Raw genomic sequence first — 55,697 nt, forward strand, 5'->3', positions numbered from 1 at the left:
GAACCATCATACATCATCGCCTGGTCGCTCTGGCGAAGAGCACATCAAGCCAAAGCGCGACGAGCACACCTCAAATCAAAAGCGCAACTGTAATGCTAGATGCCCACAGGCAACCGGCCAGACCTTGTCCTGCAAGTACGGTGAACCGGCTACAGCGTCGCGATGGTCTTCAGCGCACCGAGCATGGTGCCCTTCTCGTCTTTCAGCGCTGCCTCGCGCAACCGGCGAAGCCCCGAGTTTGATGCACCGGTCGAGCCAACCGGCATCGTGCCGTGGAGTTCCTCGATGCGCGGGTGGAGCCTATGTCGTCAAGCAGCCGGAGACAGGCCGGAAACGATGGCAAGGTTGCGGCCGGCCTGCTTGGCTTCGTAGAGACGCCGGTCGGCTGCGCGCATCAATTCGGAAACCGTGGCGCCAAACGAGCAAACGGTACCTCCGATGCTGACGGTGAGCGGAACCTGCTGCGTGCCCGCCGGCTTGAACCGGATCTGCTCAACCTCACGGCGGATGCGCTCGGCCACGGTGGCGGCTTCCGCCTCGCTGGCACCGATCAGGAAGGCGCCGAACTCCTCGCCGCCAATGCGCCCCAGCACATCGCCGGCCCGCACGCCGCGGGAAATGGCGGCGGCGATCTCAAGCAACGCGTCATCGCCGGTGAGATGGCCGAAATTGTCGTTTATCTTCTTGAAGTGATCGGCATCGATGATGAGCAGCGCGCCGCGATCGCTGCGACGGCGCGAACCGTCGAGCGCGGCAAAGAAGCTCTCGCGATTCAGCATGCCGGTCATGTAGTCGCGCGAAGCCTTTTCGGCGAGCCGGCGATGGGTGGCAGCAAGCTGCGCGTGCGCCCGTGCCAGATCGCGATGCGCCTGCTTCAGCCGGGCGCTTTGCCAGAAGGTGTAGGCGCTCACCGGAAAGGCGGTGACCAGCGGGCAGACAATGCACATCAGGAAGGCGTTTCCGTCCACGCTTCCGCCCAGCATCGGCACCACGGTCAGGGCGGTCCCAAGAGAACCCGCGACCGCGACGAGGGTCGCAATCGCAGCCTTCAGCAATATGCTCGTCATCACCACTCCTCTTTGCCGCGTCTCCATGACAGCAGGCGGCTGAAGGACCAGTTTCGCTGTTGCTTAAAATTTGAATCATTTCCACTGCACGCCGGAGCGTTGCGGCTTTATGCACCGGAATTTTCCCCGGCGTGCCGGTACAAAACTCGCCGATCCATGGCATAAGGACCCCATGACCGAGTTTCCTGATCCTTCCCGCTTCGCCCGCGTCACCGACTGGGTGTTCGACCTCGACAACACGCTTTATCCGCACCACACCAATCTGTTCTCGCAGATAGACGTGCGCATGACCGCCTATGTGTCGGAATTGCTGCAACTGTCACGCGAGGATGCCCGCAAGCTGCAGAAGGAACTCTACAAGGAATACGGCACGACGCTGGCCGGTCTGATCGCGCGCCACAACATCGATTCGGACGACTTCCTCAACAAGGTCCACGACATCGACTATTCCTGGTTGTCGCCCGACCCCGCGCTCGGCGACGCGATCAGGACGCTGCCGGGGCGAAAATTCATCTTCACCAATGGCGACCGCGGCCATGCCGAACGCGCCGCGCGCCAGCTCGGCATTCTCGATCAGTTCGATGACATCTTCGACATCGTTGCCGCCAATCTGGTGCCGAAGCCGGCGCAGGAGACCTATGACAAGTTCCTGGCGCTGCACCGCGTGGCAGGCCCGAACGCCGTGATGTTCGAGGACCTCGCCCGCAACCTGATCGTGCCCAAGGCGCTTGGCATGCAGACGGTGCTGGTGGTGCCGCGCAATTTCGAGCCGACCTTCTCCGAGATATGGGAGCGCGATCCGGCCTATGACGATGCGGTTGACTATGTCACCGACGATCTTGCGGATTTCCTCAAAAGGATCGCGCCGGGACATTCATAGCCTGGGCCAGCACCTGACGCGGCGGCAGGCAATTTATCGGCTGGTGCACCAAACCGCGTTACATTGCACGGAAAAGTTGATAAGGCGCATGTGCGCCTTCGCATGGCGCATCGTCACAACCCGTTAGAAGCCGGGCCACCAACCCTCGATTGTCCGGTGCAAGACAGTTTGGTTTTCGATCGTGAAATTCGTGCCCCCGGCATTGCTGCTGCTGTTTTCGCTGAGCTTTGCCGGCGCGTGGGCGCTGGAACGTGTCCGCCGCTATCTCCTGTTCTTCGCCGGCGCCTATCTCTGCATCGGCCTGGCGGCGCTGGGACAGATCGCCTTCTGGCCGCGCGATATCGGCCACAACACGATGATATCAGCGACCCTCTATTGCCTTGGCGTGCTGCTGCTCGGCGAAGGCGTGTTGCGGCGCTCCGGACACCGCATCGCCCTGCCGGTGCCGGCGGTTATCATCGGGTTCATCGTCGCCGGCATCTTCTACTTCTTCTACATAGACCGCAGCCTGGTCATACGTGTCTATATCCTCAATTTCGGCCTTGCCGCGCTGCTGCTCGCCATCGCCTGGCAGGCACGGTTCCTGCGCCACGGACAGGTCACGGACCGCGCCCTGTTCTGGCTTATCATGGTTGTGGGTCTTCATTTCTTCCCGCGCACGATCCTGACCATGAGCGTGTTCACCGACGGGGACCCGACCGCCTTCGGCGCCACGACCTTCTGGACCTGGGTGCAGATCACGCTGTCGCTGATCGGCGCCGCAACCGCGCTCGGGCTGATGTCCATCACCGCCGTGGACGTCGTCACCGCCTTGCGCGGCGAGCGCGACAGCGATCCGCTGACAGGCCTGCTCAACCGACGCGGCCTTGAGCTTCGCAACCGCGACCAGCGCAAGGCGCAGGACAGGTCGGTTTCAAGCATCGTCGCCTGCGACATCGACAACTTCAAGATCATCAACGACACCTATGGTCATGCCGTGGGCGACGAAGTGCTGGAAGGCTTTTCGCGTATCATCCGCAACCTGTCGCGGGCCGACGACATCGTCGCGCGCATCGGTGGCGAGGAATTCGTGGTGGTGCTGAAAGGTACGCCACCCATGCGCGCCTATCAGTTCGCCGAGCGGTTGCGGCAGGACATCCAGCGCGCAGTCTTTCCCGGCCTGCCGCAACAGCACACGGTGACGTGTTCCTTCGGGGTGGTCGAATTTCGCGCCGGCGCCGATCTGTGGGCGACGGTCGAACGTGCCGACGAATATCTCTATGCCGCCAAGAAAGCCGGGCGCAACCGCACCTTCATGGAAGAGGTGCAGACGGTGGACGCGGTCTGACGAAAAAACCGGCCGCCGATGGGCAGCCGGTTCCATGAGATCACATCGGTTTGCGATCAGTGGTCCGAGTGTTCGTGCCCCGAATGATCGTCGCCGCCATTGGCCGCCTTGACCGGCACCTGCATGTCGACCTTGCCGGCATGCTCGAACTCCAGCGTGACCGGCACGGTGGCGCCCTCCTTGAAGGCTTCCTTGACGCCCATGAACATGACATGGAAGCCACCCGGCTTCAGCTCGACCGTTTCGCCGGCCGGAATTTCCAGCCCGCCTTCGACGGAGCGCATCACCATGACATCGTCCTTCACCTCCATGGTGTGGACTTCCACCTTGCCTGCATTGGGCGAGGTTGCGCCGACCAGCTTGTCGGCGGCCTTGCCCTTGTTGGCGATGGTCAGGTACGCACCGCCGGTCGGCTGGCCGGGTAGCATCGCACGCGCCCAGGCGCCCGAGATTTCGAGATCGCCCGCCTTGACCGGCGCGGCCTCATGCCCGCCGTGACCGGCATGGTCGTGGCCGCCTGCGCTGGCGGCGAGGATGGTGACGGCCGGTGCGGGATGTTCCAGCGAATGCGGGTTCTGGCCCGCAGCCGGCTCCTCGTTCCAGGCAACTTCACCCTTGTCGCAGACCTGCGTGGCCTTGAAGAACAACTGCTGGCCCTCTTCGACATCGGCCAGCGTGCCGCTGACGGCGAACTCGTCATAGAAATCGTCGGGCAGGTTGCCGCCGCTCCAGGTCACGACCATGACGCCCGATTTCACCTCCTCGCCATGCAGCTTGTAGGTCTTGGCGTAGTCGCCCTTTTCGACCGCGAGTTCCCAGCCGGCCTTCGGCATCGGTTTTGCTCCGATATAGCCTTCGGGTATTTCGAGGCGCACCGTGTGGGTGGCCTGGCCGCCATCACAGCCATGCGGGATTTTCAGCACCGCCTTGTAGGAGCCCGGCGCGGCCTCGCTTTTTTCGAGCGTGGCATGGGCATGGGCGGCAACGATCGAAGCAGCCGACAGCGCGCAGGCTGCGGCAAACGGAAACAGAATACGGCGCATTGTTTTTCCTCTTTGCGTCCAGAACAGATTTTCCTCCGCTCGGACGAGCGGAGCAGTCATGTTTCAGGAGAAGAAGGACGGGGGCGCACGGATCGCCGGCGGCGGCTCGCTCAGCCGATCGGGTGGTATCCGGATTTCAGCGGGGAAAACTCCCGCATCGCAAAGGGTAACGGGAGCGGCGAAGGCCTTCTCGAAAACGTCCGCCACCTTGAGCGGCGCGACCATGCCGGCACAGGGACCGCCGATGCAGGTCGGGCATTTGTCGGTGGTGCCGGCCGGCGGCAGCTTGCCGTCGGGCAAGACAGTGCGCATGCCCAGCATGGTGCAGATGACCAGCCCGTCCGCGCGGCTTGCGGCCCTGGCTTCGGCCAGCGGCTGGAACAGGTGGGCAAGCAGCACCAGCGAGGCGGCAATCGCAAACAGCAGGCGGTCGCGCCGAAGCGCGGCAAACCACCCCGATCGTTTGCGCAACCTTGCCATGCGGGAAGGTCTAGCCGAATGCCGCCCGGCTTTCCAGCGGGATCGGATGCGGCATCCTCGCGCGGGATACCCGGCAGCCTCTCCGAGAAGGCGATCAGAGGCTATAGAAGCGCTTGACGATGTCCCAGGCCTCATCGGCGGTCTCGACGAAATCAATGATGTCCTGATCGCCGGGGCTGATCGTGCCCTGCTCCGCCAGATAGTCGAGATCGATGGCACGTTCCCAGAACTCCTTGCCGAACAGGATGATCGGCACGCGCTCCATGCGTCCGGTCTGGATCAGCGTCAGCGTCTCGAACAACTCGTCCATCGTGCCGAATCCGCCGGGAAAGACCGCCACGGCCTTGGCACGCATGACGAAATGCATCTTGCGCACGGCGAAATAGTGGAAGTTGAAGCACAGTTCCGGCGTGACATAGACGTTCGGCGCCTGCTCGTGCGGCAGCACGATGTTGAGGCCGATGGAGGGTGCACCGACATCGGCAGCGCCACGGTTGCCTGCTTCCATGACACCGGGACCGCCGCCCGTCACCACCACATATTCGCGGTGATAGGACAGCGCCGACTGCTGCGAGCACAGCCGCGCGAACTTGCGCGCCTCGTCGTAATATTTGCTGTTCTTCTCGAGATTGCGCTTCTGCGTTTCGTCCTTGGCGGCCCATGCCTGGCCGCCTGGCTCGGGAATACGCGCGCCGCCGAACAGGATGACGGTGGAGCGAATGCCGCGTTCGGCCAGGGTCATTTCCGGCTTCAGCAATTCGAGCTGCAGGCGCACGGCGCGCAGTTCGCGCCGGGTCATGAAGTCCTCGTCGTCCCATGCCAACCGATAGGTCGGGGCGCGCGTCTGCGGCGTATCCGGCACCGCCTTGGCCCTGACCAGATCCTCACTCGAATGAGGCAGCGGCGTCCAGCCGCCCTTTTCCATGGGATTCATGTTTTTCCTATCCGATTCTGCCCTTTGCGCGCCGTTTGCCGGCGCAGTCGTGATTGACCCCTTCTTAGCCCTGACATAGGGTCCGCGCGATCTTTAAAACAGTATATGGCGCGCGCCTTAACAGCACATGCAACGGAGCTTTTTCATGTCCAAGTCCGATCTGGCCACCCTCGAAGCCACCATTGAAAAGGCGTTCGAGGAGCGCGAGGCGATCAGCGTCTCCACGCGCGGCGAGGTACGCGAGGCGATCGAAGCCTCGCTCGACCTGCTCGACCGCGGCACGGTCCGCGTCGCCGAGCGCCAGGGCGACGGTAACTGGAAGGTGAACCAGTGGCTGAAAAAGGCCGTGCTTCTGTCCTTCCGCATCAACCCTATGGAAATCGTCAAGGGCGGCCCCGGCGATTCGGTGTGGTGGGACAAGGTTCCCTCGAAGTTCTCGGGCTGGAGCGCGCTGGATTTCGAGAATGCCGGCTTCCGCGCCGTGCCCAATTGCGTGGTGCGCCGCTCGGCCTATGTCGCGCCTGGAGCGGTGCTGATGCCGTCCTTCGTCAATCTGGGCGCCTATGTCGGCGAAGGCACCATGGTCGACACCTGGGCGACGGTCGGCTCCTGCGCACAGATCGGCAAGAACGTGCACCTGTCGGGCGGCGTCGGCATCGGCGGCGTGCTGGAGCCGCTGCAGGCCGGCCCGACCATCATCGAGGACAATTGCTTCATCGGCGCGCGCTCGGAAGTGGTCGAGGGCTGCATCGTGCGTGAAGGCGCGGTGCTGGGCATGGGTGTGTTCATCGGCAAGTCCACCAAGATCGTGGACCGCTCGACGGGCGAAATCTTCTATGGCGAAGTGCCCTCCAACTCCGTCGTGGTGGCCGGCTCTCTGCCCGGCAAGCCGCTGCCCAACGGCGAGCCCGGCCCGCATCTCTATTGCGCCGTCATCGTCAAGCGCGTGGACGCCCAGACCCGCTCCAAGACCTCGATCAACGAGCTGCTGCGGGATTGATGTTTCGGGGGATCGCTCCCACCTTAGGGCGCGCTGACTTTTCCTCGAATCGTCAACGCGCTCTGACTCATTGCCCGAGCATGACCTTTTTCCGAAAATCGGAGACCGCTTTTCGGGAAGCACGCTCCAGGCAGCAACGGGGACATACGGCATTTGGCTGACAAGAATACACTGATCTGGCTGTTCTTCCGCTTTTCCGGCCGCATTGGCCGCGCGGTCTATGTGCTGGCCTTCCTGCTCATGCTGGTGGTGGTGTCGTTTCCGCTCTACCAGCACATGCGGTTTGCGCCCGGCACCACGGCTTCGGATGTGTGGTCGACCGTGTTCGGCCTGACCTTCATCGTCTTTCTGTGGGTGCATGTGGCCACCAGCGTGAAGCGGCTGCATGACATGGGCAAATCGGGGCTGATGGCGATTGCCCTGTTCATCCCCGTTGTCTCGCTGGTCGCCTTCGTCGTGTTTTGCCTGTTTCCGGGCAACGAAGGCCGAAACCAGTATGGCGAGAAGGCCGACTCGCTGCCGTAGCGCGGAATTCCGCTCAGCGTGGAAGCTCTCGCAAAAGCCTCTCCAGTTCCCCCAGATGGTCCAGCCGGCGGAAGCGCGGCGCACCGGCCGGCTCCTCGACATGCTCCAGCACCCAGGTCAGCTCGTGCGGGATATAGACGCCCCAGCTCCCCGCCTGAATGGCCGGCACAACGTCCGATTTCAGTGAATTGCCGACCATCATGCTGTGCTCCGGCCCGTCGCCGTGGCGGCTGAAGATGCGTTGATAGGTATCGGCCGTCTTGTCGCTGACGATCTCGACGGCATCGAACAATTCTCCCAGCCCCGATTGCGCCAGCTTGCGTTCCTGATCGAACAGGTCACCCTTGGTGATGAGCACGAGGCGATAGTCGCCGGCCAGTCGTTCCAGCGTCTCACGCACATGCGGCAGCGTCTCCACCGGGTGGCTGAGCATTTCGCGGCCGGCATCGAGGATTTCGCGAATCACTTCGGGCGGTATCCTGCCGCCGCCGAGTTCCAGCGCCGTCTCGATCATCGAAAGGGTAAAGCCCTTGATGCCGAAGCCGTAGACGGCAAGGTTGCGCTTTTCCGCCTCCAGCAGCCTGGCCTCGATATCATGGCCCTCGACATGCGCGGCCAGAAGCGCGGCAAAGCGCTTTTCCGTCTGGCGGAAGAACTGCTCGTTCTGCCAGAGCGTGTCGTCGGCATCGAAGCCGATGGTGGTGAGGTTTGCCATGGTGCACCTTGGATCGGCAGTGACAATGCATCCAACCGCTCCAAAAAGAAAAGCCGCCGCGACAAGAATTTGGTCGAGGCCAGTTCGCCCGCAGCGGGTGCCGTGGCGAGAACGCAATCTCCCGTGACAGGCGCATTTCTTTCGACTATCGGTCATTGTCATGATGCTGCCAAAAGACCCCGCCGAAAATCTCGCCGCCCTGATCCGCTGCCCTTCCGTGACGCCCGCCGAAGGCGGCGCGCTGGCGGCGCTCGACGCCATGCTGAAGCCGCTCGGCTTCGCCGTGGAGCGGCCGGTGTTTTCCGAGGACGGCACGCCGGATATTGAAAACCTCTATGCCCGCCTGTCCGGCAACGGGCCGCACCTGATGTTTGCCGGGCACACCGACGTGGTGCCGGTGGGCGACGAGGCGGCTTGGAAGCACCCGCCCTTTTCCGCCGCGATCGACAATGGCGAAATGTATGGCCGGGGGGCGGTGGACATGAAAGGCGGCATCGCCTGCTTCGTGGCCGCCCTTGCCCGCCATATCGAGGCCCACGGCAATCCGAAGGGCTCGGTTTCGCTGCTGATCACGGGCGACGAGGAAGGCCCGGCCATCAACGGCACCACCAAGCTGCTCGACTGGGCCGCCGGCAAAGGCGAAAAGTGGGACGCCTCGATCGTGGGCGAGCCGACCAATCCCGAAAAGCTCGGCGACATGATCAAGATCGGCCGTCGCGGCTCGATCTCGGGCACGGTCATCGTGAACGGCCGCCAGGGTCACGCCGCCTATCCGCATCTGGCCGACAATCCGGTGCGCGGGCTGATGACGCTGGTGGACGCGCTGCTGGTTCCGGATTTCGACAAGGGCACGAAGGATTTCCAGCCGACCAATCTCGAAATCACCTCCATCGATGTCGGCAATCCCGCCACCAATGTCATTCCGGCGAAGGCGACCGCCAGTTTCAACATCCGTTTCAACGACACGTGGACCGACGAGACATTGCAGGCGGAAGTCCACAACCGGCTGGATGTTGCCGCCCGCCGCAAGAAATACCGCAAGGGCCGCAGGGAGCCGATCGAGTTCGAGCTTGTCTGGCGCGACCGGCCGAGCCATGTCTTCCTCACCCGCGACGAAAAGCTGATCGAAACGCTGAGTTCCTCGGTCGAGGCCGTGATCGGGCGCAGGCCCGCTTTGTCCACCTCGGGGGGCACATCGGATGCGCGCTTCATCAAGGACCACTGCCCGGTGGTCGAGTTCGGGCTCGTCGGCCAGACCATGCATATGGTGGACGAGCGCGTGGCAGTTGCCGATCTGGAAACACTGACCGATATCTACGGCCGGTTCATCCGGGACTGGTTCGAACGAGGCTGAGAAGAATGCCACCCGTCGACGACATACAACGCTATCTTGTCGGCGCCTGGCGATTGATGACGGGCAAGCGCGACGGGCTTGCGCTGCTCGACATCTCGGCGGATGGATTCTGGAACTCGTTCTTCGCCATCGTGGTGGCCCTGCCGCCGCTCATCGTGGGCTGGGTGGGCTCCGCCAACGAACTTGGCGACGACCCGGCCGCGACCGCCAGCCGGTTTTCCTATCTGCTGCGGCTGGCCATCGTCGATCTCGGCGCCTGGGTGCTGCCGCTGGCCGCCCTTGCGGTCGCAGCGCCGATTGCCGGGATCCGCGACCGCTTCGTGCACTATGTCGTGGCCATCAACTGGGCCTCGGTCATACTCGCCTGGCTGCTGCTGCCAGTTGCACTGCTGAGACTGGTGGTCGCCTCGACCTCCAGCATATTCGTGCTCGCCTCGATTGCCCTGTTCGCCCTCTCGATGGTGCTGACATGGCGGCTCACCAACACCGTGATCGCGCGTGGTCCGGCAATGGGCAGCGCCGTCTTTGCCGGCATGTTCATGGCGTCGATCATCGTCCTGCTGGTGCTGGAATCGATTTTCGGCATCTACGGATCGGGATAATCCACGTTCACCAGATAGAGCCCTTGCGGCGGCGCAACCACGCCGCAGGCAGCGCGGTCTTTCGCCTCCAGAGCGGCCTTCACGTCGTCCGCCGTCCAGCCGCCCTCGCCCACCTGCTTTATGGTGCCGACCATCGAACGCACCTGATTGTGCAGGAAGGAGCGCGCGGCGGCGTGGATTTCGATGAACTCGCCGTTGCGGACCACATCGAAGCGGTCGAGCGTGCGCACGGGGCTTGCCGCCTGGCATTGCTGCGAGCGGAAGGTGGTGAAGTCGTGCCGACCGACCAGAACCTGCGCCGCCTCCTGCATGGCATCGGCATCGAGCGATTTCTGCACCAGCCAGACGCGGTTTGCCCCCAGTGCGGCCGGCGCGCGGCGATTGAGGATGCGATAGAGATATCGCCTTCCTGTGGCCGAGAAGCGGGCGTCGAAATCATCCGGCACCATCCGCGCGCCAAGGATCGACACTGCTTCCCTGGCCATTTGCAGATGCGCGTTCAGCGCATCGCGCACCGTGTCGTCGCGCCAGCTCTTTTCCAGGTCGACATGGGCGACCTGCCCCGTGGCATGAACGCCGGCATCGGTGCGGCCGGCACCGCGCAGCGTCACCTGCTGGCCGCAAAACCCCTTGATGGCCTGCTCGATGGCGCCCTGCACGGTCGCCGGGCCATCCTGGCGCTGCCAGCCGGCATAGGCGGTTCCGTCATATTCGATGTCGAGGCGGTAGCGCGGCACTGGGGTCAGGACCTGTCAATCTGGTCGGAATGGTGTGAGGCCATCTGGCCGGATACGAGGAGCGAAGGCGCAGGAAGCCTGAAGGCTTTCAAGCCCTTCGCAACGAAGTTGCCGGCCAAATGGGCCACATCCCAAGGACGCCGAAACGGCTTCGATCCCCGGCGTCGAACCGCCCGGCCGATGGCACCCCATCGACCTTCGCGCTTTTCCTGGCATCTCATCGCCGTTTCCGGCGCCAGTTCGATCATACTCACCAGCCTGCGAAGGCGCGGGGATGGGCAAGCTGCCCACTGGTCGGGGCCTCGCCCCAGTAAAGTGCCTGCATGGCGTCGCCCTGATAGTCGCTCGTGAATTTCTCGGCGCCGGCGCGGGCATAGCCGAAGCGACCGTAATAGGCCGGGTCGCCCACCACGATGGACAGCTTCTCGCCGCGCGCCTGCAAAACCTCATGGCCGTGCCGCACCAGCGCGCTGCCTACGCCCTGCCCCTGATAATCGGGGTCGACCGCAAGCGGCGCCAGCGACACCGCGTCGAAAGGAGTGCCATCCGGATCGACCAGCAACCGTGAGAACAGCACATGCCCGACGACGCGGCCGTCCCTTTCGGCGACCAGTTCCAGGAGGTGCTCGCCATCCGCCACCACGCGCTCGACCAGGTCGGCCTCGTGCTTTCGCCCGAAGGCGCGTTCCTCGACCAGAAAAATCGCCTTGCGATCCTCTTGCGTCGCCTGTCTTACGGCTACCGTGCTCATGACAGCGTTCCTCCCTTGTCGAGCTTGGCCCCGCGTAAAAACTCCTCCGCTGAAATGATTTTACCGCCGGCGCGCTGCACTTCCAGAAGGCGCACGGCACCTTCTCCACAGGCGACCATGAGATTTCCGTCGAGCACCGCCCCCGGCGAGCCAGCTCCTTCGCCCAACGTCGAGCGCAGCACCTTCAGCCGCTCGACCTTGCCGCCGATCGTCACCTCGCACCAGGCGCCGGGAAACGGCGACAGGCCGCGAATGTGGTTGTGCACGTCGGCCGCCGGCTTTGCCCAGTCAATGCGGGTTTCGGCCTTGTCGATTTTTTTCGCATAGACCACGCCGTCTTCGGGCTGCGCCGTCAATGACAGGTTGCCCTGCTCCAGCTTCGCCAGCGCCTCGACCATGAGGCCCGCGCCTTCCCGCATCAGCAGGTCGTGCAGTTCGTCCGCCGTCATGTCAGGGCCGATCTCAACCTTCGCCGTGAGCGCCACCGGGCCGGTGTCGAGCCCGACATCCATCTTCATGACCATCATGCCGGTCTTGCTGTCGCCGGCCATGATGGCGCGCTGAATGGGGGCAGCGCCGCGCCAGCGCGGCAGCAGCGAGGCGTGGCCGTTGTAGCATCCGAGCCGTGTGCCTTCGAGGATTGCCCTGGGCAAAAGCAGCCCATAGGCCACCACAACGGCGACATCGGCACCGAGTGCGCGGAATGCTTCCTGCTCGGCCTCGCCCTTCAGCGACAAAGGCGTGCGCACCTCGATGCCAAGCCTTTCGGCCTCGCGCTGCACCGGTGAGGGTGTCAGCTCCAGCCCTCGGCGCCCAGCCGGGCGCGGCGGCTGGGTATAGACGCACACAACTTCATGTCCCGCCGCTGCGATTGCGGCGAGCGTCGGCACGGAAAAATCCGGCGTACCCATGAAGATGACGCGAAGCGGCATTTTTGTCCCAATCCGGCTGTTTGCCGGCGCGCATCGCCACGCGCCGATTATCCACCCGCTTCAAACGGGTTTGCGAGCCTCAGGTCAAGCCCGCTGGATTATCGAGACCGTCGGAGAAGGTCAGCCCACCATGCGGCTCGGCGGACGATCCTTGGCAAGCTTCTTGAACTTGCGCATGACCATGTCGCGCTTGAGCTTCGAAATATAATCGATGAAGAGCACGCCGTTGAGATGGTCGATTTCGTGCTGCAGGCAGGTGGCCAGAAGCCCTTCGGCGGTGATCTCCTGTTCCTTGCCGTCACGGTCGAGGAATTTTGCCCGCACGCTCGCAGGACGCTCGACCTCGGCATAGTAATCCGGGATCGACAGGCAGCCTTCCTCATAGACCGAGCGGTCGTCGGAACGGTCGAGGATCTCCGGATTGATCACCACCATCGGCGCCTTGTCCTCATCGTCCTTGGCAAGGTCGATCACCAGCAGGCGCAGCGGAATGCCGATCTGGATCGCGGCGAGCCCGATGCCCGGCGCGTCATACATCGTCTCCAGCATGTCGTCGGCCAGCTTGCGCAAATCGCCGTCCACCCGCTCCACGGGCTTTGAGATCTGGCGCAGGACAGGATCGGGAAGGATGATCAGCGGCTTTATCGTCATGCGCTTCACCTAAGACCTCGCGCGAAAAGCGTCAACCGGTTGCGCCGCAGATGTTCTCGTTTTGATCTTTTCTTCAACGGCGAATCGCGTATCCTCCCGGCATGAGCGATCTGCCGACCCTCCTGTCCCAGCCTGCGCTGCGCCTTGGCGCCAGCACGATCACGTTTGGCCAGATGGTGGTGTTCGCCGGCCTTGCCCTGCTTGTGCTGTTGGGTCTGCTTGCGTTCGCGCTTGCCCGGTCCACCCGCGCAAGGGCGAATGCTGCGGAAGAGGCGGAGATGCGCATGAGCGCGATCCTGCAGGCGCAGGCCGAAATGCAGGGGCGCATGGGCGCGATGGCCGAACTGTTCGGCGCGCGGCAGGCCGAGCTTACCCAGTCGCTCAGCCAGCGCCTCGACGCCATGACGGGCCGCCTCGGCCAGACCATGAGCGAACAGACCAAATCCACCCATGAGAGCCTGACGAAGCTGCAGGAGCGGCTGGCCGTCATTGACACGGCCCAGAACAACATCCAGTCGCTGGCCGGACAGGTGGTGCAGTTGCAGGCGATCCTCTCCAACAAGCAGACCCGCGGCGCCTTCGGCCAGTCGCGCATGGAGGCGATCGTCGCAGATGGGCTTCCGCATGGCGGCTACCAATTCCAGGCGACGCTCTCCAACGGCAGCCGGCCGGACTGCATCGTGAGAATGCCCAACGGGTCGCCGTCGCTGGTCATCGACGCCAAGTTTCCGCTGGAAGCATGGAACGCGATCCGCGCCGCCGAGGGCTCGGACGCGCGGAAACTGGCCGCACAGAGCTTCCGCCGCGATATCGAAATCCATATCCGGGACATTTCGGAAAAATACCTGATCGCTGGCGAGACGCAGGATACGGCCTTCATGTTCGTGCCTTCCGAATCGGTGTTCAGCGAGATCCACGAGAATTTCGAAGCGCTGGTGCATCGGGCGCACAAGGCGCGCGTGGTCATCGTCTCGCCCTCGCTGCTGATGCTCTCCATCCAGGTGATCCAGGCGATCCTCAAGGATGCGCGCATGCGCGAGCAGGCGCATCTGATCCAGGGCGAGGTGATGCGGCTGATGGAGGACGTTTCGCGCCTGGACGAGCGCGTGCGCAAGCTGCAGGGCCATTTCGGCCAGACCGCCAGGGACATCGACGACATCCTCATTTCCACCGGCAAGATCACCCGGCGCAGCGCGAAGATCGAGACGCTGGAACTTGGCGAAGAGGCCGCAGCCGATGCGGCAAGCGAGCGTCCCGCTCACGAAAGAGCAACTCGACGCATGGCGGATTCCAAGACAGGGCAATTGCGGCTGATGGTGGTCGAGGACGAGGGCTGAACAGCGCTTCGACGGTGCGCTACGCGAGCCGTGTACGACGCCAGACGATCCCGGCGGGCTGCAAACTGCTCTATTCCTTTTTCGGCTGGCCTTCCTGGATGATCTCGCCCCGCCGCTCCAGCCAGGCGCGTTTCGTCTGCGGCTTCACGAACAGGGCAACGATCTCCGGCTTTTCCTTGCGCAAGCGTTCCTCGATGCGCTCGACGCAGGTTTCGATCTCCGGTGCCGTCACCCTGTCCTCGAACTCCACACTGAGCGCGGTGACGATCTCTTCCGGCCCGAGATGCACAGTCAGCACACCGTTGACGCGTTGCACATCCGGATCTTGCTCGGCCAAACGGCGAACCGCGGCCTGCACATCCGGCAGCGCCGGCTCGCCCATCAGCAGGCCCTTGGCTTCCCGCGCCAGGAAGATGGCGGTGGCCCCGAGGATGGCGGCGATGCCGAGAGACGCCGCGCCGTCCAGTTCGGGAATGTCGAGCATCTGCGCCGAAAAGACGCCGACAAAGGCAATCGCCAGACCAAGCAGCGCGGCGCTGTCTTCGAACAGAACGGTGTAGACGCTCGGGTCCTTGCTCTGGCGCACAGCCTGGATGTAACCGAGGCGCCCCTTGTTGCGACGAAACTCCTTCAGCGCCACAACCCATGAGCCGCCTTCGAACAGGAAGGACAGCGCCAGGACGACATAGTTGACCATCGGATTGGTGACTGGCTCGGGCGACAATATGTGCAGAACGCCTTCGTAGAAGGAGACGCCGGCGCCCAGCGCGAAGACCAGCAGCGCCACGATGAAGCTCCAGAAATAGAGCTCGCGGCCGTGGCCGAAGGGATGGGTGAGATCGGCGGGCCGGGCGGCGCGGTGCATGCCATAAAGCAGCAGCAACCCGTTGCCGGTATCAACCAGCGAATGCACGCCCTCCGAAAGCATCGCCGAACTGCCGGTGACAAAGGCGGCGGCAAACTTGGTGAGTGCGATGAGGAGATTGCCGGCAAGCGCGGCGTAGATGACTTTTTTCGATCCCGAATGCGCGGCCATGGCTGCCCCTCTCCGCAAGGAACAGTAGCGCGCAGGTGGCCGGGCTCAAGTGCGCACGCCAAAGCGCCGGAAAATCGCCTGATGCGTTTCCGGGCGGAAATGGAACGAACCTCGCCGGCGGTCGTGCCGGCGGGAGGTTCGCTGCGTAGTGCTTTCCGGTCGGGCTTACGGACGCGGCGGCAGCGGCATGCGGCCATTGCGCGCCTTGCGGGCGGCATAGCGCGCGTCGCGCTTGGCCTTGCGGGCAGCCTCTTCGGCCAGCTGCAAGGCTATGCGTTCGTTATCCTCGGCTTCGCGCAGCGCGCGTTCGGCGGCCGCCTTTTCCTGGGCGATCCTGCGCGCCTCGGCCTCACGGGCTTCCTTTTCCCGTTTCAACCGGGCCTTCTCGGCGTCGCGCTTGGCGCGTGCTTCCAGAATGGCCTGCCGCTCCGCCTTGCGGGCCAGAACCTCCGGATCGTCGTCCGCCGGCCTTGCCTTGAACTTTGCGAGGAGAGCCTTCTTTGCTTCGTTTGCGGCGTTGCGCCGCTCGTTGAAGTCCTTTTCTCTATAGATTGCCAATTTTCGCCTTTACTCTCTTGTCAGTACGCGCCGTTTACATACGCGGCACGGCCCAGAGTTCAAGCGCGAATTCGGCATTCCTGCCATGTCAGCGTCATTTGTTGCCGTTTGGGAACGGTTCGCGGCCGGAACCTAAGTCCCTTGTGGGCATTAATTGCCGGAACAAGGGACTTTGCGCCCCGGCATGCCGGCGGTGCCTGCCGGGGGACATGACATATGAGGAAAGAGTCCGATGCAGTGCAGCCGGATCGCGAAGCGATTGCCTCGGACCTGCGGCTGATGCGCTCCCTGCTCGTCGGCATGTTCCTGCTCATGGGCGTCTATGCGCTCTATTTCGGCCGCGACTTCTTCATGCCCGTGGTGCTGGCCTGCCTGCTTGCGCTGATGCTGACCCCGATCGTGCGCTTCCTGCGCAGGCGCGGTGTTCCCGAACCGGTTTCTGCGACCATCCTCGTGGTGGTTTCGGGCATAATATTCGTCAGCGCAGGCTACCTGCTGAGCGGCCCGGTCACGAAAATGATCGAGGACGCACCGTCCATCGGCCAGCAATTGTCGGAAAGGCTGGAGCCGCTCAAACGGCCTTTCGAACGCATGATGGCCATTTCGCATCAGGTGGAAAAAGCCACCGAGACCGCCCAGGAGCCGGGCGTGCAGAAAGTGGCGGTGGCGCAGCCAGGCATCATTTCGCTCGCCGCCGGCAATGTGCTCTCAGGCGCGACCACGACCGGCATCACCTTCGTGCTGTCGCTGTTCCTGCTCGCATCCGGCACGCTGTTTTACGAGAAAATCGTGCAATCCTTTACCCGAATGAGCGAAAAGAAGCGGGCTTTGCGCGTGGTTTATGATGTCGAGCGCGAGATTTCGCGTTATCTGCTGACCGTAACGATGATCAATGTCGGTCTTGGCATCGTCATCGGGATTGGTCTGTGGCTGCTCGGCATGCCGACACCCTTCGTCTGGGGCGTGGCGGCGGCGCTGCTCAATTTCCTGCCCTATATCGGCGCGCTGGCCACGATCACGCTTGTGACGATCATCTCGGTCATCTCCTTCAGCAGCCTCTCCTATGCGTTGCTCGCCCCGCTCTTCATTCTCTGCTGCAACATCATCGAAGGGCAACTGGTCACGCCGCTGACGGTGGGCCGGCGGCTGGAGATCAACGCGGTGGCGATCTTCGTGGCGGTGGCCTTCTGGTCCTGGTTGTGGGGCTTCATCGGCGCGCTGATCGCGGTGCCTCTGCTGGTGGTCATCAAGGTCTTCTGCGACCATTTCGACAGCCTGCGCCATGTCGGCAATTTCCTCTCCGCTCAGCAGACGGCCGATGATGAAGACGATGAAGAAGAGGACGGGGCCGCGGAAGAAAGCGCTCCGGCCTGATCCTCCTCTTTGCCAATCAATATCGCGGCACCTATATGCGAGGTCCTGCCACCTGGGGATCCGCCATGATACCGCTTTCCGTTCTCGACCTGTCACCGATCACCGAAGGCAGCACGGCCTCGCAGTCGCTAGCCAACACGCTCGACCTCGCCCGCCATGCCGAACGCCTCGGCTACAGGCGCTACTGGCTGGCCGAGCACCACAACATGGCCGGCATCGCCAGCGCGGCCACCTCGGTCGTCATCGCCCATGTGGCGGCAGGCACGAGCACCATCCGCGTCGGCGCCGGCGGTATCATGCTGCCCAACCACGCGCCGCTGGTGATCGCCGAACAGTTCGGCACGCTGGCAGCTCTGCATCCCGGCCGCATCGACCTCGGCCTCGGCCGCGCGCCCGGCACGGACATGCTGACGGCGCGCGCCCTGCGCCGCAACCTGGAAGCCGGCGTCGACAGCTTCCCGCAGGACGTGGTCGAACTCATGAATTATTTCGCCCCGGCCGAGCCGGGCCAGCGGCTGCGCGCGGTGCCCGGCGAAGGGCAGAATGTGCCCGTATGGGTCCTCGGCTCCAGCCTCTATGGCGCGCAGCTTGCCGCCATTCTCGGGCTGCCCTACGCCTTCGCCTCACATTTCGCGCCCGCCGAGATGGAGCACGCAATCGCACTCTATCGCGAACGTTTCCAGCCTTCAGAACGGCTCGACAAACCCTATGTGATGCTGGGTCTCAACGTCTTCGCCGCCGAATCGGATGCCGAGGCGAAGCTGCTCTTCAGTTCGTTGCAGCAGGCATTCGTCAACCTGCGCAGCGGCCGGCCGGGGCAACTGCCCGCACCGGTCGAAAACTATGAGGACGGACTGGAGCCCTCCGCCCGCGCCATGCTCGGGCAGGCGCTGTCCTGCGCCGTCGTCGGCTCGCCGCAAACGGTAAGGCAAGGGCTGGAAGCATTCGTCGAGCGCACCGGCGCCGACGAGCTGATGGTGACGGCACAGATTTTCGACCACGCCGCACGGGTGCGTTCATTCGAGATTCTGGCTGACATGCATCGCGAGCTTTCGCAGGCCGCGTAAGGCCCCATAGGGATGATCCCGCCCCCCTCCGAGGGGAGTAAAGCGGTTACTTCACGGCAACCGCGCCGTTCTGTCCGGCGTCGCCTCGCGAGATGACGCCGTTGCGGCACGAAGCGAAGGCGTCCAGCTTCGGATTGTAGACCGACGTCTGCACGTCCATCATGCCCAGTATCGTATCGAACATATTGTCATGCGAGAAACCGTCACCGGTCTTGCCGCGCAGGCACGACACGTCGAGCCCGGTGGTCGAGGCGAAGTCGTCCGAAAACCAGGTGATGAAGGGGACGCGCTTCTGCGTTTCCGGTGCCAGGAAATAGGGCGCTCCATGCAGATAGAGCCCGTTTTCTCCCAGCGATTCGCCGTGATCCGACATGTAGTACATGGCCGAGGCGAACTCGCCCTCGCGCTCTTTCAGCACATCGATGATCGCGGCGAGGATATGGTCCGTATAGAGGATGGTGTTGTCGTAGACGTTCACCAGCTCCTGCGGCGTGCAGTCGTTCAGCTCGGCCTCGCGACAGGAGGGCTTGAAATGCTCGAACGCTTCCGGATAGCGCTCGTAATAGGCCGGCCCATGGCTGCCCATGGTATGTAGCACCAGAACCGCATTGCCCTGCAAGCTGTCCAGCCGCGCGCGCAGCTTGTCGACCAGCACCTGATCGAGACATTCGCCGCCATCGCAGAGGGCCGGGTCGTACTGCGCGTCCTTGCTGTTGAGCAGGGTCGTGGGGATGCGGTCGGCGACGCTCTTGGGGCCGGTGTTGTTTTCCCACCATTCCACCGTCAGTCCGGCGTGCTGGAGGACATCGACGAGGTTTTCCGAGCTGAGGGCGGCGCGCTTGGAATAGCCGTCGCGACCAAGATGGGAAAACATGCAGGGCAGCGAAATCGCCGTGGCGGTGCCGCAGCTCGTCACATTGGTAAAGGCCACGACATTGCGCGCGGAAAGCTCGGGATTGGTGTCGCGTTCATAGCCATTCAGGCTGAAATTCTGGGCGCGCGCCGTTTCGCCTACAACCAGTACGGTCAGCATCTTCTTTTTCGCGGCGGCCAGCCGGGGCCCGATGCGGGCATCCTCGCCATAAGGCCTGGCGACGAGATTGGCGTCGCGCATTTCATGGATGCCGTAGTCGACCGTGGCGACCAGGGCCATGGCCGGGTTGAGGTAGGCCATGGTGATTTCGCGCTGCCGCTGCCAGAACGGCACATAGGTGCGCAGATTGACCAGCAGTATCGCGCCTGCCAGCGCCACCATTCCAAAGCCGAACAGCGTGTTTCGCCTCACCTGCTGCCAGAACGGGGGATGCACCACCTGCACCCAGGCGATCAGCAGGCCCGGCACGATGCCGAACGCCAGCATATGCAACAGAAACTCGGCGGTGATCAGATTGCTCGATTCCGCGCCGGTGGTCTGGGCCGCATTCTGGATCATGTCGCGATCCATGATCGTGCCGAATGTGTCTGTGAAATAAGCGACGCTGGCCGCGATCATCACCACGGCGATGAACACCAGCTTGATCACGTAGCGGGCCGAAAAGATCATCAGGAACACGGCGTAGAGCAGGAAAAGTATCACGCCGAACAGCACCAGCTTCACCGGATGGCCGGCAAACTGTTCCGCCAGCTTTCCCCAGAAGGTGAAATTGCACAAAAGCAGGACATAGGCCGCGACGAGCGCGGTCAGCACATTGCTGCCGATGGCGGGACGACGAAAGGTCATGGGCGCTCCGGCTCCGGTTCGGACCATTTTTGCTGTCAGGCCATTCCAATTGTGTTCCTGTCAAGGCGAGCGGAGGTCGAGCCGGCAAAGAATCCGGGAGCACGGCGCTTCATTGTCGGTCGGCCCGCGTCATGCCCGGTGTCGCCAGACTGCCCCGCCCAGTTTCAGCGCATGGCCTCGACCAGCCCCCTGTCGGGGAAGCAGGTCGCGGCGCGGCCGTTCTTGGCCTGCCAATCGCCAATCGAGCGGCGCGTCTTGAAGCCGGGCAGGCCGTCGGCGCCACCGACATCGTAACCGACCTTCTCCAACCCTCGCTGCATGGCGGCAATGTCCGAGCGGTAAAGCTCGTCCACCTTGCCCCACTGCCCGGCGAACGACCTGTCGCCATAGGCGATGCGATCCGCTCCGTGAGCGATGAACAGCGCGTAGAGGTCGCTCTGGTTGTACTCCTTGAGCACATAAAAATTCGGCGTGACGATGAAGGCCGGGCCGTTGCGCCCAGCAGGCATGAGCAGGAAGCCCTCGGCGCGCATTTCGGCTGCCGGAAACGGCTTGCCGCCGACGCGCCTGATACCCATCGCCGCCCAATCGGCGATTTTCCGTCCCCTGTCCGGCCCTTCGAGCGCGCAGGAAACGCCGGCAGGGACCGTCACCTCGAAGCCCCAGTCGCGGCCCTTCACCCAGCCGTAATGGGCGAGATAGTTGGCGATGGAAGCCAGCGTATCCGGCGTCGAATTCCAGATATCGGGATGGCCGTCGCCGTCGAAATCCACCGCATGCCGCAGATATTTCGACGGCATGAACTGCGGCTGGCCCAGCGCGCCCGCCCAGGACGATTTCATCGACTTCGCATCCGCCAGACCACGCTCGACAATCTCAAGTGCCGCCAGCACCTCGTTGCGAAACATCTCCTTGCGGGTCGCCATGAAAGCCTTGGTGCCCAGCACCTCAAAGGCATTGTAGGGGATTTTCGCGGTGCCGAAGCCGGATTCCCGCCCCCAGATCGCCAGCACCACCTCGCCCGGCACGCCAAAGCGCTTTTCGATCGCCGCCAGCGTTCTTGCGTTCCGCGCAGTGCGCGCCCGCGCGCCGGCGGTGACGCTGCCGAGCGGCCCGAAATAATTTCCCGGCGAGCCGAACTCGGCCTGATGCTGCTTCTTCGGCGTCTTGGGCCTGGTGCCGGGCATCACGAGGTCCGGCAGCTTGAGATTGGGCTTTATGCCGGCAAAGGCGGCATCGAAGGTCTTTTGGGAGATGCCACGTTTTCGAGCCTCGGGCCACAGGTCGCTTTTCAGCCAGACACGGAACTGGTCGTCGATCTGCGCTGCGGCGGCCGGAGTGAACGACGCCAAAGCGGACAGGATGAAGGCGATGATCGCAAGGGTAAAGGCTCCACGTTGCCCCCCTCTGCCCTGCCGGGCATCTCCCCCACAAGGAGGGTGATTGGCGGTTGCCGCGTCGGGGTCCTCTCTGCCACGCCAGCGCCTTGCGAAAGACGCAATGAAGACCGGTCTCTTCCCTCGCGGGAGAGACAGTTGGCAGGGCAGTGGGAGGCCTCGCAGCACGCTAAGCTGGAAATTCATCTTCCCCCCTTGCCCGCAAAATGCGTCAGAAAGCCGTCCGCGATTTCAATGCCGCCGCCAGCGTCCCCTCATCGAGATAGTCGAGTTCGCCGCCGACCGGCACGCCGTGCGCCAGCCGCGTCACCTTCACCTCGAAGCCGGCGAGCTGGTCGGTCAGGTAATGCGCCGTGGTTTGGCCCTCGACAGTCGCGTTGACGGCAATGATGACTTCCGTGATCGCGCCTTCGGAGACACGCTGCACCAGCTGCCTGATGTTGAGCTGGTCGGGGCCGATGCCGTCAAGCGGCGACAGCGTGCCGCCGAGCACATGGTAGAGCGCGTTCATGGCGCCGGCGCGCTCCAGCGCCCAGAGGTCGGCCACTTCCTCCACCACGATGACGGTCGTCGGATCGCGGCGCGGATCGGTGCAGACCGTGCAGGGATCGACCGTATCGACATTGCCGCAGGTGGAGCAGACGCGCACTTTTTCCACCGCCTCGCCCATGGCAGCGGCCAGCGGCGCCATCAGTTGCTCCTTCTTCTTGATGAGATGGAGCGCGGCACGCCGCGCCGAGCGCGGCCCCAGCCCCGGCACCTTGGCAAGGAGCTGGATCAGGCGTTCGATTTCAGGGCCGGCGATTCGCTTGGACATTGGCGGTTTTATAGAGCGAATAGCGAGTGGCGAATAGCGAAAGGGAACGTGACATCGCCCCCTGTTCGCTACTCCCTATTCGCCACTCGCTCCTTCTCAGAACGGCAGCTTCATGCCGGGCGGGATGGGCAGGCCGGCGGTAAGCGCCTTGGTCTTTTCCTGCATGGTCGCCTCGACCTTGGTCTTGGCGTCGTTGTGCGCGGCGATGATCAGGTCCTCGAGGATCTCGACATCGTCTTCCTTGAAGAGCGACGGGTCGATCTTCAGCGCCTTCATCTCGAACTTGCCGGAGATCGTCACCTCAACCAGCCCGCCACCGGCCTGGCCGGTGGCTTCGAGCGAAGCGATTTCTTCCTGCATGGCCTGGAACTTGGCCTGCATCTCCTTTGCCTTGCCCATCAGGCCCAGCAAATCCTTCATGGTGATAGTCCTTCGTGTTGGTCAGTTCTCGTCGTCGTCTTCGGCCGGCGCCTCGACCGGCATATCGATCTCCATGCCCTCGGCTTCCGGGGCATCGGGAATGCGCACGTCGATGATCCTGGCGCCCGGAAATCTGGCGAGGATCGCAGCCACCGTGGGGTCGGAGCGGGCGTCGAGGAATGCGTTCTCGCGCTTTTCCGTTTCCGTCTCCGCCAGCGTCTGACCACCGGCCTCGCGCGACAGCGCCACCATCCAGCGGCGGCCGGTCCAGGCTTCCAGCTTGCTCTTGAGGTCGCCCAGAAGCGTCTTGGGCGCGTCGTCGGTGAGGTTCACGTCGAGCCGCCCCGGCTCCACCTTCACCAGCCGGACACAGCGCTTGACGAGCACCTTCAGCGCCATATCGCGATTGGCGTCGGCCAGCCCGGCGATATCGGCCAGCGACCGGACCGGCACGGCGGGCGTTTCCTCGACCGCCGGCGGCGCGAAGGCCATCGGCGCGGGCTCGCTCGCCACCAGCCGCATAGTCTGGCCGCCGCCATTGGTCGTCTGCAACACCGTCTGGGAGACGGCATGGGCGCTGCCGCCCCCGCCGCCCGAAGGCTGCGGCGAGCCGGAGGGCCGCGGGGCCGCGCCATTGGGCAGCGGCGCGCCATCGCCAAGCGATTTCAACGCCTCGTCCAGAGTCGGCAGGTCGGCGGCGTGCGCCAGGCGGATCAGCACCATTTCGGCGGCGCTGATCGGCCGGTTGGACGATTGCACCTCGGGAATGCCCTTGAGCAGCATCTGCCAGCTGCGCGACAGGACCCTGACCGAGAGCGTCTGCGAAAATTCCAGCCCGCGCACGCGCTCGTCCTCGCTGAGCGCGGCATCCTCGGCGGCCGAGGGCACGAAACGCATGCGGGTGACGAGATGGTTGAATTCGGCAAGGTCGGTCAGCACCGCCACCGGGTCGGCGCCGACGTCATATTGCGCGCGCAGGTCCTGAAGTGCCGCGGCGACGTCGCCCGACATCACATGTGCGAACAGATCGACGATGCGGGCGCGGTCGGCCAGCCCCAGCATGGTCCGCACAGCCTCGGCCGTGACATTGCCCGCGCTATGGGCGATCGCCTGATCGAAAATCGATTGCGCGTCACGCATGGAGCCTTCGGCCGCGCGCGCGATCATCGAAAGTGCCGCATCTTCCGCCTCGATGCCTTCGAGGCCGGCGATGCGGCTCAGGTCGGCCTTGATCATCGCCGCATCGATGCGGCGCAGGTCGAAGCGCTGGCAGCGCGACAGAACCGTGATCGGCACCTTGCGGATTTCGGTGGTGGCGAAGATGAACTTCACATGCGGTGGCGGCTCTTCCAGCGTCTTCAGCAAGCCGTTGAAGGCCTGCGTGGAGAGCATGTGCACTTCGTCGATGATGTAGACCTTGTAGCGCGCCGAAACGGGCGCATAACGCACCTGCTCGATGATGTCGCGGATGTCGTCGATGCCGGTGTGCGAGGCCGCGTCCATCTCGATCACATCGGGATGGCGGCCTTCCATGATGGCCTGGCAATGCTCGCCCGGCACCGACAGATCGACGGAGGGCTGGTCGGTTTCGGCCGTCTTGTAGTTCAGCGCGCGCGCAAGGATGCGGGCGGTGGTGGTCTTGCCCACCCCGCGCACGCCGGTCAGCATCCAGGCCTGCGCGATGCGGCCGGACGAGAAGGCGTTGGTCAGGGTACGGACCATCGGCTCCTGGCCGATCAACCCGGTGAAATCGGTGGGACGGTATTTGCGCGCGAGCACGCGATAGGCGCCGGCGGCCTTCGTCTGGGGGTCGTTTCCGGCTTCGCTCATCCGCTCTTCAGGTGCTCCATGGGCCGCTTCGGGAACCGGCCGATTCCTGCAACAGAGTGTTCCCGCAGGCTTACGTGCCGTCAACCGGCGGCGAACCAAGGCGGGCAATCGGCGAAGAGGTGGGAGGCTGGAACAATGACCCGTTCCGGGCTCGTTAGGGCTGCTTCCTTCCGGACCTGACCCGGTTGGCGAGTGGACCGTCCACCACCAACCTCCCGCTCCCCATATCGGCAATTGTGCAATTAATTGCAAGAGCGATGGATAAATCGCCCCATGAAACATTCTGTCTCATGAAACGCTTGCAGGCCGCAGGCTGCCACTCTAGCTTTCCGTCAAACACGAGGAAACACACATGGCACCGTCGGGGCTCAAGGCTGGATTCGAACTGGATGCCAGGCTGGAGGCGGACAGCGAACCCCTGATGTGGCTGGGTTTGTGCGAGTTGCGCATCATGAACGATCGCCGGTGGCCCTGGCTGGTGCTGGTGCCGCAGCGCCAGGACATCGAGGAGATCCATGATCTTACCCCGCTCGACCAGGCGATGCTCACTTTCGAAGCCAACACGGTGGCGCAGGCGCTGAAGCGTGTGACGGGCTGCAGCAAGATCAACACCGGCGCGCTCGGCAACATCGTGCGCCAGCTCCACGTCCATGTCGTGGCGCGCAGTGAAGGCGATCCCGCCTGGCCGGGCCCGGTATGGGGCCACGGCATACGCGAACCCTATCCCCGCGCCGATCTGCACGGCTTTTGCCAGAAAATCCGCTCGGCATTGCGATAAATTCCATGCTCGATTCGACACCAGGGACGCAGTTTCGCCTGTTCGATGCGCCCGAGCGCGAGCCGAGCCAGCTCGTTGGCTTCGCCGGCAATCGCATCGACCGGCAGGCCGAAAGCCGCGATGAGCAATCCATCCGGCGGGCGCTGGCCGATCCGGCCGCCCGCGTGATGCTGATGCGCGAAGGGCGCCTGCACATCAAGCTCATTGGCACGGCGTTCGACCCCTATCTGACGCTCGACGAGGCGCGGGCGCTGGATGCGCGGATGGAGGATGCCGTGCTGCTCGGCCAAGCCGGTTCCGGACCAGTTCTGGCCGCTCCGGCCGGGCGTGCGACGGACGCGTTGCCGGACACCATGAAGGCGATCGAATATCGCTCCATCTATGTGCAGGGGCTGATCGACCCCGAGGGGCTGGGCGCCATGGCGCAGGGCGCATCGCTGCTTGCCTGGCATGCCACACACCGCTTCTGCAGCCGCTGCGGCCACAACACCGAAAGCCGTATCGGCGGCTACAAGCGCGTCTGTCTGAACTGCAATGCCCAGCATTTCCCACGCACCGACCCGGTGGCTATCATGCTGACGGTAACGCGGGACAAATGCCTGCTCGGCCGCAGCCCGCATTTCGCGCCGGGCATGTATTCGGCTCTGGCCGGCTTCATCGAGCCCGGCGAGACTATCGAGGCAGCGGTGCGTCGCGAGACTTTCGAAGAAGCCGGCATCCGGCTCGGCCGCGTCGTCTACCATGCCAGCCAGCCCTGGCCCTTCCCCCACACACTGATGATCGGCTGTTTCGGCGAGGCGCTGAACGAGGACATCCATGCCGATTTCAACGAGCTGGAAGATTGCCGCTGGTTTGCGCGCGGCGAGGTGCGCGACATGCTGGCTCGGACGCATCCGCAGGATCTTGCCGTTCCTCCGCCCGGCGCCATCGCCACCCATCTGATCCGCTACTGGACAGAGAACAGTTAAGCTCAGGATCATTTTACCTGACTTCTGTCAGATAACTATTGCCGCCCGCCGGATACCTGACTAAAATCAGGCAATGGACAGATCGAAAATCGCGCAAATCCGCAGCTTCAACCGCGTGGTCACGCGCCGCGTCGGCGCGCTGGAGGAGAGCTACCTCAGTCGCGGCCGGCCGCTCAGCGAGGCGCGGCTTCTCTTCGAGATCGGGCCGGACGGAGCCGCGCTGGGCGTATTGCGCGCGCGGCTTGGGCTCGATTCCGGCTATCTCAGCCGCATGCTGCGCTCACTTGAAGCGCAGGGCCTCGTCACGGTCGAGCAGCAGGAAGGCGACGGCCGCAGCCGCCACGCGACGCTGACCGCCAAGGGCCGCGAGGAACTTGGGGCTTATGACGCCCTCTCCGACGGTCTTGCCAGCTCAATGCTCGAGGCGCTGTCAGAAAACGCGCGGGACCGGCTTGTCGCCGCGATGGCGCAGGTCGAGCATCTTTTGACCGCCGCATCCATCACCATCAGCGAAGAAGACGCAAACTGCGCCGATGCCCAGCAATGCCTGGCGCTCTATGTCGGCGAGCTGGCAACACGTTTCGAGACAGGTTTTGACACCAGCAAGGGAAGCACCGCGACCGGCGACGAGTTCACCCGCCCTCGCGGCTGCTTCCTGATCGCACGGCTCGACGGAAATCCGATCGGCTGCGGTGCAGTGCGCATGCTTGACCCCGCGACGGCAGAGATCAAGCGCATGTGGGTTTCACCGTCCACGCGCGGGCTGGGGCTGGCCAGTCGCATGCTGCGCCGGCTCGAAGCCGTCGCTTGCGACCTGGGCGCGCAAACGGTGTGCCTCGACACCAACGGGTCGCTAACGGAGGCGCGAGCCCTCTACAGCCGCGAAGGATATGAAGAGGTCGCGCGCTTCAACGACAACCCCTACGCCGATCACTGGTTTTCAAAGCCGTTGTAGGCACCTGAAGGCTCGGCGCTCCGCTAGAGTGCATATGGCAAGCCTACCCCCACTCCGTCGCCTTGCCCCGCGATAGCATGAGGGAATAGCCGCATCCGATAGCCCTGGTCTCAGGCGTCGGCGTCCTGCGTGGCGCGGAACTCATTGGCCGGGTAGACGCCGAGAATACGCACCTCGCGCGAGAAGAAGCGCAGCTCCTCCAGAGCATTCTTGACGCTCTGGTCGTCGGGGTGGCCTTCCACATCGGCATAGAACTGCGTGGCGGTGAAGGCGCCGAGCTGGTAGCTCTCCAGCTTGGTCATGTTGACCCCGTTGGTGGCAAAGCCGCCCATGGCCTTGTAGAGCGCGGCCGGCACGTTGCGCACGCGAAAGACGAAGGTGCTGACCATCGGCACGCCGTCCTTACGCTCGGCCCACTGCCTGGTCTTGGACAAAACGACGAAACGGGTGACGTTGTTTTCCGTGTCCTCGACGTCTTCCTCGATAATGTCGAGACCATAGAGGTCGGAGGCCAGGCGCGGCGCGAGCGCGGCCATCGACCGGTTCTGCATTTCGGCCACCAGCTTGGCCGCACCTGCCGTGTCACCGGCCACCATCGGCTTCCAGCCGTTCTTGCGGATATATTTACGGCACTGTCCCAGCGCATGGATGTGGCTGTGGACGGTCTTGATCTCCTCGCGCTTCACGCCCGGCAGCACCATGAGCTGGAAGTGGATCGGCAGGAAATATTCACCCACGATGTGCAGCTTCGATTCCGGCAGGAGATGGTGGATGTCGGCAACGCGACCGGCGATCGTGTTCTCGATCGGGATCATGGCGAGATCGGCCTTGCCGGTCTCCACCGCATTGAACGCATCCTCGAAGGTCGGGCAGGGCAACGGCTCCATGCCCGGATAGACATTGCGGCAGGCGGTGTCGGAATTCGCGCCCGGCTCGCCCTGGAAGGAAATGCGGTTGGTCTTTTCAGCCATGGTCAGGCCCTGTCTTGATTGGAAAGAATTTCGCGGGCGCGCTCAAGGTCTTCGGGCGTGTCCACGCCGAGAGGCACGGAGTTCACGATCTCGACGTCGATGCGCATGCCGGCCTCCAGCGCGCGAAGCTGCTCCAGCCGTTCACGCTTTTCGAGCGCAGAAGGCTTGAGCTTGACGAAGCGTTCGAGGGCCGCGCGGCGATAGGCATAGAGCCCGATGTGATGATAAAGCGGCCCCTCGCCTGACGGCGCGGTGGCACGGGTAAAGTAAAGCGCGCGCAACCGGCTTTCCGCGAGCGGGGAACCGACGACCTTCACCACGTTCGGATCCGTCTTTTCCTCTTCGCGCGTAATCTCCACGCAGAGCGTGGCGATATCCACCTCGGGGTCTTCGAGGGGCTTGAGCACGGCGGCAATCGTTTCAGGCTCGATGGTGGGCAGGTCGCCCTGCACGTTGATGACGATTTCGACGTCACCTTCCACATCGAGCGCCGTCAGCGCCTCGTAGATGCGGTCGGAACCCGATTCGTGATCGGTCCGCGTCATCACCGCCTCATGGCCATGCGCGCGCACGGCCTGGGCAATTCCGGCCGCGTCGGTGGCCACCACCACGCGGCCCAGCCCGCTCGCACGCGCACGGTCGGCGACCTGGACGATCATCGGGCGGCCGCAGAGGTCGGCAAGCGGCTTTCCGGGCAGGCGCGTGGCCCGCAAACGGGCGGGGATCAGGATGAGGTGCGACATGAGGATTCCTCAAGGTCCGAGAAAACGACGGTGGAAAGTGGCAAAACGTCTCACTGGCTGCGCTCTTATAGGTGTTGCAACGGGCGAGCAAAAGACCTAGTTTCCGCCAAATTCTGCTGGCTCGGCCGGCAAAGGGATAATGCCGTCGGTTGCCTGGAAAGAGGGTTTTTCCGGGAAAAAGCCGATAAATGGAGCCAGGGGCGAATGGACTCATTGGAATTCAACAAAATTGTCGGCGGCCTGCTGGGCACCGTTTTCGTAGTATTCTCCATCTCGCTGCTCTCTGACAGCATCTTCGCTTCGTCCGCTCCCGAAAAGCCGGGCTTCGCCATCGAGGCGGCTGAGGCCGAGGCGTCCGCAGGCGGCGAGGCCGCGCCGGCCGCCAAGCCGATCGCCGAGCTGCTCGCCAGCGCCGACGCGAAGGCCGGCGAATCCGTGTTCAAGAAGTGCCAGGCCTGCCACTCCGGCGAAAAGGGCGGCCCCAACAAGGTCGGTCCGGACCTGTGGGACATCGTGGATCGCCCGGTCGCCGAACATGGGGGCTTCTCCTACTCGGCCGGTATGAAGGATTTCTCCAAGGGCGGTGAAACTCTCTGGACCTACGACAACCTGGACCATTTCCTCACCTCGCCGAAGGGCTTCGTGAAGGGCACCGCGATGGGCTTTGCCGGCATCAAGAAAGATGACGAGCGTGCCAACCTGATCGCCTATCTGCGCACCCTGTCGGACAGCCCCAAGCCGCTGCCCGAGGCAGGCGCTGCCCCCGCCGCCCCGGCTGAAGGCGAAGCGCCGAAGGAAGGCGCGGCTCCCGAGGCGCCGGCCGAAGGTGGCGCAGCCCAGCCGGCACCGGCGCAGTAACGAAATAATCATCGCCAGATCATGAAAAAGCCGGGTTCAGCCCGGCTTTTTTGTTAGACTTTCCATCGGAACCGGCGGAAGCGCAGTGCGCAGCTTCCCTCACCTGTTCCGGGCGCTAGATTGGGCAACAGATTGCGAGGTTGGATATGCGGGCAGGGCTTGCGCGAATCATCGGTACAATCGGCATCGTGCCGGCCATGCTTGCGGCAAGCCTCCTCACCGCCTCCGCCGACGAATGGCGCACGTCTTCAACGCTCGGCGCCGAGTCGAGATACGGCAGCGATTTCCAGCGATACGATCACGTGAACCCCGACGCGCCCAAGGGCGGCACGCTGAATTCGGTCGCCAGCGGCACCTATGACAGCTTCAACCCCTATATCGTGCAGGGCGCTCCGGCGGCAGGCTTTGCAGAATTCGGCGGCGGCCTGCTCTATGAAACGCTGATGGAGCAATCGCTCGACGAGCCGGGCGTCAGCCATGCGATGATCGCCGAAGCCTTCAAATATCCGGATGACTTCTCCTCGGCCACCTATCGCCTGAACCCGAATGCCAAATGGCACGATGGCGAGCCGATTACCGTCGACGACGTCATCTGGTCCTTCAACATGCTGAAGGCCAACAGCCCGCGCTACAATCGCTACTACGCCGATGTCATCGAAGCGGTGGCGGTGTCCGATCGCGAGGTCGAGTTCCGATTCGACCAGAAGGGCAACCGCGAGCTGCCCAAGATCATGGGCGATCTCGTGGTGCTACCCAGGCACTGGTGGGAGGGCACCGACAAGAACGGCAAGAAGCGCGACATCACCCGGCCGACGCTGGAGGCCCCATTAGGGTCCGGCGCCTACAGGATCGAACGCTTCAAGCCGGGCTCGGAGATCGTCTGGGCGCGCGTGCCGGACCATTGGTCGGCCAATCTCGGCGTGAATGTCGGCCGCAACAATTTCGACCACAAGCGCTACACCTATATCCAGGACGACAACGCCGCATGGCAGGCCTTCACCAAGGGCGGCTATCAGGACATACGGTCGGAAAACAGCTCGCGGCGCTGGATGACCGAATACAATTTCCCAGCCGTCAAGGCAGGCGATGTGCTGAAGAAGGAGTTCACGGCCACCGCCTTCGTGTTCATGCAGGGCTTTGCCCTCAACATGCGCCGGCCACAGTTCCAGGATCGCCGCGTGCGCGAGGCGCTGACCCTGGCCTTCGATTTCGAATCGATGAACCGCACGCTGTTCTACGGCCAGAACACCCGCACCTCCAGCTACTTCGTCGGAAGCGAGTTGGCGTCGAGCGGCCTGCCCACGGGCAAGGAACTGGAAATCCTCGAACCCTATAGGGACCAGTTGCCACCGGAGCTGTTCACCCGCGAATTCAAGCTGCCCGCCTACGACAACCCGCAGTCCGAACGGCAATATCTGCGCCAGGCGGTCGGGCTGTTCGCCGAAGCCGGCTGGAAGATCAGCAACGGCAAGATGGTCAACGACAAGGGCGAGCAGTTCAGGATCGAATTTCTGGGCAGCGGACCGACTGACGAGGTGATCTCGAACTCCTTCGTCGGCACGCTGCGCAAGATCGGCATCGCCGCCTCGCTGCGCATCGTGGACACCTCGCAATATATCAATCGCATCAACGACTTCGATTTCGACGCAACAACCACGATCCTCAACCAGTCCAACTCGCCCGGTAACGAGCAGCGCGATTTCTGGAGCTCCAAGGCCGCCGATACGCCCGGCTCGCGCAACCTGATGGGAATCAGGAACCCGGTCGTCGATGCGCTGGTCGAGCGCATCATCTATGCGACCGACCGCGACGATCTGGTTGCCGCCACCCATGCGCTCGACCGCGTGCTCCTGTGGAACTACTACACGATCCCGCAATGGCACCGGACCAAGCAGTGGATCGCCTACTGGAACAAGTTCGGCATGCCCGAAACGCAACCGGAATATACCGGCGCCGATACCGATTCCTGGTGGATCGACCCGGAAAAGGAAAAAGCGCTGGCTGCAAAATACAAGGGCGCCAATTGATGGGTCCCGTTCTTTCGCGGCGCGATTTCCTCGCATTCGGCGCGGCTGCGGCACTTCTGCCCGATCTCGCCTCTGCCGCTTCCCCGACGGGCGCGAAACTGCACGGCCTGTCGGCCTTCGGCGACCTGAAATATCCAGCCGACTTCACGCATTTCGACTATGTCAATGCCGATGCGCCCAAGGGCGGAACCTTCATCTTCTCGCCGCCCAACTGGGTCTTCAACCAGAACCCGCTGACCTTCAATACGCTGAACACTTTCGTGGCCAGGAGCGACGCGCCGCCACGCATGGAAATGTGCTTCGATTCGCTGATGGCGAGTGCGCTGGACGAGCCGGACGCGCTCTATGGGCTGATCGCCGAAGGCGTCACCATCTCGGACGACCGCAACAGCTTCGAGTTCTCGTTACGACCTGAAGCCCGCTTCCATGACGGTTCGCCGCTGACTGCGGAAGACGTCGCCCATTCCTTCAAACTGTACAAGCAAGACGGCCATCCCAGCCTGCTGTTGCCGCTCAGCCAGATGACCGAGGCGGTGGCTGTCGATCCGCATACCTTCCGCCTGACCTTTTCAGGCAGGCAGCCGGCGCGCACCATCCTCGGGGTGGCCGGTTTTCCAATCGTATCGAAGGCCTATTTCGAGGCCAATCCCTTCACCAGCGCCAATATGAAGCCGCCGCTCGGCTCCGGTCCGTACAAGGTAGGTCGTGTCGTGCCTGGCCAGACCATCGAGTATGAGCGCGTCGAGGACTATTGGGCACGCGACCTGCCCGTCAATCGCGGGCTCTACAATTTCGACCGCATCCGCATCGAGTTCTACCGCGACCGGCAGGCCGGCTTCGAAGCCTTCAAGAAAGGCGACGTGCTCTATCGGCAGGAATTTACTGCCCGCGTCTGGGCGACCGGCTACGACTTTCCCGCGCTGAAGGAAGGCAAGGTCGTCAAGCGCGAGTTCCCCGCCGAGAAACGTCCTTCGATGCAGTCCACCGCCATCAATGAGCGGCGCGAACGTTTTCGCGATCCACGCGTGCGCAAGGCGATTGCCATGTGCTTCGACTTCGAGTGGACGCGTCGCAACCTGTTCTACGGTTCCTACGAGCGTGCGCAGTCCTGCTTCGAGCGCTCGGACTACCGGGCGGACGGACTGCCCTCGCCGGCGGAACTGGCGCTGCTGGAACCGCTGCGCGGCAAGATCCCCGACGAAGCCTTCGGCGAGGCCGTCATCCAGCCTGTTTCGGACGGCACGGGCCGGGACCGCAAGCTGCTGGGGGCGGCGTTGAAACTGCTCGGCGAAGCCGGCTGGAAGCGCGCGGGGCAGTTCGTGCAGAACGGCAAGGGCGAGAGACTGACGGTGGAACTGCTTGTCGATGACCAGGACTGGATTCGCATCCATTCGCCCTGGGTCGAGAATATGAAGGCCATCGGCATCGATGCCTCGATCCGGGTCGTGGATTCGGCGCAGTACACCAACCGCAAGCTCGAATTCGACTTCGACCTGGTGACCATGGCCCAGTCCTTCACCGCAACGCCGACCCGCGACGAGATCGAAGCGACGTTCCATTCACGCGCGGCCACCCTGTCCGGCTCGAGCAACCTGGCCGGCATCGCCGATCCCGCCATCGACGCGCTTGTGGAGGCTGCCGGAAGGGCGGAAAGCCGTGAGGACCTGATCACGGCGCTGCGTGCGCTGGACCGGGTCTTGCGCGCGCGTCTCGACTGGATTCCAAATTGGTATCTTCCGAATCACCGGGCGGCGTTCTGGGATATGTTCGGCTTCAAGGAACCCAAACCCGACTTCGGCTTCCCGGTCGAAGCCATGTGGTGGTTTGACAAGGACAAGGCGGCAGCGATTGGCAAGGCTTAGACTTCCACTCCAGGCAAGGGATGGCTCTTGGCATTACCCCCGCCTGTCATTGGCGAGGCCTGCCTGATGGGTGCCTATATCCTGCGCCGCATCCTTTTGATGATCCCGACCCTGTTCGGCGTCATGGCGATCTCCTTTGCCGTCGTGCAGTTCGCGCCGGGCGGACCGGTGGAGCAGGTGATCGCCAAGCTGACCGGGCAGGGCGGCGACGCGACCGAACGCATTTCCGGTGGCGGCGGCGAACCCGGCATGACCAATTTCGATGCCGGCGGCATCGCCTCGTCCAAATATCGCGGGGCGCAGGGGCTCGACCCCGAATTCATCGCCAAGCTGGAAAAGCAGTTCGGCTTCGACAAGCCGCCGCTCGAACGCTTCTTCATGATGCTGTGGGACTATGCCCGCTTCGACTTCGGCCAGAGCTATTTCCGCGACATCAGCGTGCTCGACCTGATCCTCGAAAAGATGCCCGTGTCGATCTCCATCGGCCTGTGGGTGACGCTGCTGTCCTATCTGATCTCGATCCCGCTCGGCATCCGCAAGGCGGTGAAGGACGGCTCCTCCTTCGACACCTGGACCAGCGCGATCGTCATCATCGGCTATGCCATTCCCGGCTTCCTGTTCGCCATCCTTCTGATGGTGCTGTTTGCCGGCGGTTCCTTCTTCGACTGGTTCCCGCTGCGCGGCCTCACCTCCGACAATTGGGAGCAACTGTCGTGGCCGGCGCGCATCCTCGACTATTTCTGGCACATCACGCTACCACTGACGGCGCTGGTGCTGTCGGCCTTCGCCACCACGACGCTGCTGACGAAAAATTCCTTCCTCGATGAAATCCGCAAGCAATATGTGGTCACGGCCCGCGCCAAGGGCCTGTCGGAACGCAGGGTGCTCTACGGGCACGTCTTCCGCAATGCCATGCTGATCGTGATCGCCGGCTTTCCCGGCGCCTTCATCTCGGCCTTCTTCACCGGCTCGCTGCTGATCGAGAACATCTTCTCGCTTGATGGGCTGGGGCTGCTTGGCTACAAGTCCATTCTCGACCGCGATTATCCGGTGGTGTTCGCCAATCTCTACATCTTCTCGCTCATCGGCCTCATCGTCAGCCTGATCTCCGACCTCACCTACACATGGATCGATCCGCGCATCGACTTCGAGCGGAGGGATGTGTGATGACGACCGTGGAGGACGTGACAGGCGCACGCAGCAGACGCCCCCGGCTGTCGCCGCTCAACCAGCGGCGCTGGGCCAGCTTCAAGGCCAACCGGCGCGGCTACTGGTCGCTCTGGATATTCATGGTCCTGTTCGTGCTGTCGCTGTTTGCCGAATTCATCGCCAACGACCGGCCGCTGATCGCCTCCTACAAGGGCGAAATCCTGTTTCCGGTCCTGATCGACTATCCGGAAGAGAAGTTCGGCGGCTTCTACGCGGTGACCGACTATCGCGATCCCGCGATCAGCGACGAGATAAAGGCGCATGGCTGGCTGATCTGGCCGCCGATCCGCTACAGCTACAACACGGTCAACAACGAGATTCCGGAAGCTGCTCCCGCCAAGCCTTCCTGGCTGTATTCCAAGGAGGTGCGTTGCCAGCGCTACCCGCAGGGCGTGAATGACGAGAACTGCACGCCCGGCAACTGGAACTGGCTGGGCACGGACGACCAGACACGCGACGTGCTGGCGCGCGTCATCTACGGGTTCCGCATCTCGGTGCTGTTCGGCCTGATCCTGACGGCCGGCTCGGCGCTTGTCGGCGTGACCGCCGGCGCCATACAGGGCTATTTCGGCGGCTGGACCGACCTGCTGTTCCAGCGTTTCATCGAAATCTGGTCGGCCATTCCGGTGCTCTACCTGCTGCTCATCATCTCGGCCATTCTGCCGCCGGGCTTCTTCATCCTGCTCGGCATCATGCTGCTGTTTTCCTGGGTGGCTTTCGTGGGCGTGGTGCGCGCCGAATTCCTGCGCGCGCGCAATTTCGAGTATGTGAATGCCGCGCGCGCGCTCGGCGTACCCAACCGCACGATCATGATCCGCCACCTGCTGCCCAACGCCATGGTGGCGACGCTGACCTTCCTGCCCTTCATCCTCAACGGCTCGATCACGACGCTGACATCGCTCGATTTTCTCGGCTTCGGCCTGCCTCCCGGCTCGCCCTCGCTCGGTGAACTGCTGAAGCAGGGGCAGCGCAACCTGAACGCCCCCTGGCTCGGCTTTTCAGGCTTCCTCGTAATTTCGATCATGCTGTCGCTGCTGATCTTCATCGGCGAGGCCACCCGTGACGCCTTCGATCCGCGGAAGACATTCCGATGAGCGGTTGGAGATGGTATAATCCTGCCGGATTTCTACCATGGAGACCGGCATGGGCATGAATATCAAGAACGAGCGGGTGGAGAGGCTGGCACGGGACCTCGCCCGGGAAACCGGTGAGACCCTGACTACGGCCATCGAGCGCGCGCTGGAAGACAGGCTGGAGAGGCTCGCACGGCACAAGGAGCGGGAGTGGCGATATCAGCGGATCAAGGAGATCGTCTCGCGCCTTCCGCCGACACCGCCCGGCATAACGAGCGACCATTCCGATCTCTATGACGACGATGGGCTTCCGGCATGATTGTCGACGCCTCCGCCCTGCTGGCCATTGTCCTCGGAGAAGAGGACGGAGACTCATATAGCCGCGCGATCGCCGATGAGCTCGACGATATCTTCATCTCGCCGATTAATTTCGTGGAGGCCGCGATAAGGGCTGACAAGAAAGGTCCCGAGACCGGGGAGGCGCTGGACGAAATCATGCGGGTAGGAGCGATAAAGCTCGCACAGATTACACGGACCCAGGCGCAAATTGCCCGCGAAGCCTACCAACGGTTCGGCAAGGGCAATCATCCGGCAAGGCTCAACCTCGGCGACTGCTTCGCATATGCACTCGCCAAGGCGCGAAGCGAAAAGCTCCTCTTCAAGGGCGACGATTTCCGCAAGACCGATATCGAGGCCGCCCTTTGACCACGCTGCTTTCCGTCCGCGATCTTTCGGTTGCGTTTTCCAACGGCGGCCTCACGCAGACCTCCGTCGACCGCATCTCCTTCGACATCGGCAAGGGCGAGACGGTGGCGCTGGTCGGCGAATCGGGATCGGGCAAGTCGGTCTCGGCGCTGTCGGTGCTGAAACTGCTGCCCTATCCGGCGGCAAGCCATCCCTCGGGCGAAATCCTGTTCCACGACCGGAACCTGCTGGCGCTGAGCGAGAAGGAACTGCGGCAGGTGCGCGGCGGCAAGATCTCCATGATCTTCCAGGAGCCTATGACCTCGCTCAACCCGCTGCACACGATCTCGCAGCAGATCGTCGAAATCCTGCGCCTGCACCAGCCGATGAGCCTGAAGGACGCACGCACGCGCACGCTGCAACTCTTCACCGATGTCGGCATCCGCGAGCCCGCCAAGCGGCTCGACGCCTATCCACACCAGCTTTCGGGCGGCCAGCGGCAACGCGTGATGATCGCCATGGCGCTGGCCAACCAGCCCGAATTGCTGATCGCCGACGAGCCGACGACGGCGCTGGACGTCACCGTCCAGGCACAGATTCTCCAGTTGCTGGACGAGTTGAAGCAGCGCAGCGGCATGTCGATGCTGTTCATCACCCACGATCTGGGCATCGTTCGCCGCATCGCCGACCGCGTGTGCGTGATGACCAAGGGCAAGATCGTCGAGGCAGGCCCCACCGAGCAGATATTCTCCAATCCGCAGCATGAATATACCCGCCACCTGCTGGCCGCCGAGCCGAAGGGCAAGCCCCCGGCAACCGACGAGAACGCCAAGCCCGTCATGTCCGGCAAGGACATCAAGGTCTGGTTTCCGATCAGGCAGGGCTTCTTCCGCAAGACGGTCGACCATGTGAAGGCCGTGGATGGTATCGACCTCACCGTGCGGGCCGGCCAGACGCTGGGCGTGGTGGGCGAATCGGGATCGGGCAAGACCACGCTGGGGCTGGCGCTTTCGCGCATGATCTCCTCCACCGGGCAGATCAAATTCGAGGGCCGCGACATCAACGCCCTCACCTTCAACGACATGCGGCCGCTGCGCAGCGACCTGCAGATCGTGTTCCAGGACCCGTTCGGTTCGCTCAGCCCGCGCATGTCGGTGGCCGAGATCATCGAGGAAGGGCTGAAAATCCACGCCCCCAAGCTGTCAGACGACGAGCGCGACCGGCAGGTGGTGGACGTGCTGAACGAGGTGGGGCTCGATCCCTCGACCCGCTTCCGCTACCCCCATGAATTCTCCGGCGGCCAGCGCCAACGCATTGCGATTGCGCGTGCGATGGTGCTGAAACCCCGCTTCGTCATGCTGGACGAGCCGACATCGGCGCTCGACATGAGCGTGCAGGCGCAGGTGGTGGATCTGCTGCGCGGCCTGCAGGCCAAGCACGACCTTGCCTACCTGTTCATCAGCCACGATCTCAAGGTGGTGCGGGCGCTGGCCAATGACGTGATCGTCATGCGCAACGGGCGGATCGTCGAGGCCGGCTCCTCGCGGCAGATTTTCGAGAACCCGCAAACGGATTACACGCGCGCGCTGATCTCGGCGGCGTTCCGCATCGAAACGGCGCCAGCCGGCGTCGTCAGCGAATAGCAAGAAAAGAGGGAGGGCACGGCATGGAGAAGGGCCGTATTCTGTTGTCGGTCACGGGGTTCAACCCGCAGCGCTGGCATGAGCTTCTGGCGGCAGAGCGCGACGTGGTGCTAAAACCCGACAGCGCGACGGACCCGTCGATAACCTATGCCGTGGTCTGGAAGCAGCCGCCGAACATCCTGGCCAAGCTGCCGAACCTGCGGGTCATCTTTTCCATCGGCGCCGGTGTCGATCACCTGTTCAACGATCCCGGCCTGCCGGACGTGCCGATCGTGCGCGTGGTGGCCGACAATCTGGCCCGCCACATGACCGAATATGTCGTCTGGCGCGTGATCGACCATCATCGCCAGGGTGCGCTGTACCGCGCCCAGCAGCAGAAGAAGATCTGGCACGAGCCATTGCAGAGGCCGGCCGAAGACGTCTCGGTGGGCATCATGGGACTGGGCCAGCTCGGCCGGGCGGCCGCGCGGACATTGATGGGGCTTGGCTTCCGCCTCAACGGCTGGAGCCGCACCGAGCAAGCGATGGAAGGCGTGACGACCTTTCATGGCGAGCAGGGGCTGATCCCCTTCCTCAATGCCACCGACATTCTGGTGGTGCTGCTGCCGCATACACCGGCGACCGAAGGCATCATCAGCCATGACCTTCTGCGTCACCTGCGCCGCCGCAACGCGCTCGGCGGAGCGGTGCTGATCAATGCCGGGCGCGGCAAGCTGCAGAAGGACGCCGACATTGTGCGCGCGCTGGACGACGGCACGCTGAAGGAGGCCAGCCTCGATGTGTTCGAGGTCGAACCGCTGCCGAAGACGAGCCCGATGTGGACGCATCCCAAGGTGTTCATCACACCGCATGCGGCAGCCACATCCGACCCCGAGCATCTCATCCCACCGATGCTGAAGCAGATGGACGCCTTCGAGCGCGGCGAGCCGCTGGACCATATCGTCGACCGCGCGGCGGGGTATTGAGGACGGACAGAGACCGGGATCTAAACCACTTACCTTCCCCTTCGAAGGGGAGGGAAGAAACTCACGGGCGCCGGAAACTCGTGGGGCCGCCATAGAGATAGCCGATGCGCTCGACCGCCTCGCGCAAGCCCTCGCGCGACACCATCATGGTGTGGCCATTGGCATGGATCATGTTTTCGGCATCGGTCATGATGGCGACATGACCCTTCCAGAACACCAGATCGCCGCGCCGCAGGCCGGAAAAATCCGCGCCCGGAACGATGGGGTCCCCCACCGAAGCCTCTTGCATATCGGTGTCGCGCAATACGCTGCGCCCCGCCATCAGCATGGAAAGCTGCACCAACCCCGAGCAGTCTATGCCGAAGCCCGACACGCCGCCCCACAGATAGGGCGTGTTAAGGAAGGTTTCCGCAACGGCGACGTAATCCTCCGCCACGGCCTCGACCGGTGCGATATGTCCGGCGACAACGGCCTGCCCGGATGAAAGCAGCGCATAGGCCGTGCCGCGCGTCTCGGCCTGGCCCGTCACGGTGACGAGCGCGCCCATGGACAATTCGCCTGCGCGCGCAAAGCGCAGGTCAGGCCCCGGATAGACGAAAGTGCGCGGGACGATGACGCGATGTGTCGGCGCGTGCTCACGCGGGACGATGGCCGATTGCACGACATAACCGACATAACCGTCGCGCTCTGCCTGTACCCACGCCCACCCCGGCGTTTCGTCGAACACCAGCACCTCGTCGCCATGGATGAGCTGCGTGTCGATGGCGGAATCGTCGCGCGGCGACTTCTTCAGATCCGCCACCGAGGCAGCGATGCGCGCCGGGCGACCGGTGACGAACCGTTCGGCCGACACCTGACCTTTCAGGCGGGCGTCGGCAAGGTCGGGACGAAAGGCATGCAGGCGGGCATCGCGGGCGGTCAAATCGGTAACTCCATTGCTTTGGCAATGATAGCATCGCCAAAGCGCTCGACATAGAGCGCGCCCTCCACGGTGCGCTTGATAAGCACGTTGCGCCTGTCGAGCTCGTCCCGGTGGCGCGACACCAGTTTCAGCGCGCCCATCGTGTCGAGCGCGCGCGTGATCACCGGCTTGGTGACGTTGAGCCGTGCCGCCAGCCCGCGCACCGTATGCGGCGGCGGGTCGAGATAGATGGTCAGCAGGATCGCCATCTGCCGAACCGTGAGGTCGGGCGCGTCATCGCGCACCTCGGCAAGGTTGACCTGCTGCCAAAGTCGCAAAGCCTGGCTCGGACGCAAATGGACTGCCATGCGCCCAGAATGCCGCGAAAACGTTTCGGTTCCGTTTCAGTCCAGGCGGACGCTGGACCATGATGCCGAAAAGCGGAACTGCTCTTCGGCATCATCATGACCCATAATTGATTACCGCCTTTGTGCGACGCGAGGAAGCGACGCCACTTCGCTGCAAAATGCTCGGTCAGCCGAAGCGGGCCGAGATCACGCGCTCCAGCGCACGGATCGCCTGCGCCTCGCCGCCGACAGGTCCATGCGGGCGCTCGGTCAGGTTCCAGGCGAAGATGTCGAAATGCGCCCAGCTCGCGGCCTTCTCGACGAAGCGCTGCAGGAACAGGGCAGCCGTGATAGAGCCGGCAAAACCGTCCGTGGTGACGTTGTTGATGTCGGCCACCTTGGAGGAAAGCTTGGCGTCGTAGGGCTTCCAGAGCGGCATGCGCCAGATCGGATCCTCGACCTCCGTGGCTGCCGTCGCGAGTTCGGCGGCAAGCGCATCGTCGCCGGTGTAGAAGGGCGGCAGGTCCGGCCCCAGCGCCACGCGGGCGGCACCCGTCAGCGTCGCCATATCGACCAGAAGCTGCGGCGCTTCCTCGTCGGCCAGCGCCAGCGCGTCGGCCAGCACCAGCCGGCCCTCGGCATCGGTATTGCCGATTTCGACGGTAATCCCCTTGCGGCTGGAAAGAATGTCGCCGGGGCGGAAGGCGTTGCCCGCGATGGCGTTCTCGACCGCCGGGATCAGCACGCGCAGGCGCACCGGCAGGTTTGCCGCCATGATCATGGAGGCAAGGCCTAGCACATTGGCCGCGCCACCCATGTCCTTCTTCATCAGAAGCATGCTGCTGGCCGGCTTGATGTCGAGGCCGCCCGTGTCGAAGCACACGCCCTTGCCCACCAATGTAATCTTGGGCGCGTCCTTCTTGCCCCAAACCATGTCGATGAGGCGCGGCGCGATGGTCGAGGCGCGGCCGACGGCATGGATCATCGGGAAATTGCGTTTCAGCAGATCGTCGCCCTCGATCACCTCGACCTTGGCTTTATGCTGCTTTGCCAGGCGGCGCACGGTGGCTTCCAGCGCATCCGGGCCCATGTCGTTGGTGGGTGTATTGACAAGGTCGCGCGTCAGGAAAACGCCCTCGGCGAGGCGTTCCACATCGGCACGATCCACGCCATCGGGAAGCGAAAGCCGCAACTCCTTGCCGGCATTCTTGCCGTATCGGGTGAAGACATAGCCGCCGAGCATGAGGCCGAGCGCGGCCAGTGACGGGTTGGCAGGCGTTTCGGCGAAATGCCAGTCGCCTTCGGGCAGGCTGCGTGCCAGCGCGCCGAGCGACAGCGCGCCCTCCCCGTCATTGCCGAGACCGAACAGCACACCGGCGACGGCGCCTTCGGCGTCGGGCAGCACCAGCGCGCGGCCCGCTTCCCCGGAAAAGCCGTTCTGCTGCGCCCAGGCCAGCACCGTCAGATCGAGCCCCGCACCATCCAGACCGCCCTTGGCAACCAGATGGATCGGACGGGACTTTTTCAGCTTCTTGTCGGTGACGGAGAGCGGCATGCGTGTCTTCCTCGGCTGCGTGAGCGGCCCGGCAGGAGCGGCCGGGCCTTAAGGGGGGCTCCAACGCGATCGATCACGCCGGAGTCTGATTGTCCCCTTCTAGCGCCGACGCGCGCGCCTGCAAAGCAGGCGAGCGCGGGTAGCACGCGCGAAAATCATGCAGCGCGGCGGGCCGACTCGATGGCCTTGTTGAGCGCCCATTCGCTTTGAGCGCCGCGATAGACCTTCGATCCGATGACGAAGGACGGCGTGCCGCTCAAGCCGTAGGCGCGCGCCTGTCCCTTGTTGCGGGCGATGATGCGCCCGATACGATCGGAATTGGCGACCGTCTGCAACGCGGCCGGGTCGACCCCTGCCTGGGCGAGCGCGTCATCGATACGCTCGTCCACCAGCCGCGAGCGGGTCGCCATCAGCGCACGCAGCGCCTGCTTGTACTGGCCGAGTTCCTTCGCCGCCAGCACCATGCGTGCCGCCCGGACCGACGACGCACCGAACACCGGAAGGTCCTTCATAACCAGACGCACATTGCCGTCCCGCTCGACGACCCTCATCAGATCCGGATAGCTCCATTTGCAATAAACGCACTGATAGTCGAAGAATTCAAAGATGGTGACATCGCCATGTGGATTGCCAAAGACGGGAATGTCGGGATCGGCAAGCGATCCCTTTCCGGCCGCAAGGGCGGAAGCTTCAGGGAGCATGAGGCTCGCAGCGCCAATAACCGAACCGACAAGCATCTGGCGTCTGTTGATCGTCACAGGCTTCTCCTTTTTATATCTGCTTGGAAGTCAAGCGCGACATCCCCAGCGCTCTTGATGGACGCCTATGCAGTGTAATTATGTTCTGTTTGAGGGCGCAAATGGCCAAAATCAGGGAGATGGTCGCCATGCTTACCGTCACGCCCGCCGACGACGCAGCCATTAACCTTGCGTTAGGGTTAACAGAATATTTCTCGACACGGGAAGCTGGCCCAGGGCCGGCGAGGACGGGGATCCGGTTTCGATGTCGACCATTCGCATGAAGACGACCGCAGCCAGGCGCGCCATCATGGCAGCCATGATGCTGACACTCGCGGCCGGTGTTTCGGGCTGCGGAACCGACAGGATGACGACCGGCTCGGTCTCGCGGACGACCGGCAGCAAGCCGGTGGAAAGCATGTCGTCGACGGAACTCGCTTCCGCCGCGACCGCGCTCGGCAAGACCTATGCCCGCAACCCCACCGAAAAATCCATCGCGTTGCGCTACGCTAGCGTGCTGCAGATGAATGGCCGGTCGGACCAGGCGCTGGCGGTGATGCGCAAGCTGGCCATCGCGCTGCCCAAGGACCGCGAAGTGCTGGCCGCCTATGGCAAGGCGCTGGCCGCCGGCGGTCAGCTCGAACCGGCGCTGGATGCGGTGCGGCGCGCCCAGACGCCGGAATATCCCGACTGGAAGCTCGCTTCGGCCGAGGGCGCCATCCTCGACCAGCTCGGCCAGCCGCAGGAAGCGCGCCAGCTCTACCGCAAGGCGCTGGGCATCAAGCCGAACGAGCCCTCGGTGCTGTCCAATCTGGGCATGTCCTATGTGCTGGAAGGCGATCTCAAGACGGCTGAAACCCATATGCGCCAGGCAGCAGCCGCTCCCGGCGCCGACAGCCGGGTGCGCCAGAACCTCGCACTGGTGGTCGGCTTGCAGGGTCGCTTCGACGAGGCCGAGAAGATCGCCCGCGGTGAGCTTTCGCCCGAACAGGCACAGGCCAATGTCGCTTATCTGCGCGACATGCTCTCGCAGCAGAATGCGTGGAACCAGCTCAAGCGGCAGGACAAGAAAGCTTCCGCCACCAACTGATCCGCGCAGACCGCGCCCGTCGCTACGGCCTGCAACACGCCGGGCCTGTGAAAATAGACGCGATTTCGTCCGGTTCACCTGTTCCCATCACCTTCGGTCGGGGCGCACAATCGCCTGCCATCAGAAGAAGCTGCCACGTTCACTGACCTGGATGCCGACCGGCCCCAGGATGACGGCGAACAGCACCGGCAGGAAAAACAGGATCATCGGCACGGTGAGTTTCGGCGGCAGCGCGGCTGCCTTCTTCTCAGCGGCGTTCATGCGCATCTCGCGGCTTTCATTGGCAAGCACACGCAATGCCTGCCCGACCGGCGTGCCGTAGCGCTCGGCCTGGATCAGCGCCTGCGTTACTCCCTTCACCGCCTCAAGCCCGGTGCGCGCGGCAAGGTTCTCATATGCCTGCCGACGTTCCTGCAGATAGGACAGTTCCGCATTGGTGAGGATCAGTTCCTCGGCCAGATCCACCGATTGCGCGCCGATCTCGTCGGCGACGCGCCTGATCGCGGCCTCGATGGACATGCCCGACTCCACGCAGATCAGCGTCAGATCGAGCGCATCGGGCCATGCCTGCTGGATCGACTGCTTGCGCTTGGTCGCCCGGTTGGTGACATAGAGCACCGGCAGGTAGAAGCCGGCATAGGCCGCAATGATGCAGACGAATATCTTCATGAACATCGGCTGGTCGGGCAAAGCGCCCAGCACGAAGACATAGAGGACGGCCAGCACCAGTCCGACAAAGGGCAGGACCAGGCGGAAGAAAAGAAACCTCGTCAGCGGGTTCTCGCCGCGGAACCCCGCGACCTTGAGCTTGTTGAGCGTCGCCTCGTCGACCAGCGCCCGCTTCAGGTCCAGCCGCTCAACGATGTTGCGCATGCCCACCGACTGTTCCTCGCGCAAGCCCTTGCGGCGGCGATCGGCCTCGGCGGCAAGGCGCGCGCGCTGCCTGGCGCGCAGCTCGTCGCGCTCCAGCGCCACGGCCTTCATGCGCGACTTGAGCGGGTTGGCGCCCAATGCCGGCAATGCGGTGAAAACGGTGGCGAAGACCGCAATGCCAACCAGCAGCGCAATCAGGAAGGACGGATCGGTGATGGTCTTGACGACATGGTCGGTCATTGGATCAGACCTCGAAATTGATCATCTTGCGCATGACGAAAATGCCGATCGACATCCAGATGCCCGACACACCCAGAATCATGTGGCCGGTGCTGGTGATGAACAGCGGCATGATAAAACCCGGGCTGGACAGATAGACCAGCAGCGCCACGATGAAGGGCAGCGCGCCGATGATCGCGGCGGAAGCCTTGGCTTCCATCGACAGGGCCTGCACCTTGGCCTTCATCTTCTTGCGGTCGCGCAGCACCTTGGAAAGATTGCCGCCGGCCTGACTCTGGATCTGGATGACGATGCCGAAGAAATTCGCTTCCGGACAGGGCATGGTCTCGCCCATGCGCATGGCGGCTTCCGGAATGGAAAGCCCGAGCTGCTGTGCCTCGACGATGCGACGGAACTCGGACTTCACCGGCTCCGGCGCCTCGCTGGCGATAAGGCGGATGCCGTCATTCAGCGGCAGGCCCGACTTCACCGCGCGCACGATGATGTCGAGCGCATTCGGAAACTCGTTCAGGAATGCCTTGACGCGGCGCGCGCGCTTGAACGAAACGAACCAGCGCGGCACGCCGATGGAGCCGGCGATCAGCACGCCCGGCAGCAACAGAAACGGTGCGCCGACAATGAAGGCCAGCAGCGTGAGCACCACGCCGCAGATGCCGGAATAGACATAGAAGCGCTCCACCGGCACCTGCAGGCCTGCCTGCCTGATCTGGATGCGCAGCGGCGGCTTCCTGGTGTTGCGGTCCTGCGTCTTCTGCTTTTCGTCCAGTTCCTTCAGCGAATCCTGGATCGACTTGCGGCGTTTCTGAGCCTCGTTCGCACGATCGCGCGCCGCCCTCACCACCGAGCGATCGGTTTCGGCGGATTTGACCGTCTGCAGCCGGCGATCCGCCTTCTTCTCGTTTTCGATGGACTTGAACAGGAAAGCATAGGCCACCGCGCCGGCGCTGAGGCCGGCCAGCGCGATGAACATCAATACCGTCGAGTCCATGCCGAACATCGGTGCTAGTCCGTCCGCTTTTCCATGGCTTCCAGTGCGGTCGCCAGTCGCTGTTCCTCACCGAAATAACGTGCCCGATCCCAGAAATGCGGCCGTCCGACGCCCGTCGAGACATGCTCGCCGATCAGTCGCCCCGAGGCATCCTCACCCTTGATGTTGTAAAGGACCAGGTCCTGCGTGATGATGACGTCGCCTTCCATGCCGATCACCTCGGTGACATGGGTGATGCGGCGCGAGCCGTCGCGCAGGCGCGCGGCCTGAATGATGACATCCACCGATCCGACGATGATCTCGCGCACGGTGCGCTGCGGCAGCGAATAGCCGCCCATGGCGATCATCGATTCCATGCGGTTGAGGCACTCGCGCGGGCTGTTGGAGTGGATCGTGCCCATCGAGCCGTCATGGCCCGTGTTCATGGCCTGCAACAGGTCGAACACTTCCGGTCCGCGCACCTCGCCCACGATGATGCGCTCGGGACGCATGCGCAGGCAGTTTTTCACGAGATCGCGCATGGTGATCTCGCCCTCGCCTTCAAGGTTGGGCGGGCGCGTTTCGAGACGCACGACATGCGGCTGCTGGAGCTGCAGTTCGGCCGAGTCCTCGCAGGTGATGACGCGTTCGTCGCGGTCGACATAATTGGTCAGGCAGTTGAGCAACGTCGTCTTGCCTGAGCCCGTGCCGCCCGAGATGATGACGTTGCAGCGCACGCGGCCGATGATCTTCAGCACTTCCGCGCCCTCTGGCGAGATCGCGCCGAAGCGGACGAGCTGGTCAAGCGTGAGCTTGTCCTTCTTGAACTTGCGGATCGTGAGGGCCGCGCCGTCGATCGCCAGCGGCGGGGCAATGACGTTCACGCGAGAACCGTCGGGCAGGCGCGCATCGCAGATGGGCGAGGATTCGTCCACACGACGGCCGACCTGGCTGACGATGCGCTGGCAGATGTTCAGAAGCTGCTGGTTGTCGCGAAAGCGGATGCCGGTCTGCTCGACCTTGCCATTGACTTCGATGAAGACCTGCCTGGCGCCGTTGACCATGATGTCGGCGATGTCGTCGCGCGCCAGAAGCGGCTCCAGCGGGCCATAGCCGAGCACATCGTTGCAGATATCCTCGAGCAGTTCTTCCTGCTCGGAGATCGACATCGCGAAATTCTTGATCGCGATGATGTCGTTGACGATGTCGCGGATTTCCTCGCGCGCGCTCTCGGGATCGAGCTTGGCGAGTTGCGACAGATCGATCGTGTCGATGAGCGCGGAAAAGACCTGGCTCTTGGTGTCGTAATAGGTTTCGCTGCGCTCGCGCTGGGCCTTGCGCGGCTCCGGTGCCGGCGGCTCGGCAACAGGACGGCGCGGCGCGGCCGGCGCGGAGGCGATGCGGGTTTCGACCACCGGCTGCACCGAAGCCGCCGCCGGTGGTGCGGGCGGGCGGAATTCGGGCTTTGCCCGGCTTCCCTCGTCAGTGCCTCTTCTACCAAACATGGCCGATTACCAGTCCCAGGTTCACTTCTTGAGCTTGAGCTTTTCGAAAATGCCGCCGAGACCCGCCTTCTTGCGCGCCTTGGCCTCGCTGCGGCCCGTCAGCACATGCGCGATTTCGGAAAATGTCTGGACGATCGGGCTCTTGGCGTCCATCTCGCCCAGCATGCGGCCATTGTTGGCGGCATTGCCGAACAGCAGGGGCTCGAACGGAATAACGGCGACAGGCGTGACGCCGAGCGGCTCGGCGAAATCCGACACGGAGATTTCAGGACGCTTGGGCACGCCCACCTGATTGAGGATCAGCCGGGGCGGCGCGTCGTTGGGGCGAAGCTTCGCCAGCATGTCGAGCAGGTTCTTGGTGTTGCGCAGATTGGCCAGTTCCGGCGTGGCGGTGATGACGATCTCATCGGCCTGCATGAGCGTGTTGCGCGACCAGCCGCTCCAGACATGCGGCACATCCAGCACCAGCAGCGGGGCGCTGCGCTGGGCCGTGTCGATGATCTGCGTGAAGGCTTCGGAATCGAAATCGTAGACGCGGTCGAGCGTAGACGGCGCGGCAAGCAGCGACAGACGCTCGGCGCATTGCGCAAGGAGACGGTCCAGATAGACCTCGTCCACGCGCTCCGGCGAGAAGACCGCTTCGGCAATGCCCTGGGCAGGGTCCTGGTCGAAATTGATATTGGCCGTGCCGAAGGCGAGATCGAGATCGGCGACCATGACCTCGGAGCTGAACAGGGTCGACATGCTCCAGGCGACATTGTGCGCGATGGTGGAGGAGCCGACGCCGCCCTTGGCGCCGATGAAAGCGATGGAGCGACCGATGGGATCGCCTTCGGGATCGACGAAGATCGACGCGATGACGCTGACCACATCCACCATCGAGATCGGGGCGACGACATATTCGGAGATGCCCGAGCGGATCAGTTCGCGGTAGAGGCCGACATCGTTGTAATGGCCGATGATGACCACGCGCGAACTGGGATCGCAAACCTCGGAAAGTTCGCGCAGCGAGGCGAGCAGCTCCCGCGGCTCGGAGCGCGATTCCAGGATGATGAGGTTCGGGGTCGGCGCGCTTTGGTAGAACTCGACCGCGGTGGCGATGCCGCCCATATGCACCTTGAGATGCGCCTTGGCCATGCGGCGGTCCTCGGCGGCGCGCTCGATCGGGTGCGCGACGCTCTCGGTTTCGCAGAATGCCTGGATGGAGATACGCGGCACCGGCCGCAGCGCGTTCATCGCGGCGAAATCCGGTGTGGTTTCCGGGTTCTCCGTTTCGGTATCGTAGGCGAGATTGTCCATGATCAGATGTCCCCCATCGCCGATCAGTAATCGACCTCGCGGCGCGGCACCGGAGTGTAGAACGGCGCATTGCGGTAGCCGTCTATGACCGTCTCGCGCCGCTCGGCATCGATCTCGGACGGCTGGCGCGGCCCCAGAAGATCGGCCGGGTTCGCCACTTGCGCTGCAAGGTTGTTCTGGAACGAGCAGCCGAAATTGGCGTAGTGCTTGTTGTCGGTAGTGTCGGCAAGGTCCGCCGGCCAGCGGCCGCAGCGGTCCGTATAGGCGCGCATGGCCGCATAGGTGACGCGGATGGGCGCGGACACATCCGGCACCGAAGGCTGGTAGGACGAGACGATGACCCGGCTGTCCTTCACGCCCATACGCTGGACGTAGCGCGCGAAATCGCGACCGGCATCGCCGGCGGCAACCGAGTTGGGCGCGCCATAGGGCACCATGATCGTGACGAGCGGCGCTGCGCTGCGATCGTAATTGGCAAAGAAGCCGCGCAACGCCACGCGGTGCATTTCCGTCATGCCGCGGTCGCCAGCGCCCACCGGCAGATCCAGCACACGCTCCTTCTCGCCGATGACGATCGGATGATTGGTGCGATAGTCGTCGGGGATGGAGCCGACGGTGACGCTGTCGCGCTGCGCGCAGCCCGAAACCAGCATGGCTGCGAGGCCGGCCAGCGCCGGAGCCGCGATCCTGATGGCAAATCTTGCCTGAGACATGCCGGTTCCCCCGATCACTTGTAGATGTAGCCGACGACGCCGTGATAACGGCCGGCCGGTCTGTTGGTCTGCATGGTGCCGTAGACGCGGTTGACGCGACCAAGGAACATGCCGGCGCCATCGCTGGCGGGCGTGAAATTGTCGTCCGGCCTGGCCAGTTCGTTGCGCGCGACGGGCTTGGACAGATAGGGCGTGATGATGACGACCAGCTCCGTCTCGTTGCGCACAAAATCGCGGCTGCGGAACAACGTGCCAAGGACGGGAATCTTGGCGAGGCCCGGCACGCCATTGATGGCCTGGCGCACGTCATCGCGCACGAGCCCGGCGATCATCATGGAACCGCCGGACGGCAGCTCGACCGTGGTGTCGGCCAGACGCTTGCGGATGGACAAGGCGGTCATGCCGGGCTGATTGAAGCGCTGGCCCTTCTGAAAACCCGCCGAAAGCGCCACCGAGGCTTCGTTCGTCGGCTCGGAAACGGAAGTCCTCACCTTGAGGCTGATACGTCCCGGAGAAAGCACGACCGGCTGGAATTCCAGACCAATGCCATAGTCGAGTTTCTCTATGTCGTACTTTGTCTCGCCGGTGTCCTTGTCGATGCTTCTTCCGGTAACAAGGTTGAACTCGCCACCGACCTTGAATGTCGCCTTTTCGCCGGAGACCGCTGTCAGCGTGGGCTCGGCGAGGGTCTTCATCACCCCCGACTGCTCCATCGCATTGATGTAGGCGTCGAGCATCGAGGTTCCCAGGGAGAGCTGGGAAGCCGAAAGCGATTTGCCGAGGCCGGGGATACTGTCGCCGATGGCGCCCCACGAAATGCCATCTGCGTTGCCGCTGGCGATCATGTTGACGCCAAGCTGCTTCATGACATTGCGGCTGACTTCGGCGACCGTGACCTTGAGCGTCACCTGATCCTCGCCGACGATCTGCAGGAGATTGACGATCCTGCTCACCCTCCGCTCGGAATCGGGGTTGTTGATGTCGACGCCGCCGTTCGAGGACCCGCCGGAAGCGGTCTGCGAATACTGGCCGGTGGTCGCCTCGCCGCCACTGACGAAGACTGTTGCCAGATCGACCGCGCGCTTGGCGTCGAGCGGCGTTTCCACCGTTCCCGTCAGCACGACGTTATCGTTGATCAGTTCCACCCTGACGCTGGAGCTCGGAATAAACCGCTTGATGTAATCTTCCAGCCCCGCGACATCGCGCTCCACGGCCAGATCGAGGCTGGCGATCTGCTCGCCGTTCGGGCCGAAGACAAAGATGTTGGTTTCGCCGACCGACTTGCCGAAAAGATAAATGCGCCGTGCCGTGCGGGTCACGGCATCGGCCACTGCCGGATTGGCGACGAGAATGTCATAGGCATCCGCCGGCAGGTCGATGACGATGGATTTGTTGAGGCCGAGCTTCACCCGCTGCGCATTGCCTAAAGAAGAGCCGATCTGCGCCCTGCCCGCAGCGTGAGCGGCAAGCTGCCCTCCCTGCGGGAGGTTCGTCAGAAGCAGGGCCGTTGCGGAGCCTGCGAGAACCGCAAGCCGGGCAACACGGCCATTCAGATTCGCCCTCATTTGCGCGCCCCCGTCTCGGTCATTTCACCGGCCTTTATCAGCCGTATCGTGCCCCGGCGGCCGTTCCCGGAAACCAGATAGTCGGCCTCGCCGTCCGGCTTCTGCTGGGCGTCGGCAACCGAGCGCAGCGAAAGCGTCAGCCGATCGGCCATCTGCTGGGCCACGGTGATGATTTCGGCCTGCTGCGGCGACAGTTCCAGCGTGGCCGTATCGCCCACCTTCACGCGCCGGCCTTCCTCGTCTTCCTGGATGGCCTGATCGATGGCGAGAACCTTGATGTTCTGCAGGATGGTTTCGGTGACATAGCCGCTGCCGCCGCTTTCGGCTTCGCTGCGGCGCGTCATGATCACGTCCACATAATCGTTGGGCAGGATGAAGCCGCCGGCGGACGTATCGGCTGCGATACGCGTGGCCACCGCGCGCTTGCCGGCGGGCAGGATGGAAGACATGAAGCTCTGGCCGTCACCCACCAGCTTGGAGCGACGCAAAGGCTCGCCCGAATACATGGCGACACGCGCAAGCGAGTTCTTGAGCTGGTCCAGGGCTTCGGGATCGGCCGAACGGGTGATGAAGCCCGCGCCGACATTGTCCTTGGGCCATGCCTGCCAGGAGAGATGCCCGTTGACGGACGCCCCCATGGGCACGTCGCTGGCAAGAACGAGCACTTCGGTGAGGGGAACTGCCGGCTCTTGCGGGCCTGCGTTCACGACTTCCACCGGCTGCGACGCCGCCATGTTCTTGGCCACGTAGCCTGCCCCGCCGGCGGCCGCCACCGCCACGCCCAGAATGATCAGCCGGGATGCTGCCATTGCCCGAACCCCTTGCCCATATACCCGTCCGATCACGGACAATGGGGAGCAATCGTCAAATTATGGTTAATGCATCCCTGACGCGTATCATTAATTTTGCGTTGATTGCGCCGTAAACCTTCACGTCATCTGTCGATGACCGAGCATGCGAAGGTCGTCCGCAAGATGTGGGGGCGAGCGATATGGAAATCAGTTGGCGACGAGCTGGCCGATGGCCCAGACCATCAAGGGCGACTCGGGATAGGTGAGCAGGCCGCCAATGCCGAGCGCGATGCCGTAGGGCACGCCGAGCTTCCCATCCGCGAAATTGCGCAGGAACATGTTGCGCGAGGTGAAGACGGCAATTGCCGAACCGCGATAACGCAGGATTGCCAGCGTAAGCAGCCCGCCAAAGACCGCCGAGAAAAGAAGATATTTCAGAAGCAGCGGCGAAAAACCCATCCACACGGCCGTCGCGGCCATCAACTTGGCGTCGCCGCCGCCCATGCTGCCGAGAGCGAAAAGAGCGAAGGTGACGGCAAGTACCAGAGCGCCGGCGGCGAAGTGCATGCCATAAACCGACCAGTCCATCCCGGTCAGCGGCGCTGCGACCGCGAAAGTGCCGATGAGGAGCAACGGAACGCGGTTGGCGATCGTCATCGACAGCGTGTCGGAGATAGCAGCGAAGAGCATGCAAAAGGGGAAGACAACCAAGACCAATGCTATGAGCATGATGCCAACCTATGGGATACGGCCATTTTAGATCTTGCCCTCATCCGATTAAGGATTTGTGATTTTGGGTAAAAGTGAAAGAAAAAGGCCGCTGTAACGGCGGCCTTTGTCATTCCACACCGATTTTTCAGCGGAATGTTATTACGATCCAGTACCAGCAGTGCTGATTTCATCAGCAATTCCCTGGAACTTGTCGCTCAGGTTGGTGCCGATAGCACCGGCGGCGCCGATGATGACAACGGCGATCAGCGCGGCGATCAGGCCATATTCGATGGCGGTTGCGCCGGATTCGTCCTTCATAAAGCGGGCGAAGATGTTCTTCATGGGAAAGCTCCTTACTCCACGTTTAACAGCACTTCCGTCAACTGTTCTTCGTCATTGATCGGATAGCCGCACCCTAGCGAGGAGCTCTTTCAAACCGCTTAAGGAACAGCCTTACCGAATTCTTTCCGACCACCACCTAGACTTGTCGGTTAATGAATAAATAAAGCAAAGCAATGCATTGGAAGGAACGGCAGCGCATCCCGCTCCAAGCAACCCTCCCTTGGCGTGAAGGCATATAGGGAGAACGACTACCCCTATTCACCGCGCCGACAGCAAAGCCGCGATGCAACCGCGTTTAACCGTCGCTTCACCATTCCCGTTCATAGTCCGCCAACAATCTCCTTGGGACGGGGCGTCGCATGGCCATGTTGCAATCATCCTTTCGCCTTTCGGCAATCGCGGCCGGCATCGCCGCCGGCCTGACCTTGCCTGCACAGGCGGGCGCGGGCATCGACGTCGTGATGAACCAGGCCAAGATCGTGCGGCTGTCGCGGCCCGCGGACACGATCGTCATCGGCAATCCGGCAATCGCGGATGCGGCCGTGCAGGACGCCACCACCATCGTGCTCACCGGCAAGGGGTTCGGCGTGACCAACCTGGTCGCGCTCGACCGCGACGGCGCACCGATCGTGGACGAGCAGGTGACGGTGGCGCGCGACAGCACTTCCACCTTGCGCATCTATCGGCGCGCGGATGTGCAGACGCTGTCATGCACGCCTTATTGCGAAAGCTCCTACAAGGGCGCTGCCGAACAGGCATCCGAAGCCGAGATGAGCATCAGCCGCTGAACGCGGCCCGCCGGTTAGCCGGTGATGAATGCGCTTCATATAATTTTAGAGGCCATCCAAACCCGGCCTCAATGGATTTGCGCTAGCTATTTCCGCCACACAGGGTTCGGGCAGGCGGGGGCCGGCATGGTTTCGGGGACAGAAGCAGGAAAATCCACGCGGCGGAAACGCGCAGGCATGCTGTGCCTTTTCCTGCGTGACCGCAACGGTGCTGCGGCAATCGAGTTCGCGGCGCTGGCGATTCCGTTCTTCCTGCTCACCTTCGCCATTCTGGAAAGCTGCATTTCGCTGACGGCGGGGCAGATCGTTTCCAACTCGGCCGATGAAATCGCGCGTCAGTTCCGCACCGGCCAGCTTCGGCCGGACCCCAAGGACACCAACAACCAGAAACTCGCCGAAAAGATCCGCACCATGGTCTGCTCCAATCTGGAAATCATGGTTTCGAAGGGCTGCCCCGGTCTGGAAATGGACCTGCGGACATTCACCAACTTCACCGACGCCGCCAATCTCCGAACCAGGCTGACGGCCGACCGCGACCTCGACACCAGTGATTTCGCCATCAAGCCGGGCGGCCCCGAAGAACGGAACATCCTGCGCATCTATTACAAATGGCCGGTGATCACCGACTTCATGCGGGCTTCGATGTCCAACATAAAGGGCGGCTACATCCTGCAGACCGGCACTGCGATCTGGCAAAACGAGCCGTTCCAGCCGCTGGCCGCAGGCTGAGGCAAGGCGGGAGGGGATGAATATGGGCACTGCGATTGCATGGCTAGGGCGGAAACTGCCCCGGTTCCTCGCGGACCGGCGCGGCGTCGGCGCGATAGAGTTCGCGCTCATCGCGCCGCTCCTGCTGGCGCTCTACTTTCTCAGCGCAGAATTTTCCATGGGCTTCGAGACCGACAAGAGGGTCGACCGCGTCGGCAGCATGGTGGCCGACCTCATTACCCAGAAACCGTCCATCAAGAAGACGGAGGTGGAGGAGATCATGAAACTCGCCAACACCCTGCTTCAGCCCTACGACCGTTCCAGTCCAAAGGTCGTCGTGACGGCGATCCAGATGTCCGGCGATCCCTCGCCAACGGTTCAGGTCTCCTGGTCGCGGCAGATGGTGGACGGCACGTTCAGCGAGCCGTTCAAGAAGGATACGATCACCACCATTCCGGAGGATCTCAGGATTCCCAATGCTTTCGTGATCAGGGTCAGCAGTTCGCTCGAATACAAGCCGCTCATCACCTGGTCGGCTGAGCAGAAGAAAACCCTCGGGCTGGGCGGCGCCTTCGACAACATCTCGATGAGCGACACCTACTACCTGCGCCCGCGCATGACTTCGACGATCGCCTGTAACGACTGCTCGAGTTAGCCCATAGACAGCGTTGCGCCGACATGGTCGGTGCTTTCGCGAATTGCCATTGCCGCCCACGACGCATATCTGTGTAGCGTTATCGGCTAACTGGTCCGGGGTCGCGATGGCGTGTGCATTCCTGTTCGTTCTGGATTCCTTCGGCATAGGCGGAGCCGGCGACGCCGCGCGTTTCGGCGATGCCGGCGCGAATACGCTGGCGCACATCGCCGAGGCCTGCGCGGTCGGGAAAGCCGATCGCGACGGTCTGCGCCAGGGGCCGCTGCACCTGCCAAACATGCTTTCGCTGGGACTTGGACATGCCGCGCGAACCGCGGCGGGATCAGCCTTCGGCAAGGACATTCCTCTGCGGCCCTCGGCCTTCCACGCGGCCGCACAGGAGGTTTCAAGCGGCAAGGACACACCCTCAGGCCATTGGGAGATCGCTGGCGTGCCGGTGCCCTTCGACTGGGGCTATTTCCCGCACACCGTGCCGACATTTCCCGCTGAATTGACGGCGGCGATCATCGAGCAGGCAAAACTGCCCGGCATTCTCGGCGATTGCCACGCCTCCGGCACCGAGATCATCGAAAAGCTCGGCGGGGAGCACATCCGCACCGGCAAGCCGATCTGCTACACAT

57 protein-coding genes and 1 other RNA gene (1 of these 58 running past the window's edge) are annotated in these 55,697 nt (G+C 63.3%); 26 read left to right on the top strand and 32 right to left on the bottom strand.

What is annotated here, in order from left to right:
* Positions 1-308: 308 nt before the first annotated feature.
* A complete protein-coding gene (locus C7441_RS15295; protein WP_109613636.1) occupies positions 309-1,067 on the bottom strand; it encodes a GGDEF domain-containing protein in 759 nt (252 codons plus the stop codon).
* 172 nt (positions 1,068-1,239) lie between these two features.
* Between C7441_RS15295 and C7441_RS15300 the strand changes: the two genes are divergently transcribed.
* A complete protein-coding gene (locus tag C7441_RS15300; protein WP_019172680.1) occupies positions 1,240-1,947 on the top strand; it encodes a pyrimidine 5'-nucleotidase in 708 nt (235 codons plus the stop codon).
* Positions 1,948-2,128: 181 nt separating this feature from the next.
* Positions 2,129-3,274, top strand: coding sequence for a GGDEF domain-containing protein (locus C7441_RS15305; protein WP_146201504.1), 1,146 nt, complete (start codon positions 2,129-2,131; stop codon positions 3,272-3,274).
* A 56-nt stretch (positions 3,275-3,330) separates the two neighbouring features.
* Here the strand turns inward: C7441_RS15305 and C7441_RS15310 are convergent, their stop codons facing one another.
* The 3 genes from C7441_RS15310 to C7441_RS15320 all read right to left on the bottom strand — a co-directional run bounded on the left by C7441_RS15310 (position 3,331) and on the right by C7441_RS15320 (position 5,731).
* A complete protein-coding gene (locus tag C7441_RS15310) occupies positions 3,331-4,317 on the bottom strand; it encodes a copper chaperone PCu(A)C domain-containing protein (RefSeq protein WP_109613638.1) in 987 nt (328 codons plus the stop codon).
* Between the two features lie 63 nt (positions 4,318-4,380).
* Positions 4,381-4,797, bottom strand: a complete 417-nt coding sequence (locus tag C7441_RS15315; RefSeq protein ID WP_109613639.1) for a hypothetical protein — start codon at positions 4,795-4,797, stop codon at positions 4,381-4,383.
* 94 nt (positions 4,798-4,891) lie between these two features.
* Positions 4,892-5,731 carry an LOG family protein gene (locus tag C7441_RS15320; protein ID WP_019172677.1) on the bottom strand — a complete coding sequence of 280 codons (840 nt, stop codon included), beginning with the start codon at positions 5,729-5,731 and terminating at the stop codon, positions 4,892-4,894.
* Positions 5,732-5,876: 145 nt separating this feature from the next.
* Here C7441_RS15320 and dapD point away from each other — a divergent pair, with 145 nt between their 5' ends.
* Positions 5,877-6,731 (top strand): 2,3,4,5-tetrahydropyridine-2,6-dicarboxylate N-succinyltransferase, encoded by an 855-nt coding sequence (gene dapD, locus C7441_RS15325; protein ID WP_019172676.1) that lies wholly within the window; start codon positions 5,877-5,879, stop codon positions 6,729-6,731.
* A 153-nt stretch (positions 6,732-6,884) separates the two neighbouring features.
* Complete coding sequence (locus tag C7441_RS15330) at positions 6,885-7,256, top strand: DUF805 domain-containing protein (RefSeq protein ID WP_019172675.1); 372 nt, start codon at positions 6,885-6,887, stop codon at positions 7,254-7,256.
* Positions 7,257-7,269: 13 nt separating this feature from the next.
* Here the strand turns inward: C7441_RS15330 and C7441_RS15335 are convergent, their stop codons facing one another.
* Positions 7,270-7,971 (bottom strand): HAD family hydrolase, encoded by a 702-nt coding sequence (locus tag C7441_RS15335; protein WP_019172674.1) that lies wholly within the window; start codon positions 7,969-7,971, stop codon positions 7,270-7,272.
* Positions 7,972-8,131: 160 nt separating this feature from the next.
* On the opposite strand from C7441_RS15335, the gene dapE reads away from it, so the two are divergent.
* Together dapE and C7441_RS15345 are read left to right on the top strand one after the other, a co-directional pair.
* On the top strand, positions 8,132-9,325 hold the full coding sequence (gene dapE / locus C7441_RS15340) for a succinyl-diaminopimelate desuccinylase (protein WP_109613640.1): 1,194 nt from the start codon (positions 8,132-8,134) through the stop codon (positions 9,323-9,325).
* Between the two features lie 5 nt (positions 9,326-9,330).
* The gene (locus C7441_RS15345) at positions 9,331-9,927 is read left to right on the top strand and encodes a transporter (protein ID WP_109613641.1); all 597 of its coding nucleotides are present in this window, start codon (positions 9,331-9,333) and stop codon (positions 9,925-9,927) included.
* Here the strand turns inward: C7441_RS15345 and truA are convergent.
* The 4 genes from truA to def all read right to left on the bottom strand — a co-directional run bounded on the left by truA (position 9,912) and on the right by def (position 12,998).
* Complete coding sequence (gene truA / locus C7441_RS15350) at positions 9,912-10,664, bottom strand: tRNA pseudouridine(38-40) synthase TruA (RefSeq protein ID WP_109613642.1); 753 nt, start codon at positions 10,662-10,664, stop codon at positions 9,912-9,914. The two genes, C7441_RS15345 and truA, sit on opposite strands and share 16 nt — an antisense overlap.
* A 250-nt stretch (positions 10,665-10,914) precedes the next feature.
* On the bottom strand, positions 10,915-11,415 hold the full coding sequence (locus C7441_RS15360; RefSeq protein WP_109613644.1) for a GNAT family N-acetyltransferase: 501 nt from the start codon (positions 11,413-11,415) through the stop codon (positions 10,915-10,917).
* Positions 11,412-12,347, bottom strand: a complete 936-nt coding sequence (gene fmt / locus C7441_RS15365; RefSeq protein WP_109613645.1) for a methionyl-tRNA formyltransferase — start codon at positions 12,345-12,347, stop codon at positions 11,412-11,414. The genes C7441_RS15360 and fmt overlap by 4 nt, the downstream gene beginning before the upstream one ends.
* A 120-nt stretch (positions 12,348-12,467) precedes the next feature.
* Positions 12,468-12,998, bottom strand: coding sequence for a peptide deformylase (gene def, locus C7441_RS15370; RefSeq protein WP_109613646.1), 531 nt, complete (start codon positions 12,996-12,998; stop codon positions 12,468-12,470).
* A gap of 101 nt (positions 12,999-13,099) precedes the next feature.
* On the opposite strand from def, the gene C7441_RS15375 reads away from it, so the two are divergent.
* Positions 13,100-14,335 carry a DNA recombination protein RmuC gene (locus C7441_RS15375; RefSeq protein ID WP_109613647.1) on the top strand — a complete coding sequence of 412 codons (1,236 nt, stop codon included), beginning with the start codon at positions 13,100-13,102 and terminating at the stop codon, positions 14,333-14,335.
* A 70-nt stretch (positions 14,336-14,405) separates the two neighbouring features.
* On the opposite strand, the gene C7441_RS15380 is transcribed toward C7441_RS15375, so the two are convergent.
* Complete coding sequence (locus C7441_RS15380) at positions 14,406-15,371, bottom strand: cation diffusion facilitator family transporter (RefSeq protein ID WP_109613648.1); 966 nt, start codon at positions 15,369-15,371, stop codon at positions 14,406-14,408.
* A 165-nt stretch (positions 15,372-15,536) separates the two neighbouring features.
* Positions 15,537-15,929: a DUF6481 family protein gene (locus C7441_RS15385; protein WP_109613649.1), complete on the bottom strand. Its 393-nt coding sequence runs from the start codon at positions 15,927-15,929 to the stop codon at positions 15,537-15,539.
* A 216-nt stretch (positions 15,930-16,145) separates the two neighbouring features.
* On the opposite strand from C7441_RS15385, the gene C7441_RS15390 reads away from it, so the two are divergent.
* Both C7441_RS15390 and C7441_RS15395 read left to right on the top strand, forming a co-directional pair.
* Complete coding sequence (locus C7441_RS15390; protein ID WP_170125150.1) at positions 16,146-17,303, top strand: AI-2E family transporter; 1,158 nt, start codon at positions 16,146-16,148, stop codon at positions 17,301-17,303.
* A 65-nt stretch (positions 17,304-17,368) separates the two neighbouring features.
* Complete coding sequence (locus C7441_RS15395; RefSeq protein WP_109613650.1) at positions 17,369-18,370, top strand: LLM class flavin-dependent oxidoreductase; 1,002 nt, start codon at positions 17,369-17,371, stop codon at positions 18,368-18,370.
* Between the two features lie 46 nt (positions 18,371-18,416).
* Here C7441_RS15395 and C7441_RS15400 read toward each other — a convergent pair whose 3' ends face one another.
* The 6 genes from C7441_RS15400 to ffs form a co-directional block, all read right to left on the bottom strand.
* Positions 18,417-20,090, bottom strand: a complete 1,674-nt coding sequence (locus C7441_RS15400; RefSeq protein ID WP_109613651.1) for a phosphoethanolamine transferase — start codon at positions 20,088-20,090, stop codon at positions 18,417-18,419.
* A 164-nt stretch (positions 20,091-20,254) separates the two neighbouring features.
* Positions 20,255-21,442, bottom strand: a complete 1,188-nt coding sequence (locus C7441_RS15405; RefSeq protein ID WP_109613652.1) for a lytic murein transglycosylase — start codon at positions 21,440-21,442, stop codon at positions 20,255-20,257.
* A 256-nt stretch (positions 21,443-21,698) separates the two neighbouring features.
* Positions 21,699-22,304, bottom strand: coding sequence for a recombination mediator RecR (recR, locus tag C7441_RS15410; protein WP_019172660.1), 606 nt, complete (start codon positions 22,302-22,304; stop codon positions 21,699-21,701).
* A gap of 96 nt (positions 22,305-22,400) precedes the next feature.
* The gene (locus tag C7441_RS15415) at positions 22,401-22,724 is read right to left on the bottom strand and encodes a YbaB/EbfC family nucleoid-associated protein (RefSeq protein WP_019172659.1); all 324 of its coding nucleotides are present in this window, start codon (positions 22,722-22,724) and stop codon (positions 22,401-22,403) included.
* A 21-nt stretch (positions 22,725-22,745) separates the two neighbouring features.
* Positions 22,746-24,554 carry a DNA polymerase III subunit gamma/tau gene (locus C7441_RS15420; RefSeq protein WP_109613653.1) on the bottom strand — a complete coding sequence of 603 codons (1,809 nt, stop codon included), beginning with the start codon at positions 24,552-24,554 and terminating at the stop codon, positions 22,746-22,748.
* 119 nt (positions 24,555-24,673) lie between these two features.
* An RNA gene (gene ffs, locus C7441_RS15425) (signal recognition particle sRNA small type) lies at positions 24,674-24,770 on the bottom strand.
* A gap of 136 nt (positions 24,771-24,906) precedes the next feature.
* Between ffs and C7441_RS15430 the strand changes: the two genes are divergently transcribed.
* The 3 genes from C7441_RS15430 to C7441_RS15440 all read left to right on the top strand — a co-directional run bounded on the left by C7441_RS15430 (position 24,907) and on the right by C7441_RS15440 (position 27,255).
* Positions 24,907-25,332 (top strand): HIT domain-containing protein, encoded by a 426-nt coding sequence (locus C7441_RS15430; protein WP_109613654.1) that lies wholly within the window; start codon positions 24,907-24,909, stop codon positions 25,330-25,332.
* 5 nt (positions 25,333-25,337) lie between these two features.
* Positions 25,338-26,300: an NAD(+) diphosphatase gene (nudC, locus tag C7441_RS15435; protein ID WP_109613655.1), complete on the top strand. Its 963-nt coding sequence runs from the start codon at positions 25,338-25,340 to the stop codon at positions 26,298-26,300.
* Between the two features lie 73 nt (positions 26,301-26,373).
* Positions 26,374-27,255 (top strand): bifunctional helix-turn-helix transcriptional regulator/GNAT family N-acetyltransferase, encoded by an 882-nt coding sequence (locus C7441_RS15440; protein ID WP_109613656.1) that lies wholly within the window; start codon positions 26,374-26,376, stop codon positions 27,253-27,255.
* Between the two features lie 110 nt (positions 27,256-27,365).
* On the opposite strand, the gene C7441_RS15445 is transcribed toward C7441_RS15440, so the two are convergent.
* On the bottom strand, positions 27,366-28,226 hold the full coding sequence (locus C7441_RS15445) for a prephenate dehydratase (protein ID WP_109613657.1): 861 nt from the start codon (positions 28,224-28,226) through the stop codon (positions 27,366-27,368).
* A 2-nt stretch (positions 28,227-28,228) separates the two neighbouring features.
* On the bottom strand, positions 28,229-28,969 hold the full coding sequence (locus tag C7441_RS15450) for a 3-deoxy-manno-octulosonate cytidylyltransferase (protein ID WP_109613658.1): 741 nt from the start codon (positions 28,967-28,969) through the stop codon (positions 28,229-28,231).
* 204 nt (positions 28,970-29,173) lie between these two features.
* On the opposite strand from C7441_RS15450, the gene C7441_RS15455 reads away from it, so the two are divergent.
* The 9 genes from C7441_RS15455 (at position 29,174) to C7441_RS15495 (ending at position 39,290) form a co-directional block, all read left to right on the top strand.
* Positions 29,174-29,827: a c-type cytochrome gene (locus C7441_RS15455; RefSeq protein WP_109613659.1), complete on the top strand. Its 654-nt coding sequence runs from the start codon at positions 29,174-29,176 to the stop codon at positions 29,825-29,827.
* A 146-nt stretch (positions 29,828-29,973) separates the two neighbouring features.
* A complete protein-coding gene (locus C7441_RS15460; RefSeq protein WP_109613660.1) occupies positions 29,974-31,854 on the top strand; it encodes an extracellular solute-binding protein in 1,881 nt (626 codons plus the stop codon).
* Entirely contained in the window at positions 31,854-33,716 is a 1,863-nt protein-coding gene (locus C7441_RS15465) for an extracellular solute-binding protein (protein WP_109613661.1), read from the top strand. The genes C7441_RS15460 and C7441_RS15465 overlap by 1 nt, the downstream gene beginning before the upstream one ends.
* A 66-nt stretch (positions 33,717-33,782) precedes the next feature.
* Positions 33,783-34,883, top strand: coding sequence for a microcin C ABC transporter permease YejB (locus C7441_RS15470; protein ID WP_109613662.1), 1,101 nt, complete (start codon positions 33,783-33,785; stop codon positions 34,881-34,883).
* Positions 34,883-36,019 (top strand): ABC transporter permease, encoded by a 1,137-nt coding sequence (locus C7441_RS15475; RefSeq protein ID WP_109613663.1) that lies wholly within the window; start codon positions 34,883-34,885, stop codon positions 36,017-36,019. The genes C7441_RS15470 and C7441_RS15475 overlap by 1 nt, the downstream gene beginning before the upstream one ends.
* 49 nt (positions 36,020-36,068) lie before the next feature.
* Positions 36,069-36,317 (top strand): type II toxin-antitoxin system VapB family antitoxin, encoded by a 249-nt coding sequence (locus tag C7441_RS15480; RefSeq protein ID WP_026060487.1) that lies wholly within the window; start codon positions 36,069-36,071, stop codon positions 36,315-36,317.
* Entirely contained in the window at positions 36,314-36,703 is a 390-nt protein-coding gene (locus C7441_RS15485; protein ID WP_109613664.1) for a type II toxin-antitoxin system VapC family toxin, read from the top strand. The genes C7441_RS15480 and C7441_RS15485 overlap by 4 nt, the downstream gene beginning before the upstream one ends.
* Positions 36,700-38,325 (top strand): ABC transporter ATP-binding protein, encoded by a 1,626-nt coding sequence (locus C7441_RS15490; protein ID WP_109613665.1) that lies wholly within the window; start codon positions 36,700-36,702, stop codon positions 38,323-38,325. The genes C7441_RS15485 and C7441_RS15490 overlap by 4 nt, the downstream gene beginning before the upstream one ends.
* Before the next feature lie 23 nt (positions 38,326-38,348).
* Positions 38,349-39,290, top strand: coding sequence for a 2-hydroxyacid dehydrogenase (locus C7441_RS15495; RefSeq protein WP_109613666.1), 942 nt, complete (start codon positions 38,349-38,351; stop codon positions 39,288-39,290).
* Between the two features lie 61 nt (positions 39,291-39,351).
* On the opposite strand, the gene C7441_RS15500 is transcribed toward C7441_RS15495, so the two are convergent.
* From C7441_RS15500 to C7441_RS15515, 4 genes are all read right to left on the bottom strand, one after another.
* Entirely contained in the window at positions 39,352-40,212 is an 861-nt protein-coding gene (locus C7441_RS15500) for a C40 family peptidase (RefSeq protein WP_109613667.1), read from the bottom strand.
* On the bottom strand, positions 40,209-40,559 hold the full coding sequence (locus C7441_RS15505) for a MarR family winged helix-turn-helix transcriptional regulator (protein WP_019172643.1): 351 nt from the start codon (positions 40,557-40,559) through the stop codon (positions 40,209-40,211). Before C7441_RS15505 ends, C7441_RS15500 begins: the two co-directional genes overlap by 4 nt.
* Before the next feature lie 166 nt (positions 40,560-40,725).
* On the bottom strand, positions 40,726-42,093 hold the full coding sequence (locus C7441_RS15510) for a leucyl aminopeptidase family protein (RefSeq protein ID WP_109613668.1): 1,368 nt from the start codon (positions 42,091-42,093) through the stop codon (positions 40,726-40,728).
* A 155-nt stretch (positions 42,094-42,248) separates the two neighbouring features.
* Positions 42,249-42,830: a DsbA family protein gene (locus C7441_RS15515; RefSeq protein ID WP_040692959.1), complete on the bottom strand. Its 582-nt coding sequence runs from the start codon at positions 42,828-42,830 to the stop codon at positions 42,249-42,251.
* 265 nt (positions 42,831-43,095) lie between these two features.
* Here C7441_RS15515 and C7441_RS15520 point away from each other — a divergent pair, with 265 nt between their 5' ends.
* On the top strand, positions 43,096-43,920 hold the full coding sequence (locus tag C7441_RS15520; protein WP_109613669.1) for a tetratricopeptide repeat protein: 825 nt from the start codon (positions 43,096-43,098) through the stop codon (positions 43,918-43,920).
* Between the two features lie 120 nt (positions 43,921-44,040).
* Here the strand turns inward: C7441_RS15520 and C7441_RS15525 are convergent, their stop codons facing one another.
* The 9 genes from C7441_RS15525 to C7441_RS15565 form a co-directional block, all read right to left on the bottom strand.
* Positions 44,041-45,033 (bottom strand): type II secretion system F family protein, encoded by a 993-nt coding sequence (locus C7441_RS15525; RefSeq protein WP_109613670.1) that lies wholly within the window; start codon positions 45,031-45,033, stop codon positions 44,041-44,043.
* A gap of 4 nt (positions 45,034-45,037) precedes the next feature.
* Complete coding sequence (locus tag C7441_RS15530; RefSeq protein ID WP_109613671.1) at positions 45,038-46,030, bottom strand: type II secretion system F family protein; 993 nt, start codon at positions 46,028-46,030, stop codon at positions 45,038-45,040.
* 5 nt (positions 46,031-46,035) lie between these two features.
* Positions 46,036-47,505: a TadA family conjugal transfer-associated ATPase gene (locus C7441_RS15535; protein ID WP_109613672.1), complete on the bottom strand. Its 1,470-nt coding sequence runs from the start codon at positions 47,503-47,505 to the stop codon at positions 46,036-46,038.
* 21 nt (positions 47,506-47,526) lie between these two features.
* The gene (locus tag C7441_RS15540; protein ID WP_170125151.1) at positions 47,527-48,804 is read right to left on the bottom strand and encodes a CpaE/TadZ family protein; all 1,278 of its coding nucleotides are present in this window, start codon (positions 48,802-48,804) and stop codon (positions 47,527-47,529) included.
* A 23-nt stretch (positions 48,805-48,827) separates the two neighbouring features.
* On the bottom strand, positions 48,828-49,517 hold the full coding sequence (locus tag C7441_RS15545) for a CpaD family pilus assembly protein (RefSeq protein WP_244916170.1): 690 nt from the start codon (positions 49,515-49,517) through the stop codon (positions 48,828-48,830).
* A 14-nt stretch (positions 49,518-49,531) separates the two neighbouring features.
* On the bottom strand, positions 49,532-51,082 hold the full coding sequence (locus C7441_RS15550) for a type II and III secretion system protein family protein (protein WP_109613674.1): 1,551 nt from the start codon (positions 51,080-51,082) through the stop codon (positions 49,532-49,534).
* Complete coding sequence (gene cpaB, locus C7441_RS15555; RefSeq protein WP_109613675.1) at positions 51,079-51,891, bottom strand: Flp pilus assembly protein CpaB; 813 nt, start codon at positions 51,889-51,891, stop codon at positions 51,079-51,081. Before cpaB ends, C7441_RS15550 begins: the two co-directional genes overlap by 4 nt.
* Before the next feature lie 189 nt (positions 51,892-52,080).
* Positions 52,081-52,602, bottom strand: coding sequence for an A24 family peptidase (locus C7441_RS15560; RefSeq protein ID WP_109613676.1), 522 nt, complete (start codon positions 52,600-52,602; stop codon positions 52,081-52,083).
* Positions 52,603-52,743: 141 nt separating this feature from the next.
* A complete protein-coding gene (locus tag C7441_RS15565) occupies positions 52,744-52,926 on the bottom strand; it encodes a Flp family type IVb pilin (protein ID WP_109613677.1) in 183 nt (60 codons plus the stop codon).
* Between the two features lie 359 nt (positions 52,927-53,285).
* On the opposite strand from C7441_RS15565, the gene C7441_RS15570 reads away from it, so the two are divergent.
* The 4 genes from C7441_RS15570 to C7441_RS15585 form a co-directional block, all read left to right on the top strand.
* A complete protein-coding gene (locus C7441_RS15570; RefSeq protein WP_019172630.1) occupies positions 53,286-53,714 on the top strand; it encodes a pilus assembly protein N-terminal domain-containing protein in 429 nt (142 codons plus the stop codon).
* Positions 53,715-53,891: 177 nt separating this feature from the next.
* On the top strand, positions 53,892-54,443 hold the full coding sequence (locus C7441_RS15575; protein WP_109613678.1) for a TadE/TadG family type IV pilus assembly protein: 552 nt from the start codon (positions 53,892-53,894) through the stop codon (positions 54,441-54,443).
* Between the two features lie 22 nt (positions 54,444-54,465).
* Positions 54,466-55,077 (top strand): TadE/TadG family type IV pilus assembly protein, encoded by a 612-nt coding sequence (locus C7441_RS15580; protein ID WP_342353279.1) that lies wholly within the window; start codon positions 54,466-54,468, stop codon positions 55,075-55,077.
* Between the two features lie 106 nt (positions 55,078-55,183).
* Positions 55,184-55,697, top strand: the start of a protein-coding gene (locus tag C7441_RS15585) for a phosphopentomutase (RefSeq protein WP_109613680.1). It continues 725 nt past the right edge of the window; the window shows 514 of its 1,239 coding nt (coding positions 1-514); the start codon lies at positions 55,184-55,186; its stop codon lies beyond the right edge, outside the window.

The sequence above is a fragment of the Pseudaminobacter salicylatoxidans genome (assembly GCF_003148475.1).
Taxonomy (GTDB): Bacteria; Pseudomonadota; Alphaproteobacteria; order Rhizobiales; family Rhizobiaceae; genus Pseudaminobacter; species Pseudaminobacter salicylatoxidans.

What these genes read in the sequence shown, in the direction of transcription:
- C7441_RS15530 (WP_109613671.1), bottom strand. Translation starts at nt 46,030, where the DNA reads ATGTTCGGCATGGACTCGACGGTATTGATGTTCATCGCGCTGGCCGGC.
- C7441_RS15310 (WP_109613638.1), bottom strand. Translation starts at nt 4,317, where the DNA reads ATGCGCCGTATTCTGTTTCCGTTTGCCGCAGCCTGCGCGCTGTCGGCT.
- C7441_RS15415 (WP_019172659.1), bottom strand. Translation starts at nt 22,724, where the DNA reads ATGAAGGATTTGCTGGGCCTGATGGGCAAGGCAAAGGAGATGCAGGCC.
- C7441_RS15480 (WP_026060487.1), top strand. Translation starts at nt 36,069, where the DNA reads ATGGGCATGAATATCAAGAACGAGCGGGTGGAGAGGCTGGCACGGGAC.
- recR (WP_019172660.1), bottom strand. Translation starts at nt 22,304, where the DNA reads ATGTCCAAGCGAATCGCCGGCCCTGAAATCGAACGCCTGATCCAGCTC.
- C7441_RS15505 (WP_019172643.1), bottom strand. Translation starts at nt 40,559, where the DNA reads ATGGCAGTCCATTTGCGTCCGAGCCAGGCTTTGCGACTTTGGCAGCAG.
- C7441_RS15455 (WP_109613659.1), top strand. Translation starts at nt 29,174, where the DNA reads ATGGACTCATTGGAATTCAACAAAATTGTCGGCGGCCTGCTGGGCACC.
- C7441_RS15550 (WP_109613674.1), bottom strand. Translation starts at nt 51,082, where the DNA reads ATGAGGGCGAATCTGAATGGCCGTGTTGCCCGGCTTGCGGTTCTCGCA.
- C7441_RS15390 (WP_170125150.1), top strand. Translation starts at nt 16,146, where the DNA reads ATGAGGAAAGAGTCCGATGCAGTGCAGCCGGATCGCGAAGCGATTGCC.
- def (WP_109613646.1), bottom strand. Translation starts at nt 12,998, where the DNA reads ATGACGATAAAGCCGCTGATCATCCTTCCCGATCCTGTCCTGCGCCAG.
- C7441_RS15510 (WP_109613668.1), bottom strand. Translation starts at nt 42,093, where the DNA reads ATGCCGCTCTCCGTCACCGACAAGAAGCTGAAAAAGTCCCGTCCGATC.
- dapD (WP_019172676.1), top strand. Translation starts at nt 5,877, where the DNA reads ATGTCCAAGTCCGATCTGGCCACCCTCGAAGCCACCATTGAAAAGGCG.
- C7441_RS15320 (WP_019172677.1), bottom strand. Translation starts at nt 5,731, where the DNA reads ATGAATCCCATGGAAAAGGGCGGCTGGACGCCGCTGCCTCATTCGAGT.
- C7441_RS15535 (WP_109613672.1), bottom strand. Translation starts at nt 47,505, where the DNA reads ATGTTTGGTAGAAGAGGCACTGACGAGGGAAGCCGGGCAAAGCCCGAA.
- fmt (WP_109613645.1), bottom strand. Translation starts at nt 12,347, where the DNA reads ATGCCGCTTCGCGTCATCTTCATGGGTACGCCGGATTTTTCCGTGCCG.
- C7441_RS15460 (WP_109613660.1), top strand. Translation starts at nt 29,974, where the DNA reads ATGCGGGCAGGGCTTGCGCGAATCATCGGTACAATCGGCATCGTGCCG.
- C7441_RS15565 (WP_109613677.1), bottom strand. Translation starts at nt 52,926, where the DNA reads ATGAAGAACATCTTCGCCCGCTTTATGAAGGACGAATCCGGCGCAACC.
- C7441_RS15540 (WP_170125151.1), bottom strand. Translation starts at nt 48,804, where the DNA reads ATGGACAATCTCGCCTACGATACCGAAACGGAGAACCCGGAAACCACA.
- C7441_RS15345 (WP_109613641.1), top strand. Translation starts at nt 9,331, where the DNA reads ATGCCACCCGTCGACGACATACAACGCTATCTTGTCGGCGCCTGGCGA.
- C7441_RS15465 (WP_109613661.1), top strand. Translation starts at nt 31,854, where the DNA reads ATGGGTCCCGTTCTTTCGCGGCGCGATTTCCTCGCATTCGGCGCGGCT.
- C7441_RS15400 (WP_109613651.1), bottom strand. Translation starts at nt 20,090, where the DNA reads ATGACCTTTCGTCGTCCCGCCATCGGCAGCAATGTGCTGACCGCGCTC.
- C7441_RS15315 (WP_109613639.1), bottom strand. Translation starts at nt 4,797, where the DNA reads ATGGCAAGGTTGCGCAAACGATCGGGGTGGTTTGCCGCGCTTCGGCGC.
- C7441_RS15335 (WP_019172674.1), bottom strand. Translation starts at nt 7,971, where the DNA reads ATGGCAAACCTCACCACCATCGGCTTCGATGCCGACGACACGCTCTGG.
- C7441_RS15420 (WP_109613653.1), bottom strand. Translation starts at nt 24,554, where the DNA reads ATGAGCGAAGCCGGAAACGACCCCCAGACGAAGGCCGCCGGCGCCTAT.
- C7441_RS15380 (WP_109613648.1), bottom strand. Translation starts at nt 15,371, where the DNA reads ATGGCCGCGCATTCGGGATCGAAAAAAGTCATCTACGCCGCGCTTGCC.
- C7441_RS15515 (WP_040692959.1), bottom strand. Translation starts at nt 42,830, where the DNA reads ATGCTTGTCGGTTCGGTTATTGGCGCTGCGAGCCTCATGCTCCCTGAA.
- C7441_RS15475 (WP_109613663.1), top strand. Translation starts at nt 34,883, where the DNA reads ATGACGACCGTGGAGGACGTGACAGGCGCACGCAGCAGACGCCCCCGG.
- C7441_RS15560 (WP_109613676.1), bottom strand. Translation starts at nt 52,602, where the DNA reads ATGCTCATAGCATTGGTCTTGGTTGTCTTCCCCTTTTGCATGCTCTTC.
- cpaB (WP_109613675.1), bottom strand. Translation starts at nt 51,891, where the DNA reads ATGGCAGCATCCCGGCTGATCATTCTGGGCGTGGCGGTGGCGGCCGCC.
- C7441_RS15520 (WP_109613669.1), top strand. Translation starts at nt 43,096, where the DNA reads ATGTCGACCATTCGCATGAAGACGACCGCAGCCAGGCGCGCCATCATG.
- C7441_RS15445 (WP_109613657.1), bottom strand. Translation starts at nt 28,226, where the DNA reads ATGGCTGAAAAGACCAACCGCATTTCCTTCCAGGGCGAGCCGGGCGCG.
- C7441_RS15395 (WP_109613650.1), top strand. Translation starts at nt 17,369, where the DNA reads ATGATACCGCTTTCCGTTCTCGACCTGTCACCGATCACCGAAGGCAGC.
- C7441_RS15440 (WP_109613656.1), top strand. Translation starts at nt 26,374, where the DNA reads ATGGACAGATCGAAAATCGCGCAAATCCGCAGCTTCAACCGCGTGGTC.
- C7441_RS15485 (WP_109613664.1), top strand. Translation starts at nt 36,314, where the DNA reads ATGATTGTCGACGCCTCCGCCCTGCTGGCCATTGTCCTCGGAGAAGAG.
- C7441_RS15450 (WP_109613658.1), bottom strand. Translation starts at nt 28,969, where the DNA reads ATGTCGCACCTCATCCTGATCCCCGCCCGTTTGCGGGCCACGCGCCTG.
- C7441_RS15495 (WP_109613666.1), top strand. Translation starts at nt 38,349, where the DNA reads ATGGAGAAGGGCCGTATTCTGTTGTCGGTCACGGGGTTCAACCCGCAG.
- C7441_RS15430 (WP_109613654.1), top strand. Translation starts at nt 24,907, where the DNA reads ATGGCACCGTCGGGGCTCAAGGCTGGATTCGAACTGGATGCCAGGCTG.
- nudC (WP_109613655.1), top strand. Translation starts at nt 25,338, where the DNA reads ATGCTCGATTCGACACCAGGGACGCAGTTTCGCCTGTTCGATGCGCCC.
- C7441_RS15295 (WP_109613636.1), bottom strand. Translation starts at nt 1,067, where the DNA reads ATGACGAGCATATTGCTGAAGGCTGCGATTGCGACCCTCGTCGCGGTC.
- C7441_RS15525 (WP_109613670.1), bottom strand. Translation starts at nt 45,033, where the DNA reads ATGACCGACCATGTCGTCAAGACCATCACCGATCCGTCCTTCCTGATT.
- C7441_RS15360 (WP_109613644.1), bottom strand. Translation starts at nt 11,415, where the DNA reads ATGAGCACGGTAGCCGTAAGACAGGCGACGCAAGAGGATCGCAAGGCG.
- C7441_RS15470 (WP_109613662.1), top strand. Translation starts at nt 33,783, where the DNA reads ATGGGTGCCTATATCCTGCGCCGCATCCTTTTGATGATCCCGACCCTG.
- C7441_RS15545 (WP_244916170.1), bottom strand. Translation starts at nt 49,517, where the DNA reads ATGTCTCAGGCAAGATTTGCCATCAGGATCGCGGCTCCGGCGCTGGCC.
- C7441_RS15300 (WP_019172680.1), top strand. Translation starts at nt 1,240, where the DNA reads ATGACCGAGTTTCCTGATCCTTCCCGCTTCGCCCGCGTCACCGACTGG.
- C7441_RS15575 (WP_109613678.1), top strand. Translation starts at nt 53,892, where the DNA reads ATGCTGTGCCTTTTCCTGCGTGACCGCAACGGTGCTGCGGCAATCGAG.
- C7441_RS15375 (WP_109613647.1), top strand. Translation starts at nt 13,100, where the DNA reads ATGAGCGATCTGCCGACCCTCCTGTCCCAGCCTGCGCTGCGCCTTGGC.
- C7441_RS15570 (WP_019172630.1), top strand. Translation starts at nt 53,286, where the DNA reads ATGGCCATGTTGCAATCATCCTTTCGCCTTTCGGCAATCGCGGCCGGC.
- dapE (WP_109613640.1), top strand. Translation starts at nt 8,132, where the DNA reads ATGATGCTGCCAAAAGACCCCGCCGAAAATCTCGCCGCCCTGATCCGC.
- C7441_RS15580 (WP_342353279.1), top strand. Translation starts at nt 54,466, where the DNA reads ATGGGCACTGCGATTGCATGGCTAGGGCGGAAACTGCCCCGGTTCCTC.